40 protein-coding genes, 5 tRNA genes and 1 pseudogene are annotated in these 41,440 nt (G+C 43.3%); 8 read left to right on the top strand and 38 right to left on the bottom strand.

The window, feature by feature from the left end; translation table 11 throughout:
• The 3 genes from L1D55_RS21170 to L1D55_RS21160 all read right to left on the bottom strand — a co-directional run.
• Positions 1–117: transposase (locus L1D55_RS21170; RefSeq protein WP_239918733.1), on the bottom strand; the 117-nt coding region annotated here is incomplete at its 3' end.
• Between the two features lie 194 nt (positions 118–311).
• Positions 312–1,997 (bottom strand): GMC family oxidoreductase N-terminal domain-containing protein, encoded by a 1,686-nt coding sequence (locus tag L1D55_RS21165; protein WP_239918732.1) that lies wholly within the window; start codon positions 1,995–1,997, stop codon positions 312–314.
• Positions 1,990–3,576, bottom strand: coding sequence for a long-chain fatty acid--CoA ligase (locus L1D55_RS21160; protein ID WP_239918731.1), 1,587 nt, complete (start codon positions 3,574–3,576; stop codon positions 1,990–1,992). The genes L1D55_RS21165 and L1D55_RS21160 overlap by 8 nt, the downstream gene beginning before the upstream one ends.
• Positions 3,577–3,944: 368 nt before the next feature.
• On the opposite strand from L1D55_RS21160, the gene L1D55_RS21155 reads away from it, so the two are divergent.
• Together L1D55_RS21155 and L1D55_RS21150 are read left to right on the top strand one after the other, a co-directional pair.
• Positions 3,945–4,976, top strand: a complete 1,032-nt coding sequence (locus L1D55_RS21155) for an AraC family transcriptional regulator (RefSeq protein ID WP_102425330.1) — start codon at positions 3,945–3,947, stop codon at positions 4,974–4,976.
• Between the two features lie 528 nt (positions 4,977–5,504).
• A complete protein-coding gene (locus L1D55_RS21150; protein ID WP_239918730.1) occupies positions 5,505–6,656 on the top strand; it encodes an MFS transporter in 1,152 nt (383 codons plus the stop codon).
• A gap of 102 nt (positions 6,657–6,758) precedes the next feature.
• Here L1D55_RS21150 and L1D55_RS21145 read toward each other — a convergent pair whose 3' ends face one another.
• The 3 genes from L1D55_RS21145 to L1D55_RS21135 form a co-directional block, all read right to left on the bottom strand.
• The gene (locus L1D55_RS21145) at positions 6,759–7,100 is read right to left on the bottom strand and encodes a helix-turn-helix domain-containing protein (RefSeq protein WP_061030905.1); all 342 of its coding nucleotides are present in this window, start codon (positions 7,098–7,100) and stop codon (positions 6,759–6,761) included.
• Between the two features lie 154 nt (positions 7,101–7,254).
• Positions 7,255–7,599, bottom strand: coding sequence for a winged helix-turn-helix domain-containing protein (locus L1D55_RS21140; protein ID WP_102423106.1), 345 nt, complete (start codon positions 7,597–7,599; stop codon positions 7,255–7,257).
• A 231-nt stretch (positions 7,600–7,830) separates the two neighbouring features.
• Positions 7,831–8,724, bottom strand: a complete 894-nt coding sequence (locus L1D55_RS21135; RefSeq protein WP_239918729.1) for an AraC family transcriptional regulator — start codon at positions 8,722–8,724, stop codon at positions 7,831–7,833.
• Positions 8,725–8,774: 50 nt separating this feature from the next.
• Here L1D55_RS21135 and L1D55_RS21130 point away from each other — a divergent pair, with 50 nt between their 5' ends.
• Entirely contained in the window at positions 8,775–10,172 is a 1,398-nt protein-coding gene (locus L1D55_RS21130; RefSeq protein ID WP_239918728.1) for an MATE family efflux transporter, read from the top strand.
• 102 nt (positions 10,173–10,274) lie between these two features.
• Here the strand turns inward: L1D55_RS21130 and L1D55_RS21125 are convergent, their stop codons facing one another.
• Together L1D55_RS21125 and L1D55_RS21120 are read right to left on the bottom strand one after the other, a co-directional pair.
• Positions 10,275–10,670 carry a nitrous oxide-stimulated promoter family protein gene (locus L1D55_RS21125; RefSeq protein WP_239918727.1) on the bottom strand — a complete coding sequence of 132 codons (396 nt, stop codon included), beginning with the start codon at positions 10,668–10,670 and terminating at the stop codon, positions 10,275–10,277.
• A 2-nt stretch (positions 10,671–10,672) separates the two neighbouring features.
• Positions 10,673–11,188 (bottom strand): GNAT family N-acetyltransferase, encoded by a 516-nt coding sequence (locus tag L1D55_RS21120; protein ID WP_239918726.1) that lies wholly within the window; start codon positions 11,186–11,188, stop codon positions 10,673–10,675.
• A 96-nt stretch (positions 11,189–11,284) separates the two neighbouring features.
• Between L1D55_RS21120 and L1D55_RS21115 the strand changes: the two genes are divergently transcribed.
• Complete coding sequence (locus tag L1D55_RS21115; RefSeq protein ID WP_102425158.1) at positions 11,285–11,488, top strand: DUF2986 domain-containing protein; 204 nt, start codon at positions 11,285–11,287, stop codon at positions 11,486–11,488.
• Positions 11,489–11,600: 112 nt separating this feature from the next.
• Here L1D55_RS21115 and L1D55_RS21110 read toward each other — a convergent pair whose 3' ends face one another.
• From L1D55_RS21110 to L1D55_RS21070, 9 genes are all read right to left on the bottom strand, one after another.
• Positions 11,601–12,524: an ABC transporter substrate-binding protein gene (locus L1D55_RS21110; RefSeq protein WP_239918725.1), complete on the bottom strand. Its 924-nt coding sequence runs from the start codon at positions 12,522–12,524 to the stop codon at positions 11,601–11,603.
• 2 nt (positions 12,525–12,526) lie between these two features.
• Positions 12,527–13,402 carry a metal ABC transporter permease gene (locus L1D55_RS21105; RefSeq protein ID WP_239918724.1) on the bottom strand — a complete coding sequence of 292 codons (876 nt, stop codon included), beginning with the start codon at positions 13,400–13,402 and terminating at the stop codon, positions 12,527–12,529.
• Positions 13,402–14,136, bottom strand: a complete 735-nt coding sequence (locus L1D55_RS21100) for a metal ABC transporter ATP-binding protein (RefSeq protein WP_239918723.1) — start codon at positions 14,134–14,136, stop codon at positions 13,402–13,404. Before L1D55_RS21100 ends, L1D55_RS21105 begins: the two co-directional genes overlap by 1 nt.
• The gene (locus tag L1D55_RS21095; RefSeq protein ID WP_239918722.1) at positions 14,136–15,071 is read right to left on the bottom strand and encodes a zinc ABC transporter substrate-binding protein; all 936 of its coding nucleotides are present in this window, start codon (positions 15,069–15,071) and stop codon (positions 14,136–14,138) included. Before L1D55_RS21095 ends, L1D55_RS21100 begins: the two co-directional genes overlap by 1 nt.
• A 17-nt stretch (positions 15,072–15,088) precedes the next feature.
• Complete coding sequence (locus L1D55_RS21090) at positions 15,089–15,649, bottom strand: hypothetical protein (RefSeq protein WP_239918721.1); 561 nt, start codon at positions 15,647–15,649, stop codon at positions 15,089–15,091.
• Positions 15,646–15,981: a hypothetical protein gene (locus L1D55_RS21085; protein WP_239918720.1), complete on the bottom strand. Its 336-nt coding sequence runs from the start codon at positions 15,979–15,981 to the stop codon at positions 15,646–15,648. The genes L1D55_RS21090 and L1D55_RS21085 overlap by 4 nt, the downstream gene beginning before the upstream one ends.
• A gap of 117 nt (positions 15,982–16,098) precedes the next feature.
• The gene (locus tag L1D55_RS21080) at positions 16,099–16,935 is read right to left on the bottom strand and encodes a DUF4198 domain-containing protein (protein ID WP_239918719.1); all 837 of its coding nucleotides are present in this window, start codon (positions 16,933–16,935) and stop codon (positions 16,099–16,101) included.
• A gap of 118 nt (positions 16,936–17,053) precedes the next feature.
• A complete protein-coding gene (locus L1D55_RS21075) occupies positions 17,054–17,572 on the bottom strand; it encodes a DUF2271 domain-containing protein (protein ID WP_239918718.1) in 519 nt (172 codons plus the stop codon).
• A gap of 60 nt (positions 17,573–17,632) precedes the next feature.
• The gene (locus tag L1D55_RS21070) at positions 17,633–18,262 is read right to left on the bottom strand and encodes a PepSY-associated TM helix domain-containing protein (protein ID WP_239918717.1); all 630 of its coding nucleotides are present in this window, start codon (positions 18,260–18,262) and stop codon (positions 17,633–17,635) included.
• Between the two features lie 318 nt (positions 18,263–18,580).
• Here L1D55_RS21070 and L1D55_RS21065 point away from each other — a divergent pair, with 318 nt between their 5' ends.
• Positions 18,581–18,901 carry a hypothetical protein gene (locus L1D55_RS21065; protein ID WP_239918716.1) on the top strand — a complete coding sequence of 107 codons (321 nt, stop codon included), beginning with the start codon at positions 18,581–18,583 and terminating at the stop codon, positions 18,899–18,901.
• A 113-nt stretch (positions 18,902–19,014) separates the two neighbouring features.
• Here L1D55_RS21065 and L1D55_RS21060 read toward each other — a convergent pair whose 3' ends face one another.
• The 7 genes from L1D55_RS21060 to L1D55_RS21030 form a co-directional block, all read right to left on the bottom strand.
• Positions 19,015–20,193, bottom strand: coding sequence for a hypothetical protein (locus L1D55_RS21060; protein ID WP_239918715.1), 1,179 nt, complete (start codon positions 20,191–20,193; stop codon positions 19,015–19,017).
• Positions 20,190–20,810, bottom strand: a complete 621-nt coding sequence (locus L1D55_RS21055; protein WP_239918714.1) for an energy transducer TonB — start codon at positions 20,808–20,810, stop codon at positions 20,190–20,192. The genes L1D55_RS21060 and L1D55_RS21055 overlap by 4 nt, the downstream gene beginning before the upstream one ends.
• Positions 20,811–20,829: 19 nt before the next feature.
• A complete protein-coding gene (locus L1D55_RS21050; RefSeq protein ID WP_239918713.1) occupies positions 20,830–21,234 on the bottom strand; it encodes a biopolymer transporter ExbD in 405 nt (134 codons plus the stop codon).
• Positions 21,231–21,791 carry a MotA/TolQ/ExbB proton channel family protein gene (locus tag L1D55_RS21045; RefSeq protein WP_239918712.1) on the bottom strand — a complete coding sequence of 187 codons (561 nt, stop codon included), beginning with the start codon at positions 21,789–21,791 and terminating at the stop codon, positions 21,231–21,233. Before L1D55_RS21045 ends, L1D55_RS21050 begins: the two co-directional genes overlap by 4 nt.
• On the bottom strand, positions 21,791–23,167 hold the full coding sequence (locus L1D55_RS21040) for a MotA/TolQ/ExbB proton channel family protein (RefSeq protein ID WP_239918711.1): 1,377 nt from the start codon (positions 23,165–23,167) through the stop codon (positions 21,791–21,793). The genes L1D55_RS21045 and L1D55_RS21040 overlap by 1 nt, the downstream gene beginning before the upstream one ends.
• Positions 23,167–23,934: a DUF3450 domain-containing protein gene (locus tag L1D55_RS21035; protein WP_239918710.1), complete on the bottom strand. Its 768-nt coding sequence runs from the start codon at positions 23,932–23,934 to the stop codon at positions 23,167–23,169. The genes L1D55_RS21040 and L1D55_RS21035 overlap by 1 nt, the downstream gene beginning before the upstream one ends.
• A 178-nt stretch (positions 23,935–24,112) precedes the next feature.
• The gene (locus L1D55_RS21030) at positions 24,113–26,245 is read right to left on the bottom strand and encodes a TonB-dependent siderophore receptor (protein ID WP_239918709.1); all 2,133 of its coding nucleotides are present in this window, start codon (positions 26,243–26,245) and stop codon (positions 24,113–24,115) included.
• A gap of 561 nt (positions 26,246–26,806) precedes the next feature.
• On the opposite strand from L1D55_RS21030, the gene L1D55_RS21025 reads away from it, so the two are divergent.
• On the top strand, positions 26,807–28,111 hold the full coding sequence (locus tag L1D55_RS21025) for a dicarboxylate/amino acid:cation symporter (RefSeq protein ID WP_008219735.1): 1,305 nt from the start codon (positions 26,807–26,809) through the stop codon (positions 28,109–28,111).
• Positions 28,112–28,262: 151 nt separating this feature from the next.
• On the opposite strand, the gene L1D55_RS21020 is transcribed toward L1D55_RS21025, so the two are convergent.
• The 3 genes from L1D55_RS21020 to L1D55_RS21010 form a co-directional block, all read right to left on the bottom strand.
• Complete coding sequence (locus L1D55_RS21020) at positions 28,263–29,657, bottom strand: sensor histidine kinase (protein WP_239918708.1); 1,395 nt, start codon at positions 29,655–29,657, stop codon at positions 28,263–28,265.
• Positions 29,654–30,319, bottom strand: coding sequence for a response regulator transcription factor (locus tag L1D55_RS21015; RefSeq protein WP_032498470.1), 666 nt, complete (start codon positions 30,317–30,319; stop codon positions 29,654–29,656). The genes L1D55_RS21020 and L1D55_RS21015 overlap by 4 nt, the downstream gene beginning before the upstream one ends.
• An 80-nt stretch (positions 30,320–30,399) precedes the next feature.
• Entirely contained in the window at positions 30,400–30,873 is a 474-nt protein-coding gene (locus L1D55_RS21010) for an NYN domain-containing protein (RefSeq protein ID WP_008219741.1), read from the bottom strand.
• Between the two features lie 249 nt (positions 30,874–31,122).
• Here L1D55_RS21010 and L1D55_RS21005 point away from each other — a divergent pair, with 249 nt between their 5' ends.
• Complete coding sequence (locus tag L1D55_RS21005) at positions 31,123–31,662, top strand: DUF4174 domain-containing protein (RefSeq protein ID WP_128164417.1); 540 nt, start codon at positions 31,123–31,125, stop codon at positions 31,660–31,662.
• Positions 31,663–31,692: 30 nt separating this feature from the next.
• Here L1D55_RS21005 and cobA read toward each other — a convergent pair whose 3' ends face one another.
• The 10 genes from cobA to L1D55_RS20955 form a co-directional block, all read right to left on the bottom strand.
• Entirely contained in the window at positions 31,693–32,463 is a 771-nt protein-coding gene (gene cobA, locus L1D55_RS21000) for a uroporphyrinogen-III C-methyltransferase (RefSeq protein ID WP_239918707.1), read from the bottom strand.
• Between the two features lie 327 nt (positions 32,464–32,790).
• Positions 32,791–33,606: a formate/nitrite transporter family protein gene (locus L1D55_RS20995; protein WP_128164421.1), complete on the bottom strand. Its 816-nt coding sequence runs from the start codon at positions 33,604–33,606 to the stop codon at positions 32,791–32,793.
• 122 nt (positions 33,607–33,728) lie between these two features.
• The gene (gene nirD / locus L1D55_RS20990; RefSeq protein WP_239918706.1) at positions 33,729–34,052 is read right to left on the bottom strand and encodes a nitrite reductase small subunit NirD; all 324 of its coding nucleotides are present in this window, start codon (positions 34,050–34,052) and stop codon (positions 33,729–33,731) included.
• Positions 34,053–34,067: 15 nt separating this feature from the next.
• Positions 34,068–36,626, bottom strand: a complete 2,559-nt coding sequence (gene nirB, locus L1D55_RS20985; RefSeq protein WP_239918705.1) for a nitrite reductase large subunit NirB — start codon at positions 36,624–36,626, stop codon at positions 34,068–34,070.
• A gap of 673 nt (positions 36,627–37,299) precedes the next feature.
• Positions 37,300–37,373: transfer RNA gene (locus tag L1D55_RS20980), tRNA-Cys, on the bottom strand.
• Positions 37,374–37,437: 64 nt separating this feature from the next.
• Positions 37,438–37,524: transfer RNA gene (locus L1D55_RS20975), tRNA-Leu, on the bottom strand.
• A gap of 80 nt (positions 37,525–37,604) precedes the next feature.
• Positions 37,605–37,680: transfer RNA gene (locus L1D55_RS20970), tRNA-Gly, on the bottom strand.
• 35 nt (positions 37,681–37,715) lie between these two features.
• Positions 37,716–37,789, bottom strand: a tRNA-Cys gene (locus tag L1D55_RS20965).
• 67 nt (positions 37,790–37,856) lie between these two features.
• Positions 37,857–37,943 (bottom strand) — tRNA-Leu (locus L1D55_RS20960).
• 314 nt (positions 37,944–38,257) lie between these two features.
• The gene (locus L1D55_RS20955; RefSeq protein ID WP_239918704.1) at positions 38,258–39,970 is read right to left on the bottom strand and encodes a citrate lyase ligase; all 1,713 of its coding nucleotides are present in this window, start codon (positions 39,968–39,970) and stop codon (positions 38,258–38,260) included.
• A gap of 412 nt (positions 39,971–40,382) precedes the next feature.
• Here L1D55_RS20955 and L1D55_RS20950 point away from each other — a divergent pair, with 412 nt between their 5' ends.
• On the top strand, positions 40,383–41,171 hold the full coding sequence (locus tag L1D55_RS20950; RefSeq protein WP_239918703.1) for a lipase: 789 nt from the start codon (positions 40,383–40,385) through the stop codon (positions 41,169–41,171).
• 27 nt (positions 41,172–41,198) lie between these two features.
• Here L1D55_RS20950 and L1D55_RS20945 read toward each other — a convergent pair.
• Positions 41,199–41,420 (bottom strand): annotated as a pseudogene (locus L1D55_RS20945) (transposase); the annotation flags it as partial.
• Positions 41,421–41,440 lie beyond the last annotated feature (20 nt).

Genomic DNA, 41,440 nt, shown 5'->3' with positions numbered 1-41,440 from the left:
TCGATAAACTTCTTTACCTACATTGTTTTTCAAAATCCTAAATCGATACTTTGGTGTCCACACTATGTGATATTGACATCTCCAAAATACGTGGGAAGCTTGATTATATCTGCTCATGTTATTTGTCCTCTTTGACTTCGCTAAAAATCAAGGGAGCATTTAACATGGGTAGAACTACAGGCAAAGCCAAACTGAATGATAACCACCTACTGAAGTAGGTGGTTTAGGGCTGAAAACAAAAATAGGTTATGAGCCCTTAATAAATAAGGCTTCATAACCTATATTCAGACAACAATTTATCGTATTGTCTTCTAAACACTTAATTCGTGTTCTGCTTTCTCGCCTGCTTCATGCTTGTTCAAATCACTCTTCTGATTCAAGTCGCTTTGTTCACTCAAACCATATTGCTCTTTGATCTGGTCAGCAATCTTCTCTGCGATCATGATAGTTGGCGCGTTGGTATTCGCTCCCACGAGTGTCGGCATAATCGAAGCATCAATGACTCGTAAACTCTCCATCCCGTGAACTTTCAAATCTTTGTCCACTACTGCCAGTACATCATCGGCAGTGCCCATTTTACAGGTTCCTACAGGGTGGTACTGGGTATCGGAACGATTACGGATATCTTGTTCAATCGCCTTGTCATCATTGGCATCGACCGGATAAAAAGCGTCGCCACGAATATCATCGAACGCTTCGCTTTCTAGCATCTGATATTGCTTCTTCCACCCTTTAATCATGATTTCCATGTCATCCGAGTGACTGAAAAACGCTGGGTCGATCTTTGGTGGATCGTAAGGATCAGAGCTATTGAGTGTCACGGTGCCATGGCTTTTTGGCCTCAGCAAGGTGACATGTGAGGTAAAGCCATGACTAGTATGGATTTTTCTCGCGTGGTCATCCACTACAGCAACGACAAATACAAACTCCAAATCCGGCACTGCGATATGATCATCAGAACAAAGAAAGCCAATGCCTTCCGCAAAGTTGCTGCTCATTTTCCCACGGCGCTCTTTATGCCACAAAGGTAATGCTTTAGTCATTTCAGCGGCCATTTGCAACGAAATACCGAAGGTTTCTCGCTTTTCGCTGCACTTATAAGAGTGCACCAAATCAATATGATCTTGCAGGTTTTTACCCACTCCTGGCAGCTCATGGACTTGCTCGATACTGTGTTCCGCCAGCTCATCTTTAGCACCCACGCCTGACAGCAACAACAGTTGAGGAGTTCCAAAAGCGCCTGCAGATAAAATGACTTCCTTGTTACATCGAATCTGGTAGCGATTCCCGTTAGAACCGTATTCAACTCCAACCGCTTTCTTACCTTCAAACAAGACTTTATGAGTCGTCGCTTTAGTTACGACAGTTAAATTGGAACGCGATAGGTTTGGCGTCAAATAAGCCTTGGCAGCACTGCATCGTTCACCATTTAACTGAGTTACCTGAGTCGGCATGGCACCAAACTGAGCGGCTCCGTTGATGTCTTCATTTCGCGGTACACCGATCGATTCACACGCCGATAAGTAGCGCTCCAACATTGGGCTCGGTGACCTAAGGTTTGCCACATTTAAAGGCCCGCCTTGACCATGATACTCATCTTTGTGCACTTCGTTGTTTTCAGCTTTCTTAAAGTAAGGCAGGCATGACTCGTAACCCCATCCTGCATTACCTAAACTTTCCCAAGTGTCATAGTCATAACGATGGCCACGCGCGTACATCATGGCGTTAATAGAACTCGACCCGCCTAGCGTCTTACCTCTTGGCTGATAACCTTTACGCCCATTTAAGCCCGGCTGCTCAACCGTCTCAAAAGCCCAATTATTGAGTTTGGTCGGCATCATCGCCACAACGCCAACTGGAGTATGAATAAAGGGGCTCGTGTCTTTGCCACCAGCCTCGAGCAAACAAACAGTCGTATTTGGGTCTTCTGACAATCGAGAAGCCATCACGCACCCAGCTGAGCCGCCGCCTACAATAATAAAGTCATAGTTATCCATTGATTGCCTCCGCAACTTCTAAAGGATGTAGCTCTCGCTTTAAGATTTTTCCTGTTGCCGTCATTGGTAGCGCGCTACGAATAAATACTTTACGAGGGTATTTGTAATCGGCCAGTTGCTCTCGACACCATGCCATTAACGCTTTGCTGTCACATTGTGTATGTTCGTGAAGTACCACATGCGCATGAATCTCTTCCCCCAACTGATCATGATGTTCGCCAACCACAGCCACCATCTCGACATCCGGGTGACACATCAACACTTCTTCGATCTCTCTCGGGTAAACGTTGTAACCACCACGGATAATCATGTCCTTCACACGGTCAACAATGAACAAGTTGCCGTGCTCATCCACACGCCCGATATCACCCGTTAAAAACCAACCATCTCTGATCGCCTCTGAGGTTGCTTCTGGTCGTTGATAGTAACCTTTCATTACACTTGGGCTCTTAATGCACACTTCACCCAACTCTCCCATTGCGACCGAGTTGCCTTGTACATCAGTAATTTTGATAAGATGTCCACACAGGGGTTGGCCGACACTGCCAGATAGTCGATCACCATCAATGTGATTAAAGGTCGCGACTGGCGCTGTTTCAGATAGCCCGTACCCTTCCAATACTGGCAGCTCAAAGCGAGACTCAAACTGACGAATCACCTCAAGTGGCATAGATGCCCCTCCAGACACGCCTAGTCTCAAGCTATGCTTAACCTGCTCAGAACGCTCTAACGATTCCTCTCCCGCTCTGAGCAGTGCGATATACATGGTAGGAACGCCAGCAAACACGCTTACTTTGTGGCTAATGATCTGTTCAATCACCAATGATGGCTCGAAGCGTGGAATCAAAACCATAGTTGAACCCGTCAACACACTCGCGTTCATCATTACGGTTTGACCAAAACTATGGAATAGAGGAAGTGTTGCCATTGTTGTATCACTGTATTCCAATCTCATCAGATACTGCGAGGACATTGCATTGGTTTGCATGTTGGTGTGAGACAACTCAGCCCCTTTTGGCTGGCCAGTAGTACCTGAGGTATACAGAATAACCGCTGTATCATCTCCATGGCAGGCTATAGATTCAAAGGTTTCTATAGGCTGTTTCAACCAATCGGTTATGGCTTCCTTCTTTTCAGCGGTTTCTTCAGAACATGCATCACTGCCTGACGGGGTCGGCATAGAGACAAAATGCTCACATTTGTTTGCTTGTGCAAACCCTTGTAGTCCGTAACGCCCAATAGGAAGATCATCAGTTCCCTCAAAACAAAGGTAGGCCTTCGCGTCGGAGTCATTCAAGTGATAAGCAATTTCTCTCGCCTTAAACAACACGTTTAAAGGGACGACAACGCAGCCAGCTTTCAAAATGCCGTAATATGCGATGGGGAAATAAGTCACATTGGGACAAGACAGTGCAACCTTATCCCCTTTATTTAATCCAAGTCGCTTTAGATTTGCAGCGACCTTCCCTGCAAGTTGTTCCAACTGAGCAAAGCTGACTTCATCCGCCCCCATACGTAGGGCGGCTTTGGTTGGAAAGAGTGAAGCGCTACGTTCTAAGTTAACAGCAAGATTGTGCATCCATGATCTCCTTGTTTGGCTGGACCCAGCGGTCACATTCGCCTTAGACGTTTAATCGTTGTAATGAGTTTTGTCTTTGTTGCTACGGGAGTCGCATATTGGAGCGTCACGTTAATAAAAGTGATTATTGAGCAAAATGTTGGAAACGAACCAATGTGCAACTTGTGAAATTACAACATTTTGATAACATCCCGAACAGGTTTCAAAAAGACAAAAACCGGTGATATTCGGACACAGCTCTAACAGGCCAAGTAAAACTTTGAACTGACGAATAAAAATTTTGAATTAACTTAGGGAAGTGAGAACAAACGAGAGGCGAAAATGTTAAGAGTTCGGTTAAGATGACAAACTTCAACAAGAGGAATTCTATGGAATACACCGCAGTCTATGAACCCGATATGCAAGCATTCGGTATTCTTGACCTTCAGCTACTGCATCGTTACATGTCACCGGCTCTCAGTATCGAAGCGTTGTTGGAAGGCAGTAATATTGATGATCTTCAGCTCAATACGCCAGATACTCACATTACTTTGGCGCAAAAGTTGGCGGTGTTCAGTAACGCACTAGCGAACACGGATGAAGGCGGATTAGGTTTACGAGTTGGTCAGCAGGCCCGATTTAGCGACTTTGGAGTGTTGGGATATGCGGTGTTCAGTAGCGAAACGCTGTTAGATGCTTTACTGATCGGGTTTAAATATTTGCAACTTGCTGGCCCTGTACTGAGAAAGACCATGTCTGTAGAGGATAACGTTGGGTACTTTCGCGCAGAACAACTGATCGACTTAGACTCTGTGCTGCCATTTTGTTGCGAGTATTGGTTTGCGGCGATCCAAAGCCTGTGTGAAGAAGTGCTGCAACAGCCCTTTCCATCACAAGTGATCCGTTTCCCTTATCCTAAGCCAGAGTACGGTGACCTTTATACAGAGGTTTTCCGTTGTCCTGTTGAATTTAATAGCGACCGCCTTGAATGGCAATTTGATGCGACCAGCTTGTACTCTCCTCTGCCCACCGCTAATACCATTACATTACAAATGTGTCTCAAGTCGTGTGATGACATGTTGGCAAAAGTGAGTGCATCCACCAGCCTGAAAGAGAAAGTCTCTCAAATGCTGCTTGAGAGGCCAGGATGTTATCCATCGATAGAGTCGATCTCCTCAGAGTTGGGCATGTCTTCTCGCACTTTGCGTCGCCATCTTAAAGCGGCCGATACAAGTTACCAGAAAATACTCGATCACGTTCGTTTCCATCTTTCTCGACACTATCTATCGTCGACAAAAATGAGCATTGAAGAGATTTCTGAACGTGTTGGTTTTTCTGACAGTGCCAACTTCCGTCACGCATTTCGTAAATGGAGTGGAAGCTCACCACGTCAATACCGAAAAGACGCACTCTTATCGTAAACTGCACTTAAAATTTAATTTCAACGCTACAAATAAATTTGTTTTCACCCTCTTAATTAAATAGCCAATGAACAAGGGTTTAACGGATTTTTGACCACATAAAATCTCGTGAAATGATTAGGGCGTGTTGACCTTTCGTGGTTAAATTTTGTTCGAGATAAAAGCGTTTTAATCGCGGCGAGGGAGAAGTAGCCTAGCCATTCTAAGCAAATCTCACTCAACAAAGAGTAAAACGCTTTTAGCCGAACCCTTCGGGCAGCGTTTGCTGGTCATTTCTACTACGTTATCGGCTTCTCATGTAGGCTAGCTACACATCGACGCCTCTGCCTTGTATAAATACCCAGCAACTCGCTGCAAAAATCAGCTCGAAAGATCAACACGCCCTATATATCGCAACGGTATTTTAGTTTTGTTAGTCGATAAATTTCTTTTGTCTTAACGACCATTTTTATTCGTTTTACCCAATTCAGTTTCTCCCCCATAGTCGCGGAAAATTCATCGTTTCTCACACTTTCGGGGGCTCCTGCATTGGACAACATCCAACCAACAACTCGCATAACCGTTCCAGTTATTGCACTGTCTTTCTACGCGATCGCTTCAGGCTACCTAATGAGCTCATTGCCATTAATGCTATCTGAATACGGCCTAGACAGTAATCTATCGAGTTGGTTGGCGAGTGCCTTTTATGCAGGCCTTTTAGCGGGTACGTTATTGATTGAGCGTGCGATTGCACGTATCGGCCACAAAGACGCGTTTGTAATGGCACTGACCGTGTTTATCGCAACGATCCTTGTGTTGCCATTGATCCCACACCAAGCAGTGTGGCTAATTGCGCGCTTTGTTGCGGGTGTGTCGGTTGCGGGTATTTTCGTCATTGTTGAATCATGGCTAATGAGCGGTGACGAATCACAACGTGCAAAACGCTTAGCGATTTACATGTGTTCACTGTACGGCGGTTCTGCAGTTGGTCAGTTAGGTATTGGTTACCTAGGTATTACTGGCGGTGTACCTTTTATTGCAATGTTCACTTTGCTATTTGGCGCGATCATTGTATTAATGTACGGACAAGCGACACCACCACAGATCCATGATGCTCAGTCTTTATCTCTAAAACAGATCAGCAAGTTGAGCCACAGTGCGTTAATCGGCTGCATCGTATCAGGTCTTACACTGGGTGCTATTTACGGTTTAATGCCTGTCGAGCTAGAACAACGTAATATTGCGCACGAAGACATTGGCGGTTTAATGGCGTTGGTTATTATGGGTGGTATGGCTGTACAACCAATGGTGACTTGGTTATCTCACCATGTAGGTCAAGTGTTACTAATGGCTCTGTTCTGCCTACTTGGCGTAGCAAGTATTGGCGTGTTAACCATCAATCATGATTTCTACGTGTTAGGTATGAGCCTATTCGTACTAGGCATGGCAACGTTCGCGCTTTACCCAATTGCTATTAACTTGGGCTGTCGTAACTTGGATCCAAGCTACTTGGTATCAGTGACTCAAATCATGCTGCTTTGCTACAGCATTGGCTCTGTTGCAGGTCCGATCGTGGCAGATAGCTTCATGGATTCACAAGCAGGGTTGTTCACTTACCTGTTTGCATCGTTACTAGCGACGACGATTTACATGTTGATTGCGAGCCTTAAACGCTCTCATCTACAAATTGCGGGCGAATAAGTCGTTATCTTACCTTTGAGCGATACACTTAGGGGCTCTTCACTAAAGACAATACGTCCAAATGAAGCGCCCTTTTTTGTACACAATATTTAGAAGATTACACTAGGGTTGGAACACATAGCCTTCGCCAGTGATCGTTAGGATCAAGCCATCACCAAGAATAGAACGTATCTCTGAAATAGCGACAATCACTGAAGAGTTAGTGACCTTCTCACCTTCCCAACCGATTTTTTTTAGCTGCGGCACACTGAATAGTTGTCCACGATGACGATTCATAGCAAGAATCATCTTTCTATAAGCCAATGGCATCGTTCCTACGATATAACCATTTTCCAAATTGCGTATGAGCTTGGTATTTAGCTCAATAACCTTACCGTTAACTTCCAAGACCTCGTTTTGTTCTTCACGTATACCCTCAATGACAGGGGAAGAGTCCGTATTCATATTATATTCCCTAACAGAGCAACCAACGACACAACTTTATTAAGAGATGTGTTTAATAACGTCACTTATAAATGGACGCTTGAATTCGAAGATAATGAAAGGAGCGTATACGGTAAAGAGATTAAAATTTTATTATAAGAATATGAACAGAATATCAACAGCAGGGTCTAGGCTCTAACAAATAGCCTTCATTTGGTATAGTGTATAGACATTTACAGTCTATCATTCGGCGGATTTCATAGATTGCAACCAGCACTGACGCGGATGTTACCGATTTCCCAGGCCACCCAACACGCTTAAGAATATTCTTGCTAACAACTACGCCTTTGTTCTGATAAAGATAAAAAAGTACCTTACGATGAGGTTCAGACAAGGTGCCTACAATTGAACCATTGTCTTCCTTTCTAACCAGTTTGGTTTTAGTATTCACTTCCCTACTGTTCACAACGATTTTTTGTTCAGTAGTGAAATCCGGCATATCCGTTACATCATGTGGCATTACTTACCTCTTATTTTGTGGATCAACCATATCTATTTAGCTAGGTATGGTCATAAAAGTAAGGGAAAACTACATAACACCAATCTTGAAAAATACAGTAGATCTACTGCATTTCTTGGTTATAAGACATCACAAATGAACACTGTTTTATATCATATTTTAAGGCGGGTTCAAACCTAAATTGGCCCTTCATACCAACCTACATTTTACTTTATTTTTCAGATCAAATAGTTAGCTTGTGAGCCGATAATTCTTACGATATTGACTAGGTGATAAGCCAAAATGTTTCTTAAAACGGTGAGAAAAATTATAAGGGTCTTTATAACCGAGACGATTAGCAATCATAGATACTGACCAATCTTGTTGCTTTAGCAAACTGGTAGCTTTATCCATTCTCAACTGAATCAATTTGCTTCGTGGAGACACATTGAATAGCGACTTCGTCACTCGGTTTAATTGCTCTTCACTAATAAACACTCGCTCCGCCATCCCTGCAACCGTCCAAGGTAAATGCAGACTACTTTCAATTTCATTGTATAACGCCTGAACACGCGCTGTCGTACTGGTCGACTTAGGTTCAAACCCAGTCAACGTACGGATGATTTCACTCATCAATAATTTTCGATAACTCGCTCTGCCTCCAATTTCAAAATGAACCAAATTCATCAGCGACCAGATTTGCTCACACTCTCCAAAAGGCACAATGCTCTGCCCCAAACTCGCGATGTGTTGCCACTGTGGCGTATCTGGCGTCAGCATCCACGCCATTTTCCAATAGTTGTATTGAGGATCAAGTTCAAATCGAAATGGCGTTTCAGCAGGAAGAACCACAAGCGTATAAGGCGTAATAGCTTGTACTGAGGTCGCGGTTGTTAATATTCCGCCGCCTTCTTGAGTAAAAATCAAAGTATGAACATCCACCGACTCGCGTTCAACCCAGTACGCATCATACAGCTTTGCCATTCCCCCCATGTAAACACCGCAGCTTCTCATCTCTGGGATATCTTCAACGGTCAAAAAACGTTCTTTACATTGTTCTGCAAGAAACACGTCATCTTTCCACGTTGATTTTGGCTTCATATTACCAATGACGGATTCGCACAGGTTTTGTTGTTTTTTAAACATGTTGTTACTTCACTCAAATCACTATAGTTCTGCCATAAATCGGAGAGCTTATGACAACTAACATCAACCCTAACTCATCTATGAATAACAAGCCAGAGAGCATATTACCTCGCATCATCAAACTTGGTTTGCCTGTTGCTTTGCAAAGTGCTTTGGTTGCTATTTTAGCCCTTGCTGACGTGTTAATGGTCAGCGATTTTGGTATGGAAGCAGCAGCGGCTGTGGGAATTGCATCAAAGTGGCACTTCGTCGCTATTATGATTATGGCAGGGTTGGCCTCAGCAAACGGGACATTGGTAGCGCAATATTGGGGGAAAAATGACCGCAAAAGCGCACGAACCGTGTCTTCTATCGCAATGGTATTTGGCTTAAAAGTTCTGCTGCCTGTAACGGCAATCATCACTCTTGGTTCACAGTTTTTGATGATGTTGCAAACCAGCGATCAAACCGTGATTGAGCTTGGTGCGACTTACCTTTGGTATGGCTTCCCTGTTCTGCTTCTGACTCATATTGTGGTTGTGATTGAAGCAAGCATGCGCTCATCAGGTGACACCGTCACCCCACTTCTACTTGGTGCCGTGACGATTGCACTCAATATCGTACTTAACTTCATCCTTATACAGGGTGCTTTCGAAATTCCAGCGATGGGTGTTGCAGGAGCAGCATTAGCAACGACTCTAGCGCGACTAATTCAAGTGGGTTTGATGTACGGCTACATGCGTATGCGCAACCACTGGCTATTAACGACACCGAGCTCGCCACATCGTCCGTCGCTTTGGTTGTCTTACCGTCGTATTGCCCTGCCACTGACCATGAATGCTGTTTTATGGGCAATGGGTACCATGGCTTACCAGATGATCTTTGGTCACATGGGCACGACAGAGCTTGCGGTATTCTCTATGCTCGCTCCGTTTGAGTCGTTATGTTACTCGGTGTTCTTTGGCATTTCTGTTGCCTGTTCAGTGTTACTTGGCCACTCACTGGGTCGCGATGAATTCGATGATGCAATGAGTATGGGACTCACCTTCATCAAAGCCGTTGTCGGTTTTGGTGCTGTTGTCGGGTTGATGCTATTCATGGGGAAAGAGCATGTTCTATCTTGGCTAAACCTCACCACAGACGCTTTATACCCACTCGCTTCACCAGCGATGATGATCATGTGCTTTGCGGTCGTAATTCGTATGCTCAACATGGTGATTATTAACGGCATCATTCGCGCTGGTGGTGACAATGCGTTCTGTCTTCGCATGGACTTCATCGCGATGTGGATGGTCGGCATTCCAGTTTGTGTTTACGGCGCATTTGTCGCGGGATGGGACTTCAAGTACATCTATGGCCTGATGTTAGTTGAAGAAGTGGTGAAGCTAGCTATTTGTTCACACCGTTATTTGAGTCGCCGTTGGATCAACAACCTGACGGTTACTTATGAAGAACCACAAGCAGCTTAAACTTTTAAAGTAATTAACTATCTAAACAAGATGCCGCTCAAAAAAAAGGTCTGAAAAATCAGACCTTTTTTGTTTCTGGAAGAATAGTCTCTAGCTTACCCGCTACTTCTTATTCATTCGGATATGACGATTAGATACGTTCGGTAACGGCTTTTCTGGCACTTTCCGTTTCTCATGAATCAAATGTCGAATTGCTAAAATTGGATGCTTGAGCAACATTCGTGGCCCTGCATAGCGCATGACCAAACGCATCTGCTCTTTCGGGTCAGGTTTATAGCAATGAATCGGACACTTGTTGCAGGTTGGTTTTGCTTCGCCATAAGGGCATCTATCAAGCCGTGTTTCTGCGTAACGTAACAGCTGCAAACACTCTTCACATAACGCGTTATTCTGACGAGTTTCACCGTGGTGATCTTTGCAGTATATGTGCACCATCGCGATAACGGTTTTGTACTCCGTCGCAAGTTCGCCTTGTAGAATATTGTTATGTTGGAACATGATTAATTACCCAAAGATAGGCTATACAGGTTGAGATTTACGCTTTCACTTATCACGTCTTCAACCCGCTCGAACGCAAAGCCAAGTTTAGTCAGTAGTGCGATGCTTCGAATGTTATCAGAGGTAGTGATAGCAACTAAATGATCGATATCAGCATTCTGCTTAGCTTGTTCAATTATCGCTTCCCCCGCTTCTTGGGCATAACCTTGACCGTAAAACTCCGGATCAAAACCGTAGCCAACATCATGCGACTCTAAACTATCCCTCTTAATTAATCCGCATACTCCAATTGGCGTTGAGGTTGCTTTCACTTCTACCATCAACAAACAGACACCCTTCTCTTGATACATCTTAAGGATGTTGTTCTCGATATACTCTTCAGCTTTTGCCGTGTTGGTTATTTCTTTGTCTCCGATATAACGCAAGAAATCTTCTGAGCTATACAACCTTTGGATAAATTCCGCATCTTCAGTTGTGATCATTCTTAATCTTAAACGAGCGGTTTCGACTGCCTGCATGACGATATTTCCTTGCTGAATACCATGTAAATATTGAGTTCTAGAGCTAAAATGATTATCCTCCACCGCCTAAACTAAATACAAGGCTATGCAGTAATGAACCGTAAGAAAAAAATTAATCAAATTCTAAAAAAGAAGCAGAAAAAAGCGAATTCTAAACTGCATACAAGTAATAAGCCTCGCTACATTTCTAAAGCTGAACGCGCAAAAATGGAAGCAGAAGAACAGGCTCAAGCAGCGCAAGCGGAAGGTGCTGTCGAAGCAACTGTTGAAGCTGAAGAAACTAAAGCTGCAGAGTAAGGTTAAGCGCTCACTGTGCATTCTTACCTGGCTTTTTGCTAAAAGGTAAGTACAAAAAAAGCAGCCTCTATTTAGGCTGCTTTTTTGATCATGATATATTGAATCTCGTTGATTAGCCTTTGAATAGCTTTATTTCCCAACGAGAGAATGGTGCTTGAACATTGATTCCTGCTCTGCCCCAACGATCGACTGAGTCCACCACTAGAATACGCTCATTAGGTACTAGAGATTTAATCAAGTTGCTCGGCTTTTTCGCTGTAACAAGCCATAGTGCATCATCTTCCGAAAACATCGCTTTAAGTTTCTCTCTGTCCTGCTCTGTCCATTCAAGCTCTGCTTTAAACATGCGGTCTTCAACATACAGTTGGCTACCAGACGCAAAATCCTCCAAGCTTTCCGAAAGCAAGAGTACTGAGTCCACTTCGTTATCAAGCAATATTGCTTGTTGCTTGTTGATCAGTTCACGAACATCCAACATCACGCGCTGCAGATTACTATCAATAGCCTCAGCCTGCTCTGGCCACAATAACTTAAAGTCATCAGCCACAATCGCAGCCATGCGCGTTAAGTTGGTTGGGTTTAACCAAGCATACTTAGACACTTCGCCATTCGACAACGTAAGTGCTGCAACACCTTGTGCTCGCGGCGTAATCGCTTGAGCCGCATCGACCTCAACCAAGCGAATATTGCCTTGTCTTGCGTATACAAATGTAGGGTCTGCTTGCCAGATTGATGACAGTGTCAGAGCAACGGTCGCCTTTTCGCCAGACTTAAGCACTTTAGTTGCCCCCTTGGTACCAAACCAATTCGGCAGACGATCAATACCATAGCGTTTTGGTGGCAGATATTCGGTCGTGATGTCAGTGCCTTTAGTTAGCTCTGTCGCTAATGCATAAGTCACAGGTATACTCGTTAGAATATCTTCCGCATTCGCTTTAAGTGACACCACTGAGCCAGCCATTAACACACTACCAAGCACACTGACTTGAGCAGTTGTTTTTACTGAGCTCGAGATACGATTCATTAAACAAGTCATGATTACGCCTTTCTTACAATTCGGTATAGCGTTGCTGCAAGGAAAAACGTTGCAGAAACAATGATGATTGAAGCACCTGACGGAACTGGCAATTTAAGTTCCATTGGTAACACCGTACCAACCAGACAAGCAATGGTCGCAAGCAGAGCTGATAACAACACAAAGCTACCCATGCGTTTAGTTAGTAGTCGAGCTGTCGCACCTGGAATCAGCAATAACGCACCCACTAGAACTGCACCTACGATCTTCACGGCAGCAATCGTGACTAACGTGATCATCATGACAAACAGGTAGTCGTAGAAACTGGTGTTGTAACCGCGAACCTTCGCAATATCAGGGCTAATACAGGTAAGTAGGATACGGTTGAATGTCGGTATCAAAAGTAAAATGATGATCGCGCAACTGCCTGCGAGAATCGCTAAGTCCTGATCCGTTACCGTAAGAATCGAACCAAACAGTACGTTCTCAAGCATGTGAATATTGATCTTACGAGCCACGTACATCAGTAACGCTGCACCCACTGCCAACGCCAGCGCAAGGAACACACCAACCAAGGTATCGTATGGCACGTTGGTTCGGTTTCTTACAAAGTGCAGAAGCAAAGCGAAGATCATACAGAAGCTAAACAGCCCAATGATCGGATTTTCTGGTGGCTCGCCAAGCAGAACACCGATTGCGATACCGGTTAACGCCGCGTGTCCAACTGCTTCAGAAAAGAAAGCTAGACGCTTTGCAATCACCAAAGTACCAAGACCACCTAAAAGAGGGCCAAGCAATAAGGCTGCAACCAAAGCATTTACCATGAAGGCATACATGAAGCTTTCAGATAAGAAACCCGCTTCCACACCACTAATGGCAAGTTGTCGTAGCCAATCCATTACGCAACCTCCTTCGATTCAGTCATTACTGTGCCGCTACTATAGTGCTGGAATAGGCTTTCGATCTTCGTTGGATGCAGTACTTGCTCATGCGGGCCACTATCTACTAAGAATCGATTAACGACATGTACGTTCGCTTCAAGTCGACGTACCGCAGTAACATCGTGGTGAACCGCTAGAATCGTTCGGCCTTCGTCAACACATTCACGAATCAGCGATTCCAAATAGCGAACGCCCTGCTCGTCCATGCCCGTCGTAGGTTCATCCAATACCAGTAAACTCGGGTTATCCAATAACGCTTGAGCAAACAAAACACGTTGCTGCTCACCACCGGACAGCTGTCCCATACGGCGGTCGCTACGAGTCGCCATACCAACGCGATCTAACTGCGCGAGAGCAAGATCTAACTGCTTTGATTTACGACGCCAAAACAGAGGGATTCGCGTCTGATTTAGCAGAACAAAGTCCATGACCGTCAAAGGTAAGCTCGACTCGAATGTCGCTTTTTGAGGCACATAACCAATACTTGGCTTTTCTGGCCAATGAATGTTGATCACTCCAGAGAAGGGCGTCAGTCCAAGTACAGATCTCAGCAAAGAAGTTTTGCCGCCACCGTTTGGTCCCATGATCACATGACACTCGCCCGCTTTAAGTTCTAGCGAGATATCATCAAGAATCACATTATTATCGTACTGTAGACCCAGTTTATTGATTGAGATTGATGGACCTAGCATTATGCGTTCCCGCTTTTAGCTTGGTTCGCCGCTGCAAATTTCATTGCTTCGATTAACGTTTCTAGGTTCTTCTTCATCTCAACTTCGACTTTATCGTCTTCATATTCGCCGTGGGTCATGTGAGAGAAACGATAAAGCTGAACGCCTGTTTCCGCTTCAATCGTGTCAACAAAACGGTTTGGCATATTTAACTCGTAGAACAGAACATCAATACCCGACGCGCGGATCTTCTCGATCGTCTCTTGAAGTTGGCTAGCACTTGGCTCAACACCGTGTGCTGGCTCGATTACCGCCGCGACATCAACACCAAACTCTTGAAGAATGTAACCATAAGCGTTGTGTGTAGTCGCAACCTTCATGCCTGATGTATCTAACTCACCTAATGACAACATCGCATCACGCTTCATGAAACGAAATTGCTTTGCGTACTTACGCGCATTCTTACGATAAAACGCAGCGTTGTCTGGGTCGAGTTTAGAAACTTCACTGGCAATGGTGTAAACCTTCTGAATGGTTGTCGAAAGCCCAACGAAGGTATGCGGGTTAACAGCACCCTGACCAACAGATTGACCAAGAGCCGGAAGTAAAGGCACTTCTTTGTTTGCTTCGATCACAACCAAATCATCACGTTGCGCTGCTGCAATGACTTTAAGCGCAAAGTCATCGTGACCAATGCCGTTTACTACGATTGCATCCATCTGGCTCAATCGCTTGAGGTCGTTCGGTTGTGGTAGGTAGTTATGTGGGTTAAAACCAGCGTCAACCAAAGGAAGAATATTCACTTTGTCGCCGACTACGGCTTTAACGTAGCTGTAGTAAGGTTGAAGTGTGATACCAATTGTCAGTTTGTTACTGTCGACTGTGTATTCTTTTGCTAATGCATTCGGTGCCATGAACACCGTTAACAACGACATGAACAGAGTCATAATTCGCATAGTAAATCTCTTATTTATTAGTGAGCATCGCTTGCATGATGCTGTTCAACTTCTGATTCATTCACAACCATTTTCCAGCCTTCAGATTCAAGTGTGTGCTCGTCAAAAGCACTAGGCTGCTTTGCTATACCACCAAAGAAAATCCAGATTTCAGGAGAAACGCTGTTCGCGTTCAAAATAAAAGAATCCGCAAAGCCAAGTTCATTTGGTGTGGAAAAATAGTAACCGCGCTCGTCCAGTAGCCAAGCATGAGACCCTTTGCGCTTCCAACTCTGGTCTTCTACAAATGGCGCAACCCATTCATCTTTAAGTGACATAACACTTGGCCATTCGCCATCTGAGTCCAGACGCAAGTCACGAATTTCTTCATGAGCCAAACGCAGCTCTGACAGCATCGCCAAGTTTTCTTGTTCTACATCCGTTACTAGAACTTGATGATCAAGTGCGGCATTCACGTGAGATTCCGCCTGATGAAATGGGATCGCGACGGTTGCAAAGCAAAGGATAAATACAATGATCAATCCAACCCATTTCCCCTCTCTACCACCAGTATCGGCACGTACGCTTTGAATCATCATTTTTCGCTGATCTCTACGACATCAACTTCAACAGGAAATTCGTGGCCAGAATCGAACACCAGGTAAAACTCGGTATCTGGATGTGGGAACTCAACGATAGATCGCCTATCAGTCATCTCTTTTGCAATCAAATTGTCTTCGTAGTCGTACATCTCAACCGCATAATCAATCGCCTTGCTGCCATCAGAGTAACCCGCTTCACAAGCGACGGTTTTACCTTCAAACCAGCAACTCATCAATGGGAAGTGTGCTTGTGCAGGTAATGCCGCGAAACCAAGTCCCAATGCTAAGCAAGGCGTTATTAAAGCGTTCAGTTTTGTTTTTATTGTCATGGTTTGTACCCTAGCCACTGTGCAAATTCTCAGCCATAAACTGAGCGATAAAGGGCTCAAATGAGCCCTTAAGTTTTTTGGTTGTTTAATCGGGAGGCTAGCCCCCAATATCACAAATTATTGAAGTAGAGCTTCGAACGTTAAGTGAACGTTGGCACTCGCTTTGTCTGCCAGTGGGTTGTCAATCAACTCACCTTTGTAGTTCGCCTTCATTAGGTAACGACCCGCTACGTCTGGAATAAACGTGATTTCACCATTCTCATCGCTCACCACGTCAATCTGCTCTTGGTGGTTACGGTAAAGTGTGCCTTCACGAGTGATTTCCGCTGTAACACCTTTCTGAACTTCACCGTTGTAGAAGAACTGGAATGTTACTGGTTCACCTTCGATGATGTCTGAAGGGTGTGTAATAGGCTTCATTTCAAGTAGCTTGCCTTCAATTTTAAAAACTGAATCTGATGGCTTACCTACTGTGATGTAGCTTTCAGCACGTGTGAAGCTGATTTGTGTTACCACGTCACGCGCCTTTTCTGGCAGTACTGAATCACGCTCAGCTTTGTTTGCTTTAACCCACTTCACGGTGTCACGACGACCCGCTTTGTACTGTGTGTAGTATGACGGATAGTTGTTGATAGCCACTTTGTGCGTACCTTCTTCTTCGAAGTAGAAGTCGAAGATTGAACGACGCTTACCACGAATCACAAAGTTAGGGCGCTCACTGCGGCCATCTGGCATGATGACATGAGCATTTTCGCTACCAGCAGGCTTATCAAACACAAACGTACCGTGAGACGCAGTTACGTCGAACGTTAGCCAATCACCACCTTCTTTAGATACAGTGAAGTGAGATGGCAGGATCCAACGTGGGTGAGCTTGTGCTGTTGTCGTTGCTGCTAAGCCAAATGCCATAACACCCGCTAGTGCAAGCGCCTTAATTTTTGTTTGTTTCATCATGTTCAATTCCATTATTTATAATTGTTAGCCGTGTCGCTCTATCTGAGCCTACGATGACCACTGTCTATTCTGTTCAGCTTGGTTTTAGTTCGTACTTACTAGTTACTATTCGCACTTACTATTTAGCGATGTAGTTCAAGGTGATTTCACCCGTCTCTTCTGTTGCTTTTAATTCATAAGATGCGTTTGAATCTGTAAGAGATACTTTTTGGCGTAGGTAGTTACGACCACCATGTTCACGAACCACTTCGATATGAACCGTATACTCACCTTGTTCAAGCGTTTCACCGCTGTCGCTCTTACCATCCCAAACAAAACGGTATTGACCCGCAGGACGTGTCGCAGACGTCACCGCATCAACCAATTCACGATCGTAACGGCCAACTTTTCTCCACCAGCTACGCAGGTCTTTAAGCCACTCGTCTTTACCAACCCAAAGCTCGACCGTTTTGACAGGCTTTCTTTCGCTGTTCTCTACCCACACCGCCACATAAGGGCGTGCATACATTGAGGTATCAATTTTTGGAAGTTCAAAACTCACATCCAGCTTTGCCGATTCAGGGATCGCTTGTGCCATACCAAGGCTTGGGAAAAGAGATAAAGCAAGCAGCGCTTTACTCCAGTTCATTTTTTTCATGTTTAACAACCTTTTAAATCCGTTTAACCCTAAATTCACTCTTCAATACGAATCTGATAATTAAGGCACGGCGACAAAATAGATAACCAATGAGATTGCAGACCCAAAAACCGTCCATTTGATGGAGGTATTGAGTGTCTTTTTCTTAGGTAACAGTAAGCAGACGCCAGTAAGCACAAAGAAGATCATCAATAGTGCCGTGATATCGATAAACCACTTCCATACCTCACCACTGTTACGCCCTTTATGAAGGTCATTCAGCAGTGCGATAACACCGTAATTAGTGGTTTCGACTTCGACAATTTCAGACGTCACGTCAACGAAAACGGAAGCGTTATAACCAGGGCCTTTGAAGTCCATAGACACTTCGCCAAGGAGCAGCTCACCGTCTTCGATCTCTGCGTAAATGTCTAAACCTGAGGGAACGCCATACAAGTTCGCTTCTTCAAACAGAAACGTTTCGAAAGCCGTTTGATCAGCTTTCAATCGACCATCTTGAATGGTGAACAAGCTCGCAGGAAGTGTCAGTGTAGAGCGTTGGATATTTGGCTGGCTTGATTCAAATAGATCAGGTCGATTCAGGGTGATACCAGTCACTGAGAAAAAAAGAACAACGAACAGGAGCGCCATAGAAATATAAACATGAAGTCGACGAGCCCATGACTGAACTGCCCTACTTTTTAACGACATACAAACCATTACCTATAAATTTTATGGCGACAATTTAGTTGATAATCATTCGTATTGGCATTCAATTTACATTGTTTACGTTTTCCGAGACACGCTGGGAAATTTACATAACATTACACACGATATAATCGAACTGGATGCATATTCTTGCTAACGTGTACACAGCAGCATTAATCACGCAGTCTGCTCAAAGACAGAAACCTCGCTCTTATATTTCAACCTAGTGAGTGATGTATGTTTTGATGGCTGCTGTGGCTTTAAAGGATAAAAGTTTAGGACGTTTTTGAACGGAACGATCAAGCTAAAAGGAATTAAGTAATGCGTATTATCATATTGGCTTTGGCTGCGCTAACTGCAGCATGTTCAAGTCAGATAGCCAGTACGGAAGAACACATCCAACAATACATTGGCTCAAACATAACTGATGTACAGGAACGATATCTAACAGAACGCTCACGTCCTATCAGTTTTTGGGAGTGCCGAAACTATGCTTGGGTTGAGACCCAAAATGCACAAGACAGTGGTTACACCTTGCATGCGTTTAAAAACCCATTTACAGACTGCACCATTAACTGGGTGGTTAATGCGAGTGGAGTAATTGAAAGTGGCTCACCAAGCGGGACGATGTGCAGCCCATAATACATCCCTCTACTTTTTAGCTCTATTGCTTATCACGTAGCCTATAAAACAAAAAAGGTGTCATTTGAACAATCAAATGACACCTTTGTTAATTTTTCTTTAGTTATAAGCTATCAGGCATTTCCGTTGTCGCTGACCGTTCTTAGTTGAGTCAAAAACTTAATCCAACCTTTCGCTTCGGAGGAAGGTTCAATGTTATCAGCGCGTTTCGCTTGAGCTAGTGCGTTGTCCAGATTCTTGAGCTTGTACCATGAACGTACTTTCGCTAATGCTACATCGGCTTGTTTGTTTTTGTCTTTCACTTTATCTAAAACAACTAGCGCTCTGTCGTAGTATCCTTGTTGAACAAGCAACTGAGCCACGTTCCAATGGTATTGACTGTCCTTTTTAGATGCTAATGTCCAAACATCAATCGCGTTGTCCCACTCTTTCGCTAGCTGCCAGTATGTAGCTTGCTCAGCCAAAAGCTTAACATCGCTGTTCGCATCATCTAGCTTAGCGATCTCTTGAGCAGCGCGCTCAGGAATGCCTCGTTTCGCGTACAACTGCGCAAGAAGTCTACGGTCCGAGTTTTTCAACTCAACACCGTGTAGATCTGCTAACGCCAATGTATTCAGGGCGTCTTTACTGCGCTCTAACCGTAGCTGAATACCAACAAGCTGACGCCACCAATTATCTTTCTCAGGTTGAAGTTCGATAAGACTCTCCAACGTTGGAATAGATTGCTTCCACTGCTTTAACTGAAGCTGTGCACCCAGTTTTAGCGATAGAGGCGATAGCTGTGGTTTAGAATTGAACTTATCGTGATTACCGATGGCTACCAGTACTTTTGACCAGTTTTCGATTTGGTATTCCGCTTGTGCAATTCGCATCCAAAGCACATCTTTCTTTTCTGTCTCTGGCGCCGTTTTTACTAGCTCATAGTAATGTGGAAGCGCATTTGTGAACTGCTGATCATTTAACAGAAGATCAGCAAGCATGCGTTTGGTCACCCATGCTTGCTCATCCACAAGCAAGTTAGTGTCGACCGCGTACGTCAGCTGCTTAATAGCGGCATCCGTTTTACCGTCTTGCCAGTAGAAAACACCCAACATACGAGCCACATAAGCTTTGTCGTAGCCTTTAGATAACTCTAAATTAGCCAGAACATCTATCGCCTGCTTTACCTTTTCTTCTTGAGCAAGGTTATGTGCTTTTTGAACACGAATAGCAGTATATTGAGACAGCTCTTGTGCTTGCGTTATGAAAGGCAATAACAATAAGCCCACTAATATCCATATCTGTTTCATCATTTTGCCAACTTAAACTCTAGTTTCACTGTCTGACCAACTTGAGCTATCGCTTTTCCATCGACAACTTTTGGTTGGTACTTCCAGTTTTTAAGTGCTCTCATCGCTTCACGTTCAAACATACGACGCGGATTTGCATCAGTAACTTTAATATCAACAGGACGCCCCGTTTCATCAATCGTAAACGACATGATAACGAAGCCTTCAGCACCACGTTTAAGTGCTTTCGCTGGATAACGTGGTTCAACTCGATACAGTGGCATCGCCTGTTGGTTTGATCCAAAGTCAGAAAATGTTGGTGCATTAATCGCTAAACCATCAATTGATGTATTCAAATCCAATGAAGGTAATGAAGACATCGAGTTCAGAGGCGTTACTTCAGCTTGTGACTGAGACGTCTGCGCTTCCGGTGGCGGCTCTGGCATTTCTGGTTTTTCAGGGACAGCACGTTGTCTTCTTTGAACTTCTTGTTCCTGTTCCACCATCACCATGTTGAAACTTAGCGTCTCACTCTCATCTGGTGAACGTTGGTGACCATTGTCGACCATCCAAGCCATGAAAGAAAACAGTGCTAAGCCCAGTGCCCCCGCTAGCGGTAAAGCAAGAAGTAGGCGAATCATTTATAAAGATCCTCCAAGATCATCGCTTATCAGCAGCAAGCGCAATGTTTTTAACACCCGCACCTTTAGCTGCATCCATCACTTTTACAACAGTACCATTGTATGCGTGTTCATCAGCTTGAATAACCAAAGAAGCATCAGGTTGTTCTAGTAATAAATGTTCTATCATCGCTTGAACGCGTTCAACATCAACGACACGTTTATCAATAAAGATATCGTTAGCAGAAGTAATCGCAACAAAGATGCCCGCATCCTTTTGGCTTACTACGTTAGAAGCTTGCGGGCGGTTAACCTCAACCCCCGATTCACGAACAAATGAACTGGTCACAATAAAGAAAATAAGCATGATAAATACGATATCAAGCATCGAAGTTAGGTCTATTTGAGCCTCTTCGTTTTTAGAATGACGTCGACCGAGTCTCATCGTTGACTCCTTAAAGATTTTTCTAATTTCAATTCTAAGCGGTTGCACACTTTGGCTAATCTAGCGTGTACGAACATACCCGCTAAGGCTGCTACCATGCCTGCCATGGTTGGCAGTGTTGCCAACGAAATGCCTGAAGCCATCAATTTAGGATCACTGCTGCCTTGTGTCGCCATGACATCAAAAACAGAGATCATACCGGTAACGGTACCCAACAAGCCCAACATCGGACAGATAGCCACTAATAGCTTGATAAAATTCAAGTTTTGGTTAAGCAAGATACTGGCCTGACCTAACCAACCTTCACGAATGGCCTTGGCATGCCAAGAGGCGTGTTCTTCTCTTTCATGCCACTTTGCTATCCAAGCTTGGCGTTGCTTAGGAAAGTAGAACGCGAGATATAACACGCGCTCTACCACAAGCACCCAATACACTAGGACAACAGCCGCTAGCCACCACAGGACGAAACCGCCCTGCTCCATAAAGCTTGATAAAGACAGCAGCCAGTCACTCGTTAACCAACTCGCTGGTAATAGAGAACCCGACAAAATATCCATTACGTAGCGGTCCCAACTGGTGACACAACAGCGCTCGATTCAGTTGTCTTTTCAGCCTGCTCAGCAACAAGACCAATACCTTGCTTCTCAAGAATATTGCGAATGTTTTCTGCTTGAGTGCTAAGAATATTGTGTGCCAGTAGAAGAGGCATTGCAGCAACAAGACCAAGTACGGTTGTTACAAGCGCCATCGAAATACCGCCTGCCATTACTTTCGGGTCGCCATTACCAAACTGTGTGATCACCTGGAACGTTTCGATCATACCCGTTACTGTACCAAGAAGACCTAACATTGGTGCTAGCGCTGCCAATAGCTTAAGCATTGATAGACCTTTCTCTAAATGAGTTTGCTCATCAACAACCGCTTCTAATAGACGTAGCTCTAACGCTTCAACCGTTTGGTTTTGCTCTTTGTTGTACACGGCAAGAACGCGACCTAATGGGTTGTCACCCGCTTGCTCAGGGTTCTTAAGCTGCGCACGAATTTTCTGACGAGCAATCGATAGAGAGACGCCACGAACCAAGGCGATAATTAAACCAATAGCCAGTAGACCAAGAATCACTTTACCAACTACACCACCCGCTTGAAGGCGATCAGATAGGCTAGGTGTTAGCGCCAACTGCTCCAACATGAATCCACGTGAAGGATCGACAACAACATTCGCTACTTCACCATTTGCCAGTGAAGAAAGTGATGTTAGCGTTGGACCATTTTCTGGCTGTTTAAGGTATGCGATTGCGTCTTTACGCTGAGTGTTCCAGCTAACGTAACCTTGATTTGTCACTAGGCCAATCGAGCCTAGGCGATAAGCATCAACATTTTGTGTATTACCTTCACCATTAATGAAAGCAATTTGAGATTTGCTAAGCTCAGAGCTCGCTTGAATCTGCTCTACCATACTCATCCACAAGCCAGAAAGTTGTGGCATTGAAGGTAATGATTTCGCATCGATAATTTGTTCAACGGTCGCTGTATGCTCAGCGCGATCGACACTGTTTACTGTTGAGCTAAGCTCTGCGCCCAGTTCTTTCGCGTTTTGACGAACCACACCAAATAGCTCACCAAGGCTACCTGTTTCTAAGCGCAGCTTTTCTTCTAAACGAGCCAACTTATTTTCGTTATCGCTAAACGTTTTAGTAAGAACGTCTGTTGCGTTTTGAACTGATGAACGTTTCGCTTCGAGTTGCGCTTTGATTGCTTTCAGTTCTTGTTCAGTCTTTTTAAAATCAGCTTCACGGACCACATTGTGAGAAGCTTGAGTGCGATTTTCTGACTTCGCTTTGTTAACTAACTGAGCCGTAGAATCAGAAGCAGAGAAAGCAGAAAAGGAAATAGACGTGATGCAAAGCAATGCTGCTAATGGCTTTAAGTTCATTACTTAACCTCCGCAACAGTTAGAGAAACAGGTAAAGTAATCAAGCTTGGAGCCGCTTGTTGGCTAGCAATATCGTACGCTTTATCGAGCTCAGACTTCATCGAAGAATCAACTTCTTGCCATTGAGCTGCTGTTTGATTCCAAGCCCAGTATTGGCTGCCATTTAAGTTACGAGCAACTAAAGAGATACGTCCTAAGTGCAGTACGTCTGCTTCAATCGTTTTATCGCTCGCCAGTTTTACGCGACCTTGGTATGCACCCAGCTTAATGCCGTAATCCATCTCAATTTGGTACGCCTCTAGAATACGACGATATTTCTCAGCATCACTTACGTCAGCACGAGTCATCATTGCTTGAAGCTTTTCCACTCTCTCTAGACGCTGCTCTTTCTTAATCGGCACATCTTTTTCTACCAGCTGTTGCAGGCCATCGATCATTTGATACATCAAAGGCACGACACCTTGGCGTGTGTATTTAATTTCTTCGATCTGCCCTTCAATGCTCTCAGCTTCTTGATTTTGGCTTTCAACCAGAGCAGCAAGGTGGTCATGATAGATTTCTAAGTTTTTGACTTCTTCTTGAAGACGCTCAATTTCAGCTTGCAGCATTAGAGTTGCTTGTGAGCTTTTATCAATAACCTTTTGGCTCGAAGCAGATGCGTTATTGGTCTTGTTTTGAATTGATTGAGCTTGATCCAAGCTATTGGCCATAGAAGACGTTGCTACCACACTGATGGCAAGCGCTAGGCTAGTTTTTAAAAGATTCATAATTGTAGTCATTTACTATAGAAGAAGTTCAAATGAATTTTATTGATAAGCAGTCTCATTATCATTAAAAGTCACTCGCATTACTAGGGATATTTTTACTAAATAGCAGAATCACGAAAGGGGAAAGCCGAAACTTCCCCCTTCATATTTAGGCTACGAATAGTACCCTACTAACAAATTAGTATTTTACCTGTAAAGTGGCCATGTAGTTACGACCTTCGCCCACAACTACACCGCTTGTGCTACCACCTTCAAGGTAATCTGTATCGAATAAGTTCTCTACATTGAAGCGAGCAACAAAATCTAAGTTCTCGTCATATTTGATAGTATGTGCAATGCCCATATCTACACGAGTATATGCGTCTTTCTTAAATGTGTTAGCGCTTTCTGTGTAACGCTCACCTACGTGGTATACACCTAGGTTTACATCGGTACCGTTGTTAAATGCATAAGTAGACCAGATGCTTGCTGTGAACTCTGGCACGTCTGCCGGAGTCTTACCTTCTAATGCAGGATCGTTTTTGTATTCAGCGTCTAGGAACATAGTAGATGCACTTAGAGACAACGCATTAGTTAGGTAGCCAGTTGCTGATAGTTCAACACCGGTGTGAACCTGTTCTCCAACTTGAGAAGTACGTGTCTCTTTGCCGTTATTAGCGTTAGGATCTACGTCTTCTGTCACTTGAATGTTTGATTGAGTAATTTGGAACACTGCACCAGATACAAATAGGCGCTCATCAAACAATTCCCACTTTGTACCAACTTCATACAAAGTGCCTTTCTTAGCGTCTTGTGATTGACCGAAGTTAACATCGTCTTGGTCAGTAATTTCACCAACTGGTTCAAAGCTTTCTGAATATACTGTGTAGATCGAACCATTCGATACAGGTGAGTAAATTACACCTAGCTTAGGAAGAACATTGTTAAAGCTCTCTTCTGTACCTTTACTGCTAATAGTTTTGTCGTACGCAAAACGTGCACCTGCAAGAACTTGCCATTGCTCATTGAACGTTACTAAATCTTGTAGGTAGAAGCCATAATGCTTACTTTCTGAGTGAGATAGCGCATCATCATTGTGATAGCTGATATCAGAAGGCATATCAAAACCGTTGCCACAAGCTGTTACCGCTTCCGCTTCAGTAGCGCTTGAACATGCATAATCAGAAGAGTAAAGCTGCTTGTAGTCGTAATGTAGACCGTTTGCACCAATTAGCATTCGGTGGTTAACGCCAAACGCATCAAAGTCACCGGTAAAATCTACGTAAGCAGTATCGAAAGTCCATTCATCGTGACGGTCAGATACTTTGTAACCGTAGCCAGTAATGTTGCCATTTTTATCTTTTTGCGAATCTACACCGCTATCAGATTCAGTACGTTGACGCTCATAGAACTGACGGCTGATACCAGTTTTAACTGACCATGTTTCATTTAGGTTAGCTGTAATAGCAGCACCGTAGTTCGCTACGTCATTGTCTGTTTGTGCAAAACGTTGATCAGTTACTGTATTTGGATCAATCACTTTACCAGTTGCAGTGTCAATCTCTGAGCCATTATCTAGATCACCTAACTCTTGAGTACGGTCATAGTGCAGAGATAGCATTACATCATCACTAATATCGTAATCGACAAATAAGCCACCAACAAAACGGTCAGTTTCTACGTCTGTACCATCAAAGCGCGTACGGTAGGAATCTTGATTTTCTTGAGAGACGATAGCTCGCGCTCTCAACGTTTGAGCTTCGTTTAAAGAGCCGCTCACATCTGCAACTGTACGAGTGTAGTTATCTGAACCAATATCTTGGCTAACAGACACTTGTGTCTCGTAAGTCGGCTTTTTAGAAACCATGTTTACTAAGCCACCAGGTGTAGATTCACCATAAAGTAGGCCAGCAGGTCCTTTCAACACTTCTACACGCTCTAAAAGCTCGACAGGTTGACGGTAATGAGACCAATGTTGAACACCGTCACGTAGGTAGCTTGAACCACTATCTAGCGCGAAACCACGTAGGTTGAAGCGTTCACGGTTGGTAGATTTTGAGCCCGCAGAAATAGATGCATCGTTCTTTAGAACTTCACCTAGAGTTGATGCACGCTGCTCATCAATGATTTGTTCATCGATTACTGAAACTTGCCCCGGAGTCTCTAATTGAGTCGCCTCCATGCGCATTGCTGTTGTATTCGTGTCGGCTTTGTAACCGTAGTCACGACCTTCAACAACCATGTGCTCGTCTGTTTTTGCTGTTTCTGCCAATACTGCTGGTGAAGCTAATACTGCGCCGATCACTAAAGCCAATGGGCTCTTTGAAAACATGTCCTTTACTCCGCTTTTATTCTTTTTGTACGAGCACTATGGTTATTTATTTGATGTGCTCGCTGAACCGTTACCGGTACCACTGAATCTTTTCGCGAGAGAATATAAGTGATAACTATTACCATTTGCATTAAATTTACATTCTTTGCATTCGTAAAGTTTTGTAAAGGTCTTGGTAAGCGTTATTCATTAGATGTAACAGAACCTGATTCAATACAGATACTTAGAAGTGTTTTTGTTCGGGCTCCCTGCCACCACCGTTAAAAATTTCTAAACAGCGTTATTTGCTCACTCAATCTAACAATCAAAAAACGATAAAAATTTTATCTTCTCTTATTTATTAGCTTTGATTTCGCATTTTTATGTATAAAAGCCTCGATAAATGTTAATTAACAGTGAATTATTTTATTTAAATTTGTTTAATTTACACAATTATCAGTGATTCTGATCACATCTATAATTCCAAACTCATTTTTTGTTTTTCGATTTGATTAACCGACTGCTAATCTCCTGCTCACTTTGAAAAGGTATCAAAGTTATAAATAATAAGGAGTGTTCTAAATGAATACCAAAAAACCTATGTCTCTGACTGGCCGAGTAATTCTTGGTATGGTCGTAGGTATATTAACGGGATTTGCCATTCAATCCCTTTTTGCAGAAAGTGGATTTGTTAACAACTACATCGTTAACGGACTCTTTGAAGTAGGTGGACAAATTTTTGTCGCCAGTTTAAAAATGCTTGTTGTCCCTCTAGTCTTCGTTTCACTAGTGTGCGGTACAAGTTCCCTGAAAGACTTATCAACTCTTGGCCGTATGGGTGGCAAAACGCTTGCACTTTATATCGGTACTACAGCCGTTGCTATCACTCTAGCATTGACGATCGGAAACCTGTTCCAACCTGGTGCTGGTGCGGATCTGACTGCTGCGAGCTCTTTTAAATCAGCGGATGCCCCTTCTCTTGGCCAAGTAATCATCGACATGTTCCCAACCAACCCTATTCAGGCGATGGCTGAGGGCAAGACACTACAAGTAATCGTGTTTGCTGTGTTATTCGGTATCGCAATTAGTGCTGCTGGTAAACCGGGTGAGCGCATTGCTGCTGTATTTGCAGACCTAAACGAAGTCATCATGAAGCTTGTCGCTCTACTGATGAACCTTGCTCCTTACGGCGTGTTCTTCTTGATGGCTAAGCTGTTCTCTGGTTTAGGCTTGGGGGCAATTTGGAACCTAGCAGAATACTTCTTAGTGCTTGCAGGTACTCTACTACTACACGGTTTGGTGACTTACAGCGCGATGCTTAAAGGATTCACTGGTCTTAGCCCTATTACGTTCCTACGCAAGATGGAAGATGCAATCATGTTTGCATTCTCAACAGCATCTTCGAACGCAACGATTCCTGTAACAATGGAAACGGCTAAGAACCGTATGGGTGTAGACAACAAAGTTGCTTCATTCACTGTACCACTAGGTGCTACAGTGAACATGGACGGTACTGCAATCATGCAAGGTGTTGCGACTGCGTTTATCGCACAAGCATACAACATCGACCTTACTATGGGCGATTACCTAATGGTTATCCTAACAGCGACATTGGCGTCTGTAGGCACTGCAGGTGTTCCTGGTGTTGGTCTGGTTATGCTAGCGATGGTATTGAACCAAGTCGGCCTACCGCTAGAAGGTATCGCTCTAATCATGGGGGTTGACCGTCTTCTAGACATGATCCGTACCGCTGTAAACATCACAGGTGATAGTGCCGTATCTATCATCGTTGCTAAGTCTGAAGGTGCTCTTGATGAGTCTCGCTTCAACGACCCTGCAGCGGGCGAGAAGGAAGAAGAAGTTAAGCTATCACGCCAAGAAGCGTAATCTAGCTGCCCTGCTTCAAGCTAAAGCGTAATTAATGGCTACGCTTTAGCTATAAACAAAAAAACGCCACAGCATTTGCTGTGGCGTTTTTTATGGATTTTAAGAAGTACTAGATAAAGACTCCCGCAGAATATTGACCGGAGCGGCAAAATCAATTAGCGGGCTCACTAATCGGGAACATTAGATTCACTCTGAGCCCCCCACTTTCTCTATTCTCTGCCGTCACATGGCCATTCATCACAACCATTGCCTCTTTCACGATGGCAAGGCCTAGACCGTAGCCACCAGACTGCTTGTCTCTTGCTGATTCAATACGAGTAAACGGATCAAAAATGCCTGCAATTTTGTTATCAGGGATACCTTCTCCATCATCTTCTACAGAAATGACACTGTAACGTTGATCGATTGTCATTTCATACGTCGTTACCGAAATATGAGCATGCTCACCTGCATACTTAATCGCATTGCCAACTAAATTCCCGATTACTCTTAACAGTAACCGCTCATCAATGTTCACCATCGAGGTCGGTGTCTCTAAATCCCCCACCAGCGTCTGATTAGGCTTTAAATCATTTTGCATTTGCGCGATAAGCATCGAACAATATTGTTCTAGATGCATCAAGCTAAGCTTGGAATCGTAGCGAGAGGTTTCTAAGCGACTAAATTCGAGGATCTCGCCCACTAGCTTATTCATCTCTTCGGTTTCACTCTCCATACGGTCTAGCAAACCAGCGCTCTTATCATCGACCTTGTTACGTAATAAATGCAGTGCGAGGTTTTGCCTTGCTAAAGGGGTTCTCAGCTCATGTGAGACATCTCGAATCAAGCGGCGTTGCTTCTCTGCCAATGATTTAATCTCAAATGTCATATGATCAAAATCCACCGCGAGTTCATTAAACTCTCTGGTGTTGGATTTCAACTCAGAGACGACTTGCACTGAGAAATCACCTTCGGCTAAACGTCGGCTAGCCTCTCTCAAACGATCCAAAGGTTGCTGAAGCCTCCGAGCCATAATTAAAGAGAACAAAGACAAGATGATGAAAGCGATGAATACCTTCATCAATGACGAATACAAACCAAACGAATTTGCGGGGTGGAATCGGTGCGGTAATTGGATAACTAAGCTATTACCGTTTTCTAAAGGTAGGCCGAAGATCGGCCGATTCACAACGGCATCCAATTGATGATCCAACGTTCTTAAGAAACGTAACTTGAACTCAAAGTGAGGGTGCATGTGTCTATGTGTTAACGGATGATTATCTTTGTCTAAAACAAACAAATAATACTGTTGAGCATTGGCCCAGTCAGCCAACTCATCCATATCACCATCTTCGATTAGCACATTGGCTTGATAAGCAAGATCCAACATTTCTTGCTTAACAGAATCAGGCACCTTAAGTAGTGCCTTCATCAACGCTTTTTCTGCAACCGCTTGAAAAATAAAGATACTGACAAGGATGATCGTCAGATATGAGAAAAGTTGAAACGTTAATCCATCTTTACGCTTGGCAATGAAGTCGGGGCAACGTATTAGCTTGGTACTCATGCTCCAACCGACTCTAGGTAGCTATATCCTTTGCCACGAACCGTTTTAATGTGCTGTTTAGACAAGCCTGCCTGTACTAACTTACGGCGGATATTGCTGATGTGCATGTCTAGATTGCGATCAAAGGGACACAGCTCTTTCTTTAAGACATGTATTTGTAAGTCAGACTTAGATACAACAATGCCGTCATTCTTAATCAAATAATCAAGCAGATCTTTTTCTGTACCCGTTAGGGGTAAACGAGAGATCTGTTCACACAAACCATGGTTAGATGAAGCTAGAGACTGTCTCTGACGCTCAAATCCAACTCGACGTAAGATAACCTTGATACGAGTCAATAGCTCAGGAACATTGAAAGGTTTAGCGATGTATTGGTCGGCACCCGCTTGATAACCATCAAGCATCGATGCATCGTCATTGAGTGCCGTTAACATCAAGATAGGCGTAGCGAAACGCTGACAGATGCGCCTTGCGACTTGAATGCCGCTGAGGTTAGGCAGCATCACATCAAGCAACACTAAATCCACAGGATTGGATTGGATAAACTCTAGCGCAGCCTCGCCACAATGAACGGTATCAACGTGATACCCCTCGTTCTCTAGAACTTCACCCAATAATTCACACAACTGAATATCATCATCAACAACTAAAACGCGCGACATCATACAAACCGATAAATAATAATAGTTTGCATTTTAATTATCGTTATCATTGATTTCAATTATAAAATGAGAGATTTACTCTATAGTAAGAAATCTTTTTCAATCGGAACGAACTTTGACGCTGAATCGATAAGGTTTTGAGCAGTAAGACCTGGTACACCGTACACTTCCACTTTTTTACCAAAGCGTTGTTTTATTCTTTCCACAAGGATCTCAAAATCCCCATCTCCAGAAACTAAAACGATCGTATCCACATTCTCTGCTAGTTCGATGGCATCTAAGGCAATACCGACATCCCAGTCACCTTTCGCACTGCCATCACGACGCTGAATAAATGGCTTCAATTTCACATCAAAACCCACACCGCGCAGAATATGATGGAATTGACGCTGCTTAGGATCTTGACTAGAAATCGCATACGCATGAGCCGCAACAACATTTCGACCTTCTGTTGCTACATACCAAAATTGGTTGTAGTCAAAGTTAGAGCGATATTTGTCTCGTGTTGTGTAGTAGACGTTTTGAACGTCGACCAAAATAGCTATGTTTTCCATAAATTCATACCTTTAGATTTTCGGTATACCCTATTCTATTCAACCCTAAAATGCGAGTCGCTTTATCTAATAAAAATGAACCTGTTGGCTATGGTTAACGTAAATCTAAGCATGTTTAAGGCAATCCTAACTATGCTTAATAGATGTCTATCAAATTGGATGCTAGTCCTTGTCTTTGATAACAGTCTTACAAGCGCTAGCAATTAGAGATACAAGTAAAGCTAACAAGCTACTAAAGGGAGGTTGGCTATGCTACACCGACAAAAACACAAATCGCACGGAAGCATCAGCAACACCGCAAGGGTCGCTCTAGTTCCTTCCAGTAGTTGGTTAACTTTGCTCAAACTAATAACTGTTAGCACCGCGTTGATTTTGAGCCTCACCACTCATTCAGTGTTTGCTTATCCAGCCTACTCCCATTCACAACCACTGCCTCATCGCAGCGTCATTTACTTCGCCCCGGAAGAAGACTCTGTGGTAAAAGAGTTTCTTAATGAAGTCTTGATCAATAACTGCCAATTGGACGAACGTGATGTCGTCATCATGGTGATAGCTGAAAGCGGATATACCGTCCCGACTTGGCTGGAGGAAGAGTTTAACTTAGAAGCAGTCACCAGCATCTATGAGATTCCCAAAGGATCTCACACTGCAGTATTAATTGGTAAAGACGGAAAAGAGAAGCACAGATGGAATGGTAAAACGGATTGGAACCTCATCACCAACATCATTGATGAAATGCCAATGCGCCAACAAGAAATGCAGCGACAAAACAGCCGCTGCAGTATCTAATTCAAAACATAAAAATTTGGTGAGACTCGACTACTTGTTAAACCAGTCAAGTTTTTCATGGAGTTGCGCCACACTACCAACAACAATCAAGGCTGGGCTCGTCGCGACGCTAGCCAGGCTTGCTAAATCACTCAACCCACCTCGAAACACCTTCTGTTCTTGGCGTGTGCCATTTTCGATAATCGCTACAGGCATATCCGCACGCATTCCGTTATCAAGCAGGTTCTTTTGAATATTCGGGCTCTCTTTTAATCCCATATAGAACACGATGGTATGATTGTGTTGCGCCAGAGACTGCCAATCAATGTCTTCACCGTCTTTTTTAAGATGGCCAGTAATAAACTGAACACTTTGAGCGTGGTCGCGATGCGTCAGTGGAATCCCCGCATAAGCCGTAGCACCCGCAGCGGCTGTAATACCTGGAATGACTTCAAATTTAACGTCGTTCTCGGCAAGCGTTTCACACTCTTCCCCACCACGTCCGAAGATAAATGAGTCACCACCTTTAAGGCGAACGACGTGCTTGTTTTCCTGGGCTTTAGTGACCAGTAGTTGGTTAATTTGGTCTTGTGGAACACAGTGGTGGTCGAGCTTTTTACCCACATACAACATCTCTGCTTCTGGGTTTGCCATCGCCAAGATATCTTTTGATACCAAACGATCGTAAACCAGTACATCCGCTTGTTGGATGACACGTGCTGCTTTTAAAGTTAACAGGTCTGGGTCACCAGGCCCTGCACCAACCAGTGATACAAATCCATTTCTTTCTTTATTAACATTCGATGGCGATACTTCTGACATACTTTGCTCCGAAAGTTAGCTTGTTATATTTCAAGCTTAATTCTGTTTGATAATTCATCATTCAATGAATCATCAATATCCCTACTTCTTAGACTATCAGTTGTTGCCGTAAAACTTCACGATAAATTCTAATCAAGATAGAAGTTTATATAACAAAACAATCTATTACGTTGGAAAACACTGATATTTGCACCATTCCCGAGCACATGTAGCCCAACTTAGGTGCACTGATATCTGAGTAGAGAGTGTTGAGATCAAAAAAGCCCCAAATCAATAGTTTGGGGCTTACACACTTTATCAATTACTCATTAACCTAGAGTATTCGACTTACTTAGCGCCTAGAGAAGGAGCTGTTCTAGCGTGAGTTAGGAATAGTGGAACACATGTTAGGAACAAGCCACCAACGATGTTACCTAGGATTGTTGGGATAAGGTTGAAGTTCAACCATGTCGCGATACCGAAGTCAGCGCCAAGAATCATACCCAGTGGGAATAGGAACATGTTTACTACTGTGTGCTCAAATACTAGTGCGAAGAAGATGAAGATTGGGAACCACATCATTGCTACACGGCCAGATACAGTGCGCGCTGTCATGTTACCAATTACACCAAGACAAACCATTAGGTTACAGAAGATACCGCGAACAAAACACGTGATCCATCCGTCCATACCCATGTTTTCAAAACCTAGGCTACGGCCAGTTGAAACTGCGATGAACTTCTGAGCAACAGCGTTTGGCTCTAGAGAGAAGTTACCTGTTAGTGAAACCGCAACTAGGAAAGCAACAATCAGAGAACCGATAAGGTTACCCAGACCAACAAGACCCCAACAGCGTAGAATACGACCCCAAGTGATACCTGGACGGTTATCGAATTTCGCTAAAGGTGCAAGACCAAATACACCCGTTACTAAGTCGTAACCCATTACACTAAGAATAACGAAACCAACTGGGAACACGAGTGCGCCAACAATACCGATACCTGTTTGAACGATAGTCGTGATAGCCACTACAACCGCAAGAGAAAGGATAATACCAGCCATAGTGCTTCGGATCAGAAGATCGCGAGTACCCGTCTTGGTTTTAGCTTCACCTACATCGATCATTGTTTGAACGAATTCTGCCGGTTTAAAATCAGTAGACATAAGGTTGTCCTTAAAAGTTAAATTTGAAAGTTAAAATTGGATAGGAAAAGGTTCTAGTTGCCGAGTTAAGGCAATATCGATAACTAGAACCCTTGAACTATCAAATCTTACTCATCGAAAGATTAAGCAGAGATTTCTACAGCGCCTTTAGTCACACGAGCTTTGTACGCTTTCACGTTGAAGTTCTCGTCCTCCATGCACACACCTGTTGTCAGGTTAAAGCGTTGCTTCTTAAGTGGACTAGCCACCCAAAGCTCGTCTTGGTGCTCTACAATCAAACCACGAGATAACACGTTAGATTGAAAGTAAGGGTCTGTATTGCTAATCGCTAGCACTTCTTCAGCTTTTGTTGGGCGGAAGATAGCCACTTGCTCACCAGCCACCAATGCACAAACACCTGTACCTGGGATAATGTCTTCGATCTTACAAACTTTGGTAAATGCCATGATGTCGTCTCCCAATTAAACCAGTTCAACGTGAAGGATATCGCCCTTCGCTTCAGGGTGTTTCTCTGTGAATGTCGCAGGACGGTGTTGTTCACGGCCATCATCAACAAACACAACGTTATCATCACGGTCATCAGCGTTGATGAAGTGAGCGAAGCGCTTAAGTTGAGCTTCATCGTTGATAGTGTCTGTCCACTCACAAGCAAAGTTGTCTACAAGGCCAGCAATATCAGCTTCAAGTTGGTCGTTGATACCAAGCTTATTGTCGATGATAACTTCACGTAGGTAATCCACACCGCCTTCTAAGTTATCCATCCATACCGAAGTACGTTGTAGCGGAGCAGCCGTACGGATGTAGAACATCATGAAACGGTCGATGTACTTGATTAGCGTTTCTTGGTCTAAGTCGCTTGCTAGTAGGTCTGCGTGACGAGGCTTCATACCACCGTTACCACATACGTACATGTTCCAACCAGCATCAGTCGCGATAATACCTAGGTCTTTACCTTGAGCTTCAGCACACTCACGAGTACAACCAGACACACCAAACTTCATCTTATGAGGAGTACGGATGCCTTTGTAACGGTTCTCGATCATCACACCAAGACCAACTGAATCTTGAACGCCGTAACGACACCAAGTAGAACCAACACATGTCTTAGCCATACGAAGTGCTTTTGCGTAAGCTTGGCCCGTTTCGTAACCTGCTGCGATTAACTTCTTCCAGATTGCTGGTAAGTCATCTTTTTGAGCACCGAACAGACCGATACGTTGTGCACCAGTGATCTTAGTGTAAAGGTTGTATTCAGCCGCAACATCAGCCAGAACGCTTAGCGCTTGAGGTGTTACTTCACCACCCGCCATACGAGGGATAACAGAGTAAGTACCGTCTTTCTGCATGTTACCTAGGAAGTTATCGTTGGTATCGTGCAGTTTCACTAGCTCAGGCTTAAGGATGTGTTCACCCCAGCAAGAAGCAAGGATAGAACCAGCTAGAGGTTTACATACTTCACAGCCGTAACCTTTACCGTATTTCTCTAGTAGCTCATCGAATGTTTTAATTTCTTCAATGCGGATTAGATGGAAAAGCTCTTGGCGAGAGTAAGCAAAGTGCTCACACACATCGTTCTTAACTTCTACACCAGCTTTAGCAAGTTCAGCATTAAGTACTGAAGTTACTAGTGGAATACAACCACCACAGCCAGTACCCGCGCCCGTTACTGCTTTAATATCACCGATTGTGTGGTGACCTTCAGCAACCGCTTTAGCGATCTTGCCTTTCGTTACATCAAAACAAGAACAGATAACTGCAGATTCAGGAAGAGAGTCTGCACCAAGTGTTGGTTTTTCAGCACCAGCGTGTGCAGGCAGAATCAACGCATCTGGATGTTCAGGTAGGTCGATTTCATTCAGCATAAGCTGTAGAAGATCGCCGTAGTCAGACGTGTCGCCAACCATTACTGCACCTAGCAGCTTCTTGTTGTCTTCAGAAACGATTAGACGCTTGTAAACTTCTTGCTCTTCGTTTTGATAAACGTAGCTCTTACAACCAGGAGTACGACCGTTAGCATCACCGATAGAACCTACTTTCACACCTAGAAGCTTAAGCTTCGCAGACATGTCAGCACCTTCGAATGTACTTTCGTTACCAACAATGTGGTCAACGGCAACTGTCGCCATCTTGTAACCAGGAGCAACTAGGCCGTAGAACGTTTGGTTCCATGACGCACACTCACCGATCGCGTAGATGTCTTTATCTGTTGTTTGACAGTGGTCGTTAATCTCGATGCCGCCACGAGGCGCGATACCCAGACCCATTTGACGAGCAAGTTTGTCTTGAGGGCGGATACCTGCAGAGAATACGATGAAATCTGTTTCTAACTCAGTACCGTCTGCAAAGCGCATCACGTTACGAGCTTCAGTGCCTTCAGGAGCAATCTCAAGCGTGTTCTTGCTTGTATGTACGTTTACGCCCATACGTTCGATTTTTTGGCGAAGTTGGTTACCACCCGCTTGGTCAAGCTGCTCAGCCATTAGCTTTGGAGCAAACTCAACAACGTGCGTAGTTACGCCAAGTGCTTTTAGTGCGCCTGCCGCTTCAAGACCAAGCAAACCACCACCAACAACAACGCCAGATTTAGAATTCTTAGCGGTTGCTTCGATAGCTTTCAAATCTTCGATTGTGCGGTAAACGAAGCAGTCTTTACCTTCGTTACCTTTGATTGGCGGAACAAATGGGTATGAACCAGTAGCAAGGATTAGCTTGTCGTATTGAATTTCACGACCAGTGCTTGAGTAAACTGTTTTCTTTTCACGGTTAACGTTAATTGCACGCTCACCGATCAGCATGTTGATGCCGTGTTTCTCGTAGAAACCTTCTTTAACTAAAGAAAGTTCGTCCGCAGTATGGTGTGAAAAATAAGAAGAAAGGTGTACACGATCATAGGCTACGCGAGGCTCTTCACAGAAGACTGTGATGTCCATGTTAGCAACGTCTGTCTTCTCGACTAAATCTTCGATATAGCGATGGCCTACCATCCCGTTACCGATTACGACTAGCTTCATCTTGCTCATAAGAATTCCTGAAGGTTATATATTTCTTAACTAAGCGAATAATGAATTATGAAAGAAAATGAAAATATGATGTAAATCAATTACGAAATCGAACTACCCAAAAGGGGTAGAACAAAAGAGGTAGAAGTGGCTAAATTTAAGCCATAGCAAACGAATAACCGTAGATTAGATAAGGTTTAGAGTGATTCAATAAGCAATCAAACACACAATTAAGATTGTTGTAATATTTCACAAAAGACTAGCAACAACGTAAGTAAATGACAATCATTTTCATTTGTAGTCATAATTACGATAATTAGCGACTAAAGCACGATGCGTTCATGAGCAAGTGTGTATAAATATGAAAACCTTAGTGATGAAATACTACCGGTGCACTACTTAAATTCCCTATCCAGATTTTCACACGTAATCATTGCTCATAACCGTTTACTGGCTTAACCAATAAATAATGTTCAGCAGTGTTTCTGGTACACGACGATATCAGTCGCTCGACTCGCTCAGCCTACGCCTTCATATCGTGCAAAAACCGGTAATACGAGCTACTAAGATAGGAGCTATGAGATAGAGATGCCCTTTTGATAAACAGTAGGCAACGGAATTTGGAAAAGTCGATAGATAAGAATGCCAGATAGCAAAAAGGCCAGCATTTCTGCTGGCCTTTCAACTTGAATGATGGAGGCGCCTCCCGGAGTCGAACCGAGGTCCACGGATTTGCAATCCGCTGCATAGCCACTCTGCCAAGGCGCCTTCAATAGTGTTTTAAGAGAACAACTCTTTTGATTCCTACCCCGAAAGGTAACAACCAAATAGATGGTGCCCCGGGCCGGACTTGAACCGGCACAACGCGAACGTCGAGGGATTTTAAATCCCTTGTGTCTACCAATTCCACCACCAGGGCACGCAATTCTTTATTGCGATGCCGATTACTGAAAAGTAAAACACCATCTTAATGTCGAAATTAATCAACATTACAAAATTTGGAGCGATACATCGGGTTCGAACCGATGACCTCAACCTTGGCAAGGTTGCGCTCTACCAACTGAGCTAGTATCGCATTTTCATTATTCAACTCTAGATATCAGAGAGATATGGAGGCGCCTCCCGGAGTCGAACCGAGGTCCACGGATTTGCAATCCGCTGCATAGCCACTCTGCCAAGGCGCCTTTAATAGTGATTTAAGAGAACAACTCTTTGTTCATCACTCTACTTAAAAAGTAGAAACTAGATAGATGGTGCCCCGGGCCGGACTTGAACCGGCACAGCGCGAACGCCGAGGGATTTTAAATCCCTTGTGTCTACCAATTCCACCACCAGGGCAACGCAATAATGCATGCCTATTACTGAAATAGAACACCATCGCTCAGCAACCTAAGCCGTGAGAACGAAGTGTACTTTAACGGATGGAAAAATTTCGTCAACAATAAATTTTATCTTTTAATTCAAGTGATTAATTATCGCACTTTGGAGATTGAAATTACCACAGATTGCGCAAATGGCAAACACAAAACCAAGAGCATTCGTCTCAAGACGAATCTAAATCTCTGGTAAAATAATGGAATACCCTAAAAGTTCAAATAAAAAAGCCAGTCGGAAAACTGGCTTAGCGAGTTAATCAAAGACCTACAATCTTTTTAGTAGTTTTCTTTTAAAAATAAGTAGGTTGGTTTAGGTACTATTGCTTCAATACTCGTAAAATCTCTATTAGCTAGGAACTCTCTTACTTTAGAAGCACTGATCACAACACCATTTGTTGAAATACGCTCAATGATTTCAACTTCAATATCATATGATGGGAGCAGCTCCTGCATTTTTTCGTTGTATTGTTGGGTGATTTGACACTTTGGCTCATTCCCAAGGAATATCTTGCTAATATTCAGCGCCTTAGCTATGTACTCACAGAAAAACCATGCTTCCATCGATGCATCAGCCTTAGCCTCAGAAGTTTCTTTATCGAAGTAATCAGGGTAAGTCAGTTCAGTACAAATAAACTTTCCGCCTCGAATAACGGTGACGTTGCCAATATGCTTCGTACTTTCAAAAACTAATTTAAATCGGTCTTCAAATTTAAAGAAAGATTTATCTTCTTCGATAACGAAAATGAACAACTTATCGACACTCCTTGCGGCGTGTTCGATTAAGTGTAAATGTCCCTTAGTAATTGGGTTACAATTAACCGCTACGCTGCCTATAACACCTTCATTATCTGTAGCATGTTGATCCAATAACTCTAAGTAAGATTTCATTTCACAAGATTCAAGTGCTTGCGCAGTATGTCTGAACAGGAAGTACTTGAACTTTTCTAGAACACACAACATTCTATTATCCAAGTCGAATTGAGGCGTTATAGGTTCACTTTTCAACACAGGTATTAACTTGTTTGTTACGATCTCTCCCATTACCTTGTTCCCCTTAGGAGAGTAATGACAATGACGCGCATTTAAATCAATGAAAAAGTCGCCACCTCGGTCAACATCGTTAAGATCAATCGATAGTAAAGATGAATCTTCAACATTTTTGAATTCATCAAAGTTGAAAAAAACAATTACATCACCCTCCTTGATCTCCGTTTGTACCAAATTATTCATTGCTAGAAGCAAATTCATCCCTAGTACGCCATGATTTTCAACTCTTACATTATCGGTTACTTTATTAATGTTTTTCTGAACTTGACTGACAATCGTATTTTTGTCGCTCATACCATACGAGAAAGTTGTTGATGCTCCGAAGAAAAGCACTCGGCGATCTGCCGTTTCTGGTTGGCCTGTGGTTGCTCTAAACCCATTTTGTACTGATATCACTGAGTTATCATGATCAGATAAAGATACTTTGGTCGCTCTTACAATAGGTAATACATCACTAAACAACTCATCAATTTTGTTTTGCTCACCTTTGCTATAGAGCGATTTGATGTAAGTCGGTGGGCTATTCCTACGGCTCCAATCTCTTCGCTGCTTTAGATAGAGCTTGGTATTATTAATAAGGTCCCTTTCCTCTTTAGACAGTTTAGTTAAATGCTGTCCTCCACTTTTAACATCAATAAGTACTGAAGAAGCACCCTTGCTCGCAATGTACGATTTGATAAAAGCCACTTTATCAGAATCGTTCACACTTGAGTTTAAGATATCCAAGCTCTTTACAAGGTTAGTACTTTCACTGGTCGAATCTAATGACACTTCAAGCGCTTTAGATTTTTCTAAATCACCATTCATTAGATATAAATTCAATAACATGAAACAGTATTCATTTTTTTCGAATTTGTAGACTAACTCTTCTATCGTTCTAATAGCGTTTTTATAGTCTTTTTTTTGTACATATAGTTCAGCAAGCCTAAGGTTCTTAGACATCTTAATCTTTGAAGGTAGTATAGGAAGTAATCTATATAAGCTTTTTAATACCCCGTAAAACGTTAACTTATACGATTGACTTTTTGATAGCATGAATAGAACCTTTTACATTATCTTTAGATCTTCGAAATTTCGAAGATGCTATCATATTAAATTTCCAATAATGTAAGGTTACGTAAGGCATTGTATTTACCTGAGTTACAAACTGCATAACCTGAAAAATCTTACTTTTTAAACAACCCCAAGTTGTTATTAATAATTATTAAACAATATTACAAATTAATATCACAGCGGTTAATCAGAACCGTTTTAATACGAACTGAACGTCATTCCAACGTTTATTAACTCCCTTCATCTCTGCTTCACAATCTAGGGCTATAGTATTTAAGATACAGTTAAACGATGAGTTCCCGTGAAACCACTAAAAAGATACCAGTATGAGCGCTATGCCGTTCTTTGTAATCTCGCTTACTCTCGTGGGTTCAAACAAACTCGTTATGGGTTTGCTCCAAACGGTCAGAGAGTCATCAAAAATCAGTTTGGTAAAACCATGATTCGCGTGCTGTGGAGTAACGACAAAGATGAGGTAGTGGTCGTCATTAAAGGGTCGCACAGTGTTTCAGACTGGCTGCTTAACTTTGCTTTATGGACAAGAAGCTGCAAAAGAATTGGACTTAACTATGGAGTTCATGCGGGATTTTATCATCTGATGTTTCAAGAGAGCCAGCCGAGTCGAAATGAAGATAAGTTAGGTTTGAACGTGATCGAGCGGTTGGAAACGATTCTCGCGCCCTTATTAGAACAAGGCAAAAGAGTCGCGATTACTGGGCACTCTTCTGGCGGTGCGATTGGTTGTGTCTTTGCGGATTATTTTGACAAGAAATACCCGGGTTGCATAAAACGTATCGTGACCTTTGGGCAGCCTGCTATTGGTGATTGGAGCTTCAAGAAACATTATCGCTTGAGTAAAAAGACCTACCGCATATGTTGTGACATCGACATTGTAACCTTCATGCCACCAGTGCCTTTACTGTATTGGCATGTGGGAAAGATACTTTGGCTTTATAACGGGCGTATCTATGAAAATACACCGACTTTTATTCGCTTAGGGCGATCCCTCTTTAGTTGGTTGATTAGGCCATTCTCTTATCACTTGATGAGTAAATACATACGCAATAAAGACTTCTTTGATCAGCACTAAGACTCGCTCACCACCATAAAAAAAGGTTCATCGCGGCTTTCCGGGGAAAGCCGCTTTTATCTTCAAGAAGAAGTAGTCTGTATCTCGATACCCATACCCCATTCGCTTGATTAACTTTATTTTGTTGTTTATCCCTTCCAATGTGCAGGTGTTGAGCGGATAACTTGCCGATCCAATAATACCGTGAAGATAAGGCCTCAGTTTTCGTGCGAACTCTTTCAATGGCTTAATTCCACTTTCTTGCACTTGTGCCCACCATACCTATACCT

Source organism: Vibrio sp. Isolate22 (assembly GCF_022398115.1).
In the GTDB taxonomy this organism is placed as follows: domain Bacteria; phylum Pseudomonadota; class Gammaproteobacteria; order Enterobacterales; family Vibrionaceae; genus Vibrio.
This window is presented reverse-complemented; position numbering and strand designations above follow the sequence as displayed.

What these genes read in the sequence shown, in the direction of transcription:
- L1D55_RS21055 (WP_239918714.1), bottom strand. Translation starts at nt 20,810, where the DNA reads ATGATTCGCCTACTTCTTGCTTTACCGCTAGCGGGGGCACTGGGCTTA.
- L1D55_RS21065 (WP_239918716.1), top strand. Translation starts at nt 18,581, where the DNA reads ATGCGTATTATCATATTGGCTTTGGCTGCGCTAACTGCAGCATGTTCA.
- L1D55_RS20995 (WP_128164421.1), bottom strand. Translation starts at nt 33,606, where the DNA reads ATGTCTACTGATTTTAAACCGGCAGAATTCGTTCAAACAATGATCGAT.
- L1D55_RS21155 (WP_102425330.1), top strand. Translation starts at nt 3,945, where the DNA reads ATGGAATACACCGCAGTCTATGAACCCGATATGCAAGCATTCGGTATT.
- L1D55_RS21015 (WP_032498470.1), bottom strand. Translation starts at nt 30,319, where the DNA reads ATGTCGCGCGTTTTAGTTGTTGATGATGATATTCAGTTGTGTGAATTA.
- L1D55_RS20955 (WP_239918704.1), bottom strand. Translation starts at nt 39,970, where the DNA reads ATGTCTAAGAACCTTAGGCTTGCTGAACTATATGTACAAAAAAAAGAC.
- L1D55_RS21165 (WP_239918732.1), bottom strand. Translation starts at nt 1,997, where the DNA reads ATGGATAACTATGACTTTATTATTGTAGGCGGCGGCTCAGCTGGGTGC.
- L1D55_RS21160 (WP_239918731.1), bottom strand. Translation starts at nt 3,576, where the DNA reads ATGCACAATCTTGCTGTTAACTTAGAACGTAGCGCTTCACTCTTTCCA.
- L1D55_RS21115 (WP_102425158.1), top strand. Translation starts at nt 11,285, where the DNA reads ATGAACCGTAAGAAAAAAATTAATCAAATTCTAAAAAAGAAGCAGAAA.
- L1D55_RS21095 (WP_239918722.1), bottom strand. Translation starts at nt 15,071, where the DNA reads ATGCGAATTATGACTCTGTTCATGTCGTTGTTAACGGTGTTCATGGCA.
- L1D55_RS21135 (WP_239918729.1), bottom strand. Translation starts at nt 8,724, where the DNA reads ATGTTTAAAAAACAACAAAACCTGTGCGAATCCGTCATTGGTAATATG.
- L1D55_RS21075 (WP_239918718.1), bottom strand. Translation starts at nt 17,572, where the DNA reads ATGAAAAAAATGAACTGGAGTAAAGCGCTGCTTGCTTTATCTCTTTTC.
- L1D55_RS21130 (WP_239918728.1), top strand. Translation starts at nt 8,775, where the DNA reads ATGACAACTAACATCAACCCTAACTCATCTATGAATAACAAGCCAGAG.
- L1D55_RS21040 (WP_239918711.1), bottom strand. Translation starts at nt 23,167, where the DNA reads ATGAACTTAAAGCCATTAGCAGCATTGCTTTGCATCACGTCTATTTCC.
- L1D55_RS21030 (WP_239918709.1), bottom strand. Translation starts at nt 26,245, where the DNA reads ATGTTTTCAAAGAGCCCATTGGCTTTAGTGATCGGCGCAGTATTAGCT.
- L1D55_RS21060 (WP_239918715.1), bottom strand. Translation starts at nt 20,193, where the DNA reads ATGATGAAACAGATATGGATATTAGTGGGCTTATTGTTATTGCCTTTC.
- nirB (WP_239918705.1), bottom strand. Translation starts at nt 36,626, where the DNA reads ATGAGCAAGATGAAGCTAGTCGTAATCGGTAACGGGATGGTAGGCCAT.
- nirD (WP_239918706.1), bottom strand. Translation starts at nt 34,052, where the DNA reads ATGGCATTTACCAAAGTTTGTAAGATCGAAGACATTATCCCAGGTACA.
- L1D55_RS21020 (WP_239918708.1), bottom strand. Translation starts at nt 29,657, where the DNA reads ATGAGTACCAAGCTAATACGTTGCCCCGACTTCATTGCCAAGCGTAAA.
- L1D55_RS21035 (WP_239918710.1), bottom strand. Translation starts at nt 23,934, where the DNA reads ATGAATCTTTTAAAAACTAGCCTAGCGCTTGCCATCAGTGTGGTAGCA.
- L1D55_RS21110 (WP_239918725.1), bottom strand. Translation starts at nt 12,524, where the DNA reads ATGACTTGTTTAATGAATCGTATCTCGAGCTCAGTAAAAACAACTGCT.
- L1D55_RS21105 (WP_239918724.1), bottom strand. Translation starts at nt 13,402, where the DNA reads ATGGATTGGCTACGACAACTTGCCATTAGTGGTGTGGAAGCGGGTTTC.
- L1D55_RS21045 (WP_239918712.1), bottom strand. Translation starts at nt 21,791, where the DNA reads ATGGATATTTTGTCGGGTTCTCTATTACCAGCGAGTTGGTTAACGAGT.
- L1D55_RS21050 (WP_239918713.1), bottom strand. Translation starts at nt 21,234, where the DNA reads ATGAGACTCGGTCGACGTCATTCTAAAAACGAAGAGGCTCAAATAGAC.
- L1D55_RS21085 (WP_239918720.1), bottom strand. Translation starts at nt 15,981, where the DNA reads ATGACAATAAAAACAAAACTGAACGCTTTAATAACGCCTTGCTTAGCA.
- L1D55_RS21025 (WP_008219735.1), top strand. Translation starts at nt 26,807, where the DNA reads ATGAATACCAAAAAACCTATGTCTCTGACTGGCCGAGTAATTCTTGGT.
- cobA (WP_239918707.1), bottom strand. Translation starts at nt 32,463, where the DNA reads ATGTCAGAAGTATCGCCATCGAATGTTAATAAAGAAAGAAATGGATTT.
- L1D55_RS21080 (WP_239918719.1), bottom strand. Translation starts at nt 16,935, where the DNA reads ATGATGAAACAAACAAAAATTAAGGCGCTTGCACTAGCGGGTGTTATG.
- L1D55_RS21010 (WP_008219741.1), bottom strand. Translation starts at nt 30,873, where the DNA reads ATGGAAAACATAGCTATTTTGGTCGACGTTCAAAACGTCTACTACACA.
- L1D55_RS21120 (WP_239918726.1), bottom strand. Translation starts at nt 11,188, where the DNA reads ATGCAGGCAGTCGAAACCGCTCGTTTAAGATTAAGAATGATCACAACT.
- L1D55_RS21100 (WP_239918723.1), bottom strand. Translation starts at nt 14,136, where the DNA reads ATGCTAGGTCCATCAATCTCAATCAATAAACTGGGTCTACAGTACGAT.
- L1D55_RS21145 (WP_061030905.1), bottom strand. Translation starts at nt 7,100, where the DNA reads ATGAATACGGACTCTTCCCCTGTCATTGAGGGTATACGTGAAGAACAA.
- L1D55_RS21125 (WP_239918727.1), bottom strand. Translation starts at nt 10,670, where the DNA reads ATGTTCCAACATAACAATATTCTACAAGGCGAACTTGCGACGGAGTAC.
- L1D55_RS21070 (WP_239918717.1), bottom strand. Translation starts at nt 18,262, where the DNA reads ATGTCGTTAAAAAGTAGGGCAGTTCAGTCATGGGCTCGTCGACTTCAT.
- L1D55_RS21140 (WP_102423106.1), bottom strand. Translation starts at nt 7,599, where the DNA reads ATGCCACATGATGTAACGGATATGCCGGATTTCACTACTGAACAAAAA.
- L1D55_RS21090 (WP_239918721.1), bottom strand. Translation starts at nt 15,649, where the DNA reads ATGATGATTCAAAGCGTACGTGCCGATACTGGTGGTAGAGAGGGGAAA.
- L1D55_RS21005 (WP_128164417.1), top strand. Translation starts at nt 31,123, where the DNA reads ATGCTACACCGACAAAAACACAAATCGCACGGAAGCATCAGCAACACC.